This is a genomic window from Chelatococcus sp. KU-N122 (assembly GCF_055391085.1).
In genome coordinates this window covers 1,109,780-1,167,450 of the sequence record NZ_AP043981.1, presented here as the reverse complement: position 1 = coordinate 1,167,450, position 57,671 = coordinate 1,109,780, and the positions used below count along the sequence as shown (strand labels likewise).

The 57,671-nt window shown below is 67.1% G+C and carries 45 protein-coding genes (1 of these 45 cut by a window edge); 19 read left to right on the top strand and 26 right to left on the bottom strand.

Annotated elements, in window-relative coordinates:
• The 3 genes in view from ACZ5PO_RS05190 to ACZ5PO_RS05180 are tightly spaced (at most 20 nt apart) and all read right to left on the bottom strand, a layout consistent with a single transcriptional unit that may run on beyond the window.
• A protein-coding gene (locus tag ACZ5PO_RS05190; protein WP_464190964.1) for an ABC transporter substrate-binding protein crosses the window boundary here: on the bottom strand, window positions 1-1,472 show its 5' portion. Its footprint begins 85 nt before the window's first position; the window shows 1,472 of its 1,557 coding nt (coding positions 1-1,472); it begins with the start codon at window positions 1,470-1,472; its stop codon lies off the left edge, out of view.
• Between the two features lie 20 nt (window positions 1,473-1,492).
• Window positions 1,493-2,563, bottom strand: coding sequence for an ABC transporter ATP-binding protein (locus ACZ5PO_RS05185; protein WP_464190962.1), 1,071 nt, complete (start codon window positions 2,561-2,563; stop codon window positions 1,493-1,495).
• The gene (locus ACZ5PO_RS05180; protein ID WP_464190960.1) at window positions 2,563-3,591 is read right to left on the bottom strand and encodes an ABC transporter ATP-binding protein; all 1,029 of its coding nucleotides are present in this window, start codon (window positions 3,589-3,591) and stop codon (window positions 2,563-2,565) included. The genes ACZ5PO_RS05185 and ACZ5PO_RS05180 overlap by 1 nt, the downstream gene beginning before the upstream one ends.
• A gap of 692 nt (window positions 3,592-4,283) precedes the next feature.
• On the opposite strand from ACZ5PO_RS05180, the gene ACZ5PO_RS05175 reads away from it, so the two are divergent.
• From ACZ5PO_RS05175 to ACZ5PO_RS05145, 7 genes are all read left to right on the top strand, one after another.
• Window positions 4,284-5,219, top strand: coding sequence for an ABC transporter permease (locus ACZ5PO_RS05175; protein ID WP_464190958.1), 936 nt, complete (start codon window positions 4,284-4,286; stop codon window positions 5,217-5,219).
• 203 nt (window positions 5,220-5,422) lie between these two features.
• Window positions 5,423-6,445, top strand: a complete 1,023-nt coding sequence (locus tag ACZ5PO_RS05170; RefSeq protein ID WP_464190955.1) for a sugar ABC transporter substrate-binding protein — start codon at window positions 5,423-5,425, stop codon at window positions 6,443-6,445.
• Between the two features lie 248 nt (window positions 6,446-6,693).
• The gene (locus ACZ5PO_RS05165) at window positions 6,694-8,835 is read left to right on the top strand and encodes an ABC transporter permease (RefSeq protein WP_464190953.1); all 2,142 of its coding nucleotides are present in this window, start codon (window positions 6,694-6,696) and stop codon (window positions 8,833-8,835) included.
• A 6-nt stretch (window positions 8,836-8,841) separates the two neighbouring features.
• Window positions 8,842-9,975: an SMP-30/gluconolactonase/LRE family protein gene (locus ACZ5PO_RS05160; protein ID WP_464190951.1), complete on the top strand. Its 1,134-nt coding sequence runs from the start codon at window positions 8,842-8,844 to the stop codon at window positions 9,973-9,975.
• Complete coding sequence (locus ACZ5PO_RS05155) at window positions 9,972-11,513, top strand: sugar ABC transporter ATP-binding protein (protein ID WP_464190949.1); 1,542 nt, start codon at window positions 9,972-9,974, stop codon at window positions 11,511-11,513. Before ACZ5PO_RS05160 ends, ACZ5PO_RS05155 begins: the two co-directional genes overlap by 4 nt.
• 390 nt (window positions 11,514-11,903) lie before the next feature.
• Window positions 11,904-13,262, top strand: a complete 1,359-nt coding sequence (locus ACZ5PO_RS05150) for a Hint domain-containing protein (protein WP_464190947.1) — start codon at window positions 11,904-11,906, stop codon at window positions 13,260-13,262.
• 339 nt (window positions 13,263-13,601) lie between these two features.
• A complete protein-coding gene (locus tag ACZ5PO_RS05145) occupies window positions 13,602-14,639 on the top strand; it encodes an AraC family transcriptional regulator (RefSeq protein WP_464190944.1) in 1,038 nt (345 codons plus the stop codon).
• Here the strand turns inward: ACZ5PO_RS05145 and ACZ5PO_RS05140 are convergent.
• Window positions 14,607-15,494 carry a LysR family transcriptional regulator gene (locus ACZ5PO_RS05140; RefSeq protein WP_464190942.1) on the bottom strand — a complete coding sequence of 296 codons (888 nt, stop codon included), beginning with the start codon at window positions 15,492-15,494 and terminating at the stop codon, window positions 14,607-14,609. The genes ACZ5PO_RS05145 and ACZ5PO_RS05140 overlap by 33 nt on opposite strands.
• A 283-nt stretch (window positions 15,495-15,777) precedes the next feature.
• Between ACZ5PO_RS05140 and ACZ5PO_RS05135 the strand changes: the two genes are divergently transcribed.
• From ACZ5PO_RS05135 to ACZ5PO_RS05125, 3 genes are all read left to right on the top strand, one after another.
• Complete coding sequence (locus ACZ5PO_RS05135; RefSeq protein ID WP_464190940.1) at window positions 15,778-17,094, top strand: MFS transporter; 1,317 nt, start codon at window positions 15,778-15,780, stop codon at window positions 17,092-17,094.
• A gap of 2 nt (window positions 17,095-17,096) precedes the next feature.
• On the top strand, window positions 17,097-18,260 hold the full coding sequence (locus ACZ5PO_RS05130) for a C45 family autoproteolytic acyltransferase/hydolase (protein ID WP_464196684.1): 1,164 nt from the start codon (window positions 17,097-17,099) through the stop codon (window positions 18,258-18,260).
• A gap of 207 nt (window positions 18,261-18,467) precedes the next feature.
• Entirely contained in the window at window positions 18,468-19,619 is a 1,152-nt protein-coding gene (locus tag ACZ5PO_RS05125) for a serine hydrolase domain-containing protein (protein ID WP_464190937.1), read from the top strand.
• Window positions 19,620-19,697: 78 nt separating this feature from the next.
• Here ACZ5PO_RS05125 and ACZ5PO_RS05120 read toward each other — a convergent pair whose 3' ends face one another.
• A complete protein-coding gene (locus tag ACZ5PO_RS05120; RefSeq protein WP_464190935.1) occupies window positions 19,698-20,225 on the bottom strand; it encodes a Zn-ribbon domain-containing OB-fold protein in 528 nt (175 codons plus the stop codon).
• A gap of 11 nt (window positions 20,226-20,236) precedes the next feature.
• Window positions 20,237-21,493, bottom strand: a complete 1,257-nt coding sequence (locus tag ACZ5PO_RS05115) for a thiolase C-terminal domain-containing protein (RefSeq protein WP_464190933.1) — start codon at window positions 21,491-21,493, stop codon at window positions 20,237-20,239.
• Window positions 21,494-21,703: 210 nt separating this feature from the next.
• Between ACZ5PO_RS05115 and ACZ5PO_RS05110 the strand changes: the two genes are divergently transcribed.
• A complete protein-coding gene (locus ACZ5PO_RS05110; protein ID WP_464190931.1) occupies window positions 21,704-22,756 on the top strand; it encodes a phosphotransferase in 1,053 nt (350 codons plus the stop codon).
• 141 nt (window positions 22,757-22,897) lie between these two features.
• Here the strand turns inward: ACZ5PO_RS05110 and ACZ5PO_RS05105 are convergent, their stop codons facing one another.
• From ACZ5PO_RS05105 to ACZ5PO_RS05070, 8 genes are all read right to left on the bottom strand, one after another.
• Window positions 22,898-23,371 (bottom strand): putative quinol monooxygenase, encoded by a 474-nt coding sequence (locus ACZ5PO_RS05105; protein WP_464190929.1) that lies wholly within the window; start codon window positions 23,369-23,371, stop codon window positions 22,898-22,900.
• Between the two features lie 14 nt (window positions 23,372-23,385).
• Complete coding sequence (locus tag ACZ5PO_RS05100; protein ID WP_464190927.1) at window positions 23,386-24,270, bottom strand: VOC family protein; 885 nt, start codon at window positions 24,268-24,270, stop codon at window positions 23,386-23,388.
• A gap of 292 nt (window positions 24,271-24,562) precedes the next feature.
• The gene (locus ACZ5PO_RS05095; protein WP_464190925.1) at window positions 24,563-27,460 is read right to left on the bottom strand and encodes an ATP-binding protein; all 2,898 of its coding nucleotides are present in this window, start codon (window positions 27,458-27,460) and stop codon (window positions 24,563-24,565) included.
• Between the two features lie 189 nt (window positions 27,461-27,649).
• Window positions 27,650-28,390, bottom strand: coding sequence for an SDR family oxidoreductase (locus ACZ5PO_RS05090; protein WP_464190923.1), 741 nt, complete (start codon window positions 28,388-28,390; stop codon window positions 27,650-27,652).
• A gap of 90 nt (window positions 28,391-28,480) precedes the next feature.
• Window positions 28,481-29,854 (bottom strand): NAD-dependent succinate-semialdehyde dehydrogenase, encoded by a 1,374-nt coding sequence (locus tag ACZ5PO_RS05085; RefSeq protein ID WP_464190921.1) that lies wholly within the window; start codon window positions 29,852-29,854, stop codon window positions 28,481-28,483.
• Window positions 29,855-30,030: 176 nt separating this feature from the next.
• Window positions 30,031-30,912: a helix-turn-helix domain-containing protein gene (locus tag ACZ5PO_RS05080; RefSeq protein WP_464190919.1), complete on the bottom strand. Its 882-nt coding sequence runs from the start codon at window positions 30,910-30,912 to the stop codon at window positions 30,031-30,033.
• A 39-nt stretch (window positions 30,913-30,951) separates the two neighbouring features.
• The gene (locus ACZ5PO_RS05075) at window positions 30,952-31,077 is read right to left on the bottom strand and encodes a hypothetical protein (protein WP_464190916.1); all 126 of its coding nucleotides are present in this window, start codon (window positions 31,075-31,077) and stop codon (window positions 30,952-30,954) included.
• Between the two features lie 191 nt (window positions 31,078-31,268).
• On the bottom strand, window positions 31,269-32,069 hold the full coding sequence (locus ACZ5PO_RS05070) for a type 1 glutamine amidotransferase domain-containing protein (RefSeq protein WP_464190914.1): 801 nt from the start codon (window positions 32,067-32,069) through the stop codon (window positions 31,269-31,271).
• Window positions 32,070-32,184: 115 nt separating this feature from the next.
• Between ACZ5PO_RS05070 and ACZ5PO_RS05065 the strand changes: the two genes are divergently transcribed.
• From ACZ5PO_RS05065 to ACZ5PO_RS05045, 5 genes are all read left to right on the top strand, one after another.
• Complete coding sequence (locus ACZ5PO_RS05065; protein WP_464190912.1) at window positions 32,185-33,099, top strand: LysR family transcriptional regulator; 915 nt, start codon at window positions 32,185-32,187, stop codon at window positions 33,097-33,099.
• 95 nt (window positions 33,100-33,194) lie between these two features.
• Complete coding sequence (locus ACZ5PO_RS05060) at window positions 33,195-34,004, top strand: helix-turn-helix transcriptional regulator (RefSeq protein ID WP_464190910.1); 810 nt, start codon at window positions 33,195-33,197, stop codon at window positions 34,002-34,004.
• Window positions 34,005-34,513: 509 nt separating this feature from the next.
• Window positions 34,514-35,608 (top strand): hypothetical protein, encoded by a 1,095-nt coding sequence (locus ACZ5PO_RS05055; protein ID WP_464190908.1) that lies wholly within the window; start codon window positions 34,514-34,516, stop codon window positions 35,606-35,608.
• Between the two features lie 258 nt (window positions 35,609-35,866).
• Window positions 35,867-36,817: a polysaccharide deacetylase family protein gene (locus ACZ5PO_RS05050; RefSeq protein ID WP_464190906.1), complete on the top strand. Its 951-nt coding sequence runs from the start codon at window positions 35,867-35,869 to the stop codon at window positions 36,815-36,817.
• A 587-nt stretch (window positions 36,818-37,404) separates the two neighbouring features.
• Entirely contained in the window at window positions 37,405-37,956 is a 552-nt protein-coding gene (locus ACZ5PO_RS05045) for a hypothetical protein (RefSeq protein WP_464190904.1), read from the top strand.
• Window positions 37,957-38,276: 320 nt separating this feature from the next.
• On the opposite strand, the gene ACZ5PO_RS05040 is transcribed toward ACZ5PO_RS05045, so the two are convergent.
• Entirely contained in the window at window positions 38,277-39,176 is a 900-nt protein-coding gene (locus ACZ5PO_RS05040; RefSeq protein WP_464190902.1) for an HNH endonuclease, read from the bottom strand.
• A 144-nt stretch (window positions 39,177-39,320) separates the two neighbouring features.
• Here ACZ5PO_RS05040 and ACZ5PO_RS05035 point away from each other — a divergent pair, with 144 nt between their 5' ends.
• Window positions 39,321-39,689, top strand: coding sequence for a hypothetical protein (locus tag ACZ5PO_RS05035; protein WP_464190900.1), 369 nt, complete (start codon window positions 39,321-39,323; stop codon window positions 39,687-39,689).
• A 25-nt stretch (window positions 39,690-39,714) separates the two neighbouring features.
• On the opposite strand, the gene ACZ5PO_RS05030 is transcribed toward ACZ5PO_RS05035, so the two are convergent.
• Entirely contained in the window at window positions 39,715-40,581 is an 867-nt protein-coding gene (locus ACZ5PO_RS05030) for a DUF4365 domain-containing protein (RefSeq protein WP_464190898.1), read from the bottom strand.
• 151 nt (window positions 40,582-40,732) lie between these two features.
• The gene (locus ACZ5PO_RS05025; RefSeq protein WP_464190896.1) at window positions 40,733-42,802 is read right to left on the bottom strand and encodes an ATP-binding protein; all 2,070 of its coding nucleotides are present in this window, start codon (window positions 42,800-42,802) and stop codon (window positions 40,733-40,735) included.
• Between the two features lie 357 nt (window positions 42,803-43,159).
• Between ACZ5PO_RS05025 and ACZ5PO_RS05020 the strand changes: the two genes are divergently transcribed.
• A complete protein-coding gene (locus ACZ5PO_RS05020; protein WP_464190894.1) occupies window positions 43,160-44,341 on the top strand; it encodes a D-alanyl-D-alanine carboxypeptidase/D-alanyl-D-alanine-endopeptidase in 1,182 nt (393 codons plus the stop codon).
• A gap of 240 nt (window positions 44,342-44,581) precedes the next feature.
• Here the strand turns inward: ACZ5PO_RS05020 and ACZ5PO_RS05015 are convergent, their stop codons facing one another.
• The 7 genes from ACZ5PO_RS05015 to ACZ5PO_RS04985 form a co-directional block, all read right to left on the bottom strand.
• Entirely contained in the window at window positions 44,582-46,138 is a 1,557-nt protein-coding gene (locus ACZ5PO_RS05015; RefSeq protein ID WP_464196682.1) for a sugar ABC transporter ATP-binding protein, read from the bottom strand.
• Window positions 46,139-46,143: 5 nt separating this feature from the next.
• Window positions 46,144-47,262, bottom strand: a complete 1,119-nt coding sequence (locus ACZ5PO_RS05010) for an SMP-30/gluconolactonase/LRE family protein (RefSeq protein WP_464190892.1) — start codon at window positions 47,260-47,262, stop codon at window positions 46,144-46,146.
• A 3-nt stretch (window positions 47,263-47,265) separates the two neighbouring features.
• Complete coding sequence (locus ACZ5PO_RS05005; RefSeq protein ID WP_464190890.1) at window positions 47,266-49,425, bottom strand: ABC transporter permease; 2,160 nt, start codon at window positions 49,423-49,425, stop codon at window positions 47,266-47,268.
• A gap of 299 nt (window positions 49,426-49,724) precedes the next feature.
• The gene (locus ACZ5PO_RS05000) at window positions 49,725-50,747 is read right to left on the bottom strand and encodes a sugar ABC transporter substrate-binding protein (RefSeq protein ID WP_464190888.1); all 1,023 of its coding nucleotides are present in this window, start codon (window positions 50,745-50,747) and stop codon (window positions 49,725-49,727) included.
• 92 nt (window positions 50,748-50,839) lie between these two features.
• On the bottom strand, window positions 50,840-51,850 hold the full coding sequence (locus ACZ5PO_RS04995) for an ABC transporter permease (RefSeq protein WP_464190886.1): 1,011 nt from the start codon (window positions 51,848-51,850) through the stop codon (window positions 50,840-50,842).
• 449 nt (window positions 51,851-52,299) lie between these two features.
• Entirely contained in the window at window positions 52,300-53,310 is a 1,011-nt protein-coding gene (locus ACZ5PO_RS04990; protein WP_464190884.1) for an alpha/beta hydrolase, read from the bottom strand.
• A gap of 23 nt (window positions 53,311-53,333) precedes the next feature.
• Entirely contained in the window at window positions 53,334-54,287 is a 954-nt protein-coding gene (locus ACZ5PO_RS04985; RefSeq protein ID WP_464190882.1) for an MBL fold metallo-hydrolase, read from the bottom strand.
• A 156-nt stretch (window positions 54,288-54,443) separates the two neighbouring features.
• On the opposite strand from ACZ5PO_RS04985, the gene ACZ5PO_RS04980 reads away from it, so the two are divergent.
• A complete protein-coding gene (locus ACZ5PO_RS04980) occupies window positions 54,444-55,394 on the top strand; it encodes a LysR family transcriptional regulator (protein ID WP_464190880.1) in 951 nt (316 codons plus the stop codon).
• A 316-nt stretch (window positions 55,395-55,710) separates the two neighbouring features.
• On the opposite strand, the gene ACZ5PO_RS04975 is transcribed toward ACZ5PO_RS04980, so the two are convergent.
• Together ACZ5PO_RS04975 and ACZ5PO_RS04970 are read right to left on the bottom strand one after the other, a co-directional pair.
• The gene (locus tag ACZ5PO_RS04975) at window positions 55,711-56,718 is read right to left on the bottom strand and encodes an amino acid ABC transporter substrate-binding protein (protein ID WP_464196680.1); all 1,008 of its coding nucleotides are present in this window, start codon (window positions 56,716-56,718) and stop codon (window positions 55,711-55,713) included.
• Window positions 56,719-56,783: 65 nt separating this feature from the next.
• Window positions 56,784-57,422 carry a L,D-transpeptidase gene (locus ACZ5PO_RS04970; protein WP_464190878.1) on the bottom strand — a complete coding sequence of 213 codons (639 nt, stop codon included), beginning with the start codon at window positions 57,420-57,422 and terminating at the stop codon, window positions 56,784-56,786.
• Window positions 57,423-57,671 lie beyond the last annotated feature (249 nt).

The following is a 57,671-nucleotide window of genomic DNA, read 5'->3' as shown; positions in this document are numbered from 1 at the left end:
TCGTATTGGAAGGCCAGCGGCGCCGAGAGCGCATTCTCCATGACGAAGCGCTGGATCTTGGCGAACACGGCGGCACGAGCGGCGAGATCCTCGCTCTCGCGGCTCTGGCGGATCAGGTCGACCAGGGCGGGGGCTGCCTCGCGGCCGGCGTTGTAATAAGCACCTTTGTCGAAGCCGAGGGCGTAGGTCATGCTCGGGTCGGGGCGGCCCGTCCAGGCGGCGAGCAGAACATCGAACTTCTTCTCGCTGCCGAAGAACTGGGCGCTGATTTCGGGGATGGTGCCGCGGGTCGACTTGAGGCGAATGCCGACCTTGCCGAGCTGCTCCTGCAGGATCTCGCTGCGCAGCACGGAATCCTGGTCGTTGTAGCCGCCGTAGGTGATCTCGACCCCGTCCTTGTAGCCCGCCTCGGCCAAGAGCTTGCGGGCCTTGTCGGGGTCGTGGGGGTAGAGGCCGACCAGCGACTTGTCGAAGGCCCAGTGGGACTTCGGCAAGGTCATGTGCGCCACCTCGCCGAGCCCGGAGAGGGCGGCCTTGACGAACACCTCGCGGTCGAGCGCGTAGTTGAAGGCCTGCCGCACCTTGACGTTGTCGAGCGGGGCGCGGGCATAGTTGAAATACACTTGGATGCAGTACAGCGTCGGCCCGGTGACGACCTGCAGGCCCTTGGCCCGGTCGATCACCGGTTTCAGCCGGGCCGGCAGGCTGTAGGCCATATCGTTCTGGCCGCCGACGACCGAGCGCAGGCCCGTGGCAAGCTCGGGGATGATGGCGAATTCGATGCCGTCGAGGTAGGGCCGGCCGGGGCGCCAGTAGCTGTCGTTGCGGGCGAGCACGACGCGCTCGTTGTCGGCCCAGCTGACGAATTTCCAGGCCCCGGCGCCGACCGGCTTGCGGTCGCTGGCGGTGCCGGAGAGCGCCTTGATGTTGGTGGGCGAGACCATCATGCCGGCGCGGTCGGAGAGGATCGCCGGCAGGGCGAAATCCGGGTTCTTGAGCTTCAGCGTCACCTGCAGCGGGCCGGTGATTTCGACCGTGTCGATGCTGGTGAGATCCGCCTTGATATTGGAGCGCTGGTCGGTGCGGTTGCGATCGAGGTTGAATTTCACCGCCTCGGCGTCGAGCGGCGTGCCGTCGTGGAAGGTGATGCCCGGGTTGAGGTCGAGCACCATGGTGCGCGGCTCGGGATAGCTCCACTTGGCGAGGCCAGGCTTGGGCTTGAGCGTATCGTACTCCCACTCCACCAAGGTGTCGTAGATCGGCCACAGGAAGGTGTGGTCGAGGCCGCTGCCGCCGGTCGCCGGATCGAGCGACGACGGGTTGGCGGCGCCCGCCACCTTGAGCACGCCGCCCTTGGCCGGCCCTTGCGCCCAGGCCGCTCTCGAGAGCGCGCCGCTGGCGGCGGCGGCTCCCATGAACGCCAGCAACTCGCGGCGCGCCAGCGCCCACGGCCGGTCGGCAGCCTCAGCCATGTGGTTCCTCCCTGATCGACTTAGTCGGCTTGTTGTCGTTGTGTGCCTTCGTCCGGCCGGCGTGGGTTGGGCGGCGGCGGCCCGGCGGCCGTGGCGAAGTGGCAGGCGACCCAGTGGTCCGGCTTGAGCTCGCGCCAGGCCGGCTCCTCGTCGGCGCAGCGCGGCTGTACCGACGGGCAGCGCGTACGGAAGCGGCAGCCGGACGGCGGCGAGATCGGGCTCGGGATCTCGCCCTCCAGGATGATCCGCCGCTCGGTGCGCATGGTCGAAGGCAGCGGCACCGGCTCGGCCGACAGCAGCGCGCGCGTGTAGGGATGCAGCGGCTGCTCGATCACCCCTTCGGCCGGCCCCAGCTCCACGAATTTGCCGAGATAGGTGACGGCGATCCGATCGGAGATGTGGGAGACGACCGAGATGTCGTGGGTGATGAAGACGTAGGTGAGGCCGAACTCGCGCTGGAGGTCGGCGAACAGGTTGAGGATGTCGCCGCGGATGGAGACGTCGAGGGCCGCCACCACCTCGTCGCAGACGATCAGCTTCGGCCTGAGCGTCAGCACGCGGGCAATGTTGACGCGCTGCTTCTGGCCGCCCGAGAGCTGATGCGGATAGCGCTTGGCCGTCTCCGGGGCGAGGCCGACGCGGGTCAGCGCCTCCACCGCGCGCGCGCGGCGGACGGCGGGCGCCTCGCCGGCGATCTCGAGCGGCTCCATGATGCTGCGCAGGATGGTCATGCGCGGGTCGAGCGCCGCGTTGGGATCCTGGAAGACGATCTGGTAGTCGCGGCGATGCTGGCGGAAGGCGTCCTTGCCGAGCGTTGCCGGATCGACGCCGTCGTGCAGGATGCGGCCCTTGGTCGGGGCAATCAAGGACACCAACGCCCGGCCGAGCGTGGTCTTGCCCGAGCCGGATTCGCCGATGACGCCGAAGGTTTCGCCGGCGCGCACCTCGAAGTCGACGCCGTCGACCGCCTTGACCGTCTCGCCACTGTCGCGCGTCGGGAAATGGATGGTCAGCCCTTCGGCCGTCACGACCGGGCGGGGCTGGCCGCCGGCGGCGGTCCGGGGCCGTTCCGAGGTCATGGTATCGCCCATCAGCTCACGGCTCCCGGCAAGGTGAGATCCGGCGCCCGCCAGCAGCGGGCGAGGCGCTCGGGCGCCACGGGCAGGAGCGGCTGGGGCTGCTCGCAGCCGTCGAGGGCCTGCGGGCAGCGGCTGCGGAAGCGGCAGCCGGCGGGCATGGCGAGCGGCGAGGGCACGCGTCCGGGAATCGACGGCAGGTGGGCGCGCCGCTGGGCGAGGCCCGGCAGCGAGCGCAGCAGCCCCGACGTGTAGGGATGGCGCGGCCGCACCAGCGCCGGGTCGACGGGGGCGTCCTCCACCACCTCGCCGGCGTACATGGTGATCAGCCGGGTGCAGATCTCGGCCACCACGCCGAGGTCGTGGGTGATGAAGATCAGCGCCGTGCCGGTCCGCTCGCTCAGCGCGCGCAGCAGGTCGATGATCTGTGCCTGGATGGTGACGTCGAGTGCCGTCGTCGGCTCGTCGGCGATCAGCAGCTTGGGCTCGCAGATCAGCGCCATGGCGATCATCACCCGCTGGCGCATGCCGCCGGAGAGCTGGTGCGGATATTCGTCGTAGCGCCGCGCCGGCGCCGGGATGCCGACGTCGGCCAGCGCCGCGATGGCGCGCTCGCGCGCCTCGTGGCGGCTGGCGCGGACGTGGGTGCGGTAGGCCTCGCTGATCTGCTCGCCGACGGTGAACACCGGATCGAGCGCGCTCATCGGCTCCTGGAAGATCATGGCGATGTCGCGCCCGCGCACCGCCCGCATGCGTCGCGGCGGCAGCTGGGCCAGGTCCTGGCCCTCGAAGCGGATCTCGCCGGTGAGGCGCGTGCTCTGCTGCGGCAGCAGGCGCAGGATGGCGAGCCCCGTCACCGTCTTGCCGCAGCCGCTCTCGCCGACGATGCCGACGCGCTCGCCCGGCTGCACCGAGAAGGTGACGTCGCGGGTCACCGGCAGGTCGCCGTCGGCGGTGGCGAAGGCCAGCGACAGGCCGCGCACGTCGAGCAGCGGCGCCTGCGCGACGTGCCCGAAGGAGGAGGTGGATGGCCGGTCGTTCACGGGCGGGCCCGCGGCGGGGCAGGGCGTGTCGAGGCCGGTGCGGGCCGGCCATCGCGGCCTGCGCCGTACCGAGCCGTCGTCCGCGAGGTCGCGGTGATGCGCGTGTCGTCCCGCGCCTCCGCGACACCCGGCGGCGCGCTGTCCAGCCATCCCATGCGCGCTGCAGGCATGTTCCGCCCTCCCTGTTGCGGCCGCTTGCGCGGCCGTCCTCGTTTCCCCGCCCCTGTCGGCCTCACCGCTCTCGGGGCGGTTCGGGCCACTTTTGATAGTTTATAACAGATGTGTCGGCGCCCCCTGTCAACGCTTGCCGACGCGAATCGATCGTCGGACGACCTGAAACGGTGCGAGGACGGCGGACAGGCACATGCGGCGAATTCTCGCGCCTGCCGCGGCTTGACGGCCCGCTCTGTCCTTGCACGACGCGTCCGCGTCAAATTTTATATCTTATACAATATGTTGGATTGCGCCGCCCCGACCCGACACGCCGGCCGCGAGGCGCTTGGCGCTCACCTCGCGCACGCGGCCCCGGCAGCGTCGCGTTGACAGGGCGCGCCACGCGCCGCTAGCGTCCGCAACAAGCGGGACAAAACGCCGCTGACTAGGGATGGACGCGCATGACGGCGAACGCGACGGACGCGCGGAGTCGGACCTCAATCGTCGGGGCTCAGCTTCACGGATTGACACAAGAACACGTGGTGCTCTTCATCACGGTGCTGCTCTTCCTGGCCTTCGGCCTGCTGCTCAAGGGCTTCGCCACCGTCGACAACTTCCTCACGCTGCTGCGAAGTATCTCGATCCTCGGCATCCTGGCGCTGGGCATGGCGCTCATCGTCATCAGCCGCGGCATCGACCTCTCCGAGGTGGCCATCATGGCCGGCGCCTGGGCCGTCGGCCTGATCCAGATGCAGCAGGGCATGCCGGTGTTCTGGGCCGTGCTGCTGGCGCTCGCCATCGCACTGGCCATCGGCGCCATCAACGGCTTCATGGTCGCCTTCGTCGAGGCGCCGGCCCTGTTCGTCACGCTGGCGGCGGGCTTCGTCATCTACGGCCTCGCCTTCTGGTTCGCGCCGGCCTGGGTGGTCTATGCGCCCAAGGATTCGCCCTGGCTCATGTTCCTGGGCGCCGCCCGCGTCTTCGGCGTGCCGCTGCCGATCTTCGTCTTCGCCGCCATGGCGCTGGTCATGCATCTGTTCCTGTCGCGCACGTCGATCGGCCGCTTCATCTACGCCCAGGGCGACAACCCGGAAGCGGCGCGCTACGCCGGCATCGCGCTGCGCCCGCTGACGATCCTGGAGCACATGCTCGTCGCCTTCTGTGCCTGGGTGGCGGGGCTGGTGTGGATCGGCACCACCGGCAGCATCCAGATGGCGGTGACGCAGGGCACGATGATCTTCGACGTCATCCTCGTCGTGGTGCTCGGCGGCGTCAGCCTGGTGGGCGGCCGCGGCGGCGTCTTCAGCGTCATCGTCGGCTGCGCGCTCATCGGCACTCTGCTCAACGCCTTCACCATCATGGACGTCAACAGCGAGGTCCAGAACATCATCAAGGGCGTCGTGCTGCTCGCAGCCATCATCCTCGACAACTGGCTGCACCCGCGCGACGAGGAAACCGCGCGGCAGGGCGATTAGTGGTTGTTGCCCAGTGTTTCCGAAGCTTTGGCGTCGACGGAGCTGCCGGGCGCTCGTCTCCCCGCAAGCGGGGCACGGTGCGCGGCCGGAGCATCGACCCCATCCATTGCGAGTGCCGATAGGCGGCGCGGGGCGGGCTTTGTTCTCCTCAATACTGTGAGCGTTGCAAGCGAACTGAAGAATAACGACGGGAGGAGCTCATCATGTCGAGACGACTGCTGAAGGCGACGCTGGCCATGCTGGCCGGTGCCGTGGCCGTGGGCGGCGTCGCCGTGCAGGCCCAGGAGGGCGGCACCAAGACGGCGCGCGAGCTGCGCGAGCAATACGACAAGGCGGTCAAGGGCAAGACCATCGCCTACCTGCCCATCGCCCTCAACGTGCCCTTGCAGGACGAATGGAACCGCGTGCTGCGCGACGAGGCGGAGTGGCGCGGCATGAAGTTCATCGTGCGCGATCCCAACAACAATCCGTCCGCCATGCAGCAGGCGCTGACGGCGCTGGTCAACGACAAGCCCGACGTGCTGGTGGTGCAGAATCCCAGCGTCACGCTGCTCCAGAAGGAGCTGAAGCGGGCCGAGAGCCAGGGCACCTACGTCATCCAGGTGAACATGTCGTCGAACTACAAGTCGTCCGCCTTCGTCGGCGTCGACTGGGTCGAGATCGGCCGCATGCTGGCCGAGGACGTGGTCAAGCAGTGCGGCACCGGCACCGGCAAGTCGGGCAAGGTGCAGATCGTCCAGGGCGAGCTCACGGCGGCCGCCAGCGTCGACCAGATCGCCGGCATCATGGAGGTGTTCAACAAGGATCCGGCCATCAAGGTGGTGTCGAACCAGGCGGCCAACTGGGACGCCAACACGGCGCTCAACATCACCTCCACGGTGATCCAGCAGCATCCCGACCTGTGCGCCAGCGTCGGCTTCTGGGGCATCATGGAATCGGGCGCGGCCCAGGCCATCCGCAACGCCGGCAAGATCGACCAGGTCAAGGTCTACGCCTCCGGCGAGGGCTCGCAGCTCGATTGCGACCAGCTCCAGCAGGGCAGCTTCTACAAGTTCCTCAGTTACAAGGCGACCGAGCAGGGCCACGACCTGGCCATGGCCGCGGTGACCTTGCTGCAAATGGGCGAGAAGCCGGGCACCCGCAACATCGAATACTACACGCGCCCGGTCTGGCTCGATAAATCGAACGCCAACGGCGCCATGTGCTTCGCCCTGCCGAAGACCTGAGGCGGGGCGCCGGCCTCCAGCCGTCATGGCCGGGCTTGACCCGGCCATCCATCCACCATGGAACGCGGCGTTCGGCCAGCCCTGCCGGGGCTGGGGCCTCTTGAGCCGATGGATGGCCGGGTCAAGCCCGGCCATGACGCGGGAGCGGCCTGGAGCATCGTGTTGCCGCGGGTCGATCGGGACCCGAGGCCTGGGACGAGCGAGCCGCAGCCGGGCCTCAACGCCGGCGCGGGCGGGGAGATGACCTGATGTCGATGACGACGTGGAACTCGATGAGCGGCGCGGCGCGGCGTTTCTCGCCGCGGCTGCTGCTCTCCGAGCTGATGATGAAGCAGTGGTTCGAGCCGGTCATCCCGTTCCTGGTGATGATCGGGCTCGCCCTCTACTTCGCCGCCACCATCCCGGACTATGCCAGCGTCGCCAACTCGGTCTCGCTGCTGCGCCTGTTCGCCGAGTTCGGCTTCGTGGCGCTGGCCATGGCGGTGTGCCTGATTTCCGGCGGCATCGACCTGAGCGTCGGGGCGATCTTCGCCATCGGCAACTTCGCCGCCTTGTTCTTCCTGCTGGTGCTGGGCTGGCCGACGTGGGCGGTGATCGCTGCCACGCTCGCCGTCGGCGGCGTGCTCGGCGCCTTCAACGGCTTCCTGATCGGCTACCTCAAGGCGCGGCCGTTCCTGACCACGCTGGTGACGCTGATCATCCTGCGCGCCGCCGTGAACCTGCTCAACGGCGCTTACGCTACCGTCTTCGCCACCAACTCGCCCGACAGCGCCGTCTGGGATTTTCTCGGCGAAGGCAGCGTCTTCGGCATTCCGATCAATGCGGCGACCCTGCTCGCCGTGCTGCTCGTCGGCCACCTCTTCCTCAGCCGCTCGCGCTACGGCTGGCACCTGACGGCCATCGGCGCCAGCCGCAAGGCGGCGCGCCATGCCGGCATCCGCGTGCGGCTGATCCTGTTCGCCGCCTACGTGCTGTCGGGCATCCTGTGTGCGGCGGGCGGCATCTTCTACGCCGCCCGCCAGGCCAGCACGGACTCGACCACCGGCGTCGGCTGGGAGTTCCAGGCGCTCACCGCCGTGGTGCTCGGCGGCGTGTCGCTCGCCGGCGGCAAGGGCACGGTGTGGCGCGCCATGATCGGCGCCATCATCGTCTTCATGCTGACCAACGGCCTGGTGCGCATGGGCATCCCCGGCTACATCACCTCGGCGGTGATCGGCGTGATCCTGCTCGCCGCCGTCGGCGTCGACGTGAAATGGTCGAAGAACCGCGGCAAGGCGGTGCAGAAGACCTACGTCAATCCGGCCGCCATGCCGCTCTCGGTGGCGCCGTCGGTAGCCGCGGCCAGCGGCACGCCCTTCGCCCAGAACGACCGGCTGATCAACGCCGAGGCGATCGGCGTCGACCAGGTCGAGGGGCCCGAGGACGTCATCCTCGACCGGCAGGACCGGCTCTACGGCAGCACCCGCGACGGCAACATCATCCGCTTCTCCGGCCCGAACTTCGAGCATCGCGAGGTCTTCGCCCACATCGGCGGCCGGCCCCTCGGCATGCAGTTCGACAAGGACGAGAACCTCATCGTCTGCGTCGCCGGCATGGGCGTCTACGGCATCAGGCCGGACGGCGAGGTCTTCAAGGTCACCGACGAGACCAACCGCACCTGGTACAAGCTGAACGACGATTCACGCCTGCGCATGGCCGACGACCTCGACATCGGTCCGGACGGCAAGATCTACTTCAGCGATTGCACCACCCGCTACGAGATGACCACCAACACCCTGGACATCCTCGAGGGGCGGCCGAACGGCCGGCTGGTGGTCTACGATCCGGCGACAAAGAAGACGCGCACGCTGATCAACCACTTCTACTTCCCCAACGGCATCTGCGTCGCCCACGATGGCCAATCCGTGCTGATCGCCAGCACCTCGCTGTGCAAGATATTCCGCCACTGGCTGGAGGGCCCCAAGAAGGGTGAGACCGAGGTGCTCATCGACGAGCTGCCGGGCAACCCCGACAACATCAACCGCGCCTCCAACGGCGACTATTGGCTGGCCCTGGTCGGCATCCGCACGCCGACCTTCGACCTCTCCACGCGCAAGCCCGGCTTCCGGCTCCGCATGATCAAGCAGGTGCCGACCGACGAGTGGCTGGCGCCGGGGCTCAACCACGGCTGCATCCTGCGCTTCACGGAAGCCGGCGAGGTGCTGGAATCCTGGTGGGACCCCACCGGCATCTCGCACTCCACGCTGACCTCGATGCGCGAGCACAAGGGCTACGTCTACCTGGGCGGCCTGGAGAACAACCGCATCGGCCGCATCAGGATCGACGGCGCCGATCCCACCTGGACCGGCTACGAAGCCTATTGGGGCGCCCGGCGCCGGGACGGGAGGTGACGGGCGATGGGCGTGTTCGACCACTTCCTCAGCGATATCAGGCAGATCCTGTTCCCCAATGCCGAGCAGGACGCGGTGCCCTCCATGGACGGCGCCTTCAGCCCCAACGACCGGCTCGATGCCTGCGCGCCGCTCGGCCCGCCGCTTCCCGGCGCCGACGACATCGCGCGCGCCGCTGACGGCACGCTCTATGTCTCGGCCGGCCGCGAGGTCATCCGGCTCGCCGGCCCGGGCCACGGCGAGCGCAGCGTCGTCGCCACCTTCGACGGGGCGGCCGGCGGCCTCGCCGTCCATCCGGACGGGCGGCTGCTGGTCTGCGTCGCCGGCCGTGGGCTCGCCGCGTTCCGCCCCGGCGTCGAGGGCGCCGCACAGGCGCGCTGGCTCGAGGCCGTCGCCGACCGGCCGCTGCACGGGCTCACCGGCGTCGCCGCCGCGCCGGACGGGCACATCTACGCCACCGTCGGCAGCAGTCGCCAGCCGGCGGAGCGCTGGCTGCGCGACCTCATGGAGAAGGGCAGCAGCGGCTATGTGCTGGGCTGCGGGGCCGATCTCGGCGCCGCAGCCGTCCTGCTCGACGGCCTGGCCTTCCCCGGCGGCGTCGCCGTGTCGCCCGACAAGCAGAGCCTGTGGTTCACCGAAAGCTGGTCGCACCGGGTGCTCAAGGCGCCGTTCGCCGACGGTGGCCGGCTCGGGCCGGTGAGCATCGTCATGCGCAACCTGCCGGGCTATCCGGCCCGCCTCAAGCCCGACGCCGAGGGCGGCTTCCTGCTCGCCTTCATCGGCGTGCGCACGCACCTCATCGAGTTCGTGCTGCGCGAGGACGACTACCGCCAGGAGATGATGCGGACCATCCCCGAGTCCTATTGGATCGGGCCGGCCCTGAGCGGCGGCCACGACTGCCTGGAGCCGATGCAGATCGGCTCGGTCAAGGCGCTCGGCATCCAGAAGCCGTGGGCGCCGCCGCGCTCCTACGGCCTGCTCGCCCGTATCGATGCGGACGGCGATGTGATCGAGAGCCTGCACAGCCGCGCCGGCGGCCATGTCCATGGGGTCACCGCGGCCTGCGAGACGCCCGACGGCATCGTCGTGGTGTCGAAGGGCAGCGGCCGGCTCGTCATCGCGCGGGAGAAGAGCCAATGACGGATCTGGCCACAGCGTCTCAGCCGGCGGCGGCCGCGGACACCCGAGAGCCGGTGCTGCGCGTCGTCAAGGGCAGCAAGATCTACGGCGGCGTGCACGCCATCGAAGGCGTCGACTTCGACCTCTACCCCGGCGAGGTGCACGCGCTGGTGGGCGAGAACGGGGCCGGCAAGTCCACCCTGTGCAAGGCCATCGCCGGCGCCATCACGCTCACCTCGGGCGAGTATATCCTCGACGGCAAGCCGGTGCGCTTCGAGCAGCCGCGCGACGCGCTCGCCGCCGGCGTCTGCATGGTCTACCAGGAGACCAGCCTGGTGCCGACGATGACGGCGGCGCAGAACATCGAGCTCGGCAACGAGAAGCTGCTGACCCAGTTCCGCAAGCTCAACATCCAGGCCCAGCAGCTCTTGCAGTCGCTCAACTTCCACGTCGATCCGGCCACCCCGGTGGCGATGCTGGGCGCCGCCAAGAAGCAGATGGTGGAGATCGCCCGCGCCATCTACCACAGGGCGCGCATCATCATCTTCGACGAGCCGACGGCGACGCTGACGCCGGAGGAGATCGTCCACTTCTTCCACCTGGTACGGGATCTCAGGGCCCGCGGTGTCTCGGTCATCTACATCTCCCATGCGCTGGAGGAATCGCTGCAGATCGCCGACCGCATCACCGTGCTGCGCGACGGCAGGCTGGTGGTGACGGCACCGGCGCGCGAGCTGACGCGGGCCGCTCTGATCCAGCACATGGTCGGCCGTGACGTGGCCCAGACCCTCTACGGCAAGGTGCGGCCGGTGCGCCACGTGCGCCGCGAGAAGGTTCTCACGGTCGAGAACGTCACCATGGGCATGACCGTCAAGAACATGTCCTTCTCGGTCTATGCCGGCGAGGTGGTCGGCATCGCCGGCCTGATCGGCTCGGGCCGCACCGAGATCGCCAAGATCATCTTCGGCGCCTTGAAGCGCAACCTGATCAACGGCGGCATGATCCGCCTACGCGGCAAGCCGGTGCGCTACCGGGTGCCCAAGCAGGCGATCGACGACGGCATCGCCTACATCACCGAGGACCGCAAGCTGAACGGCTTCTTCGAGACCATGGTGGTGGACGACAACATCTACATCACCAACATGGCGACGGACAAAGGCTGGCGTTTCCTGCTGTCGAAGCTCCGCCGCGGCGAGATCGCCAACTACTGGGTGCAGCGGCTGCGCATCAACGCGCTGCAGCGCAAGGCCAAGATCATCGAGCTCTCCGGCGGCAACCAGCAGAAGGTCGTCGTCGCCAAGTCGCTGGCCCAGGAGCCCTCGATCATCATCTTCGACGAGCCGACCCGCGGCGTCGACGTCGGCACCATCCCCCACATCCACGCCGAGATCCGCCGGCTCGCCGACGAGGGCAAGGCGGTGGTGGTGATCTCGTCCTACCTGCCGGAGATCCTCAGCGTCTCCGACCGCATCCTGGTGGCCCGCCTCGGCCGCATCGCGGCGGAGTTCGACGCCGCCACCGCGACCGAGGACAAGATCCTTTACGCGGCGATCCACTGAGCGGGGCGCCGCCTCACCTCCGCGGCAGCCGTGGAGGCTCTTCTTTCCCAGCGTCATGGCCGGGCTCGACCCGGCCATCCATCCCTCGCCAAAGACCTTCCCTGTCAAGTGCTCGGTCGCCGTAGGATGAGTCTAAGAATTGATGGATGGCCGGGTCGAGCCCGGCTATGACGTTGGAGGGTCGTGCGGCGCGCTACACTCGCCATCCAGCCGCTCAGACGAAGCAAGACATCGGCCCCCAGGTCCTGGCCACGGCGCACCCTGCCAAAGATCTATCTCCAAGGGGCTTCTCTTGCCGACGCTGATCCCGTAAGGGGTCTGTGGGGGCGGCCGCTCGGTTCGAGCGGTTGCGAGCCAGTTCATGAGCCGGCTGTCTTGGGGGGAAACGACATGGCGACCTACGGGCCGAACGACAACGGCGTGACCTACGACCTGACGGTGGACCCGTCCGACTCGCTCTACGATCTGGCCGTGTCCTATCCCGGCGGCGGCTCGGCGCAGTACACCGACATTCCGGCCGGCAACATCCTGTTCACGGACGGCTCCATCCTGCACATCGCGTCGGACCCGTTCGAGGTCGCCCACTATGTCGTCCCGCCGGGCGTCGACTGCACCATCACCATCGCGGTCGACCTCGACGCCGACAACATCTTCCACATCGGCGGGACGGCGATCCTCGACATCGGCATCAACGTCCTGAGCGGCACGACCATCAATGTCGACGGCGGCTCGGCGACGCTCACCGACGGCGTCGTGCTCGAGGCGCTCGCCGACACCAAGGTCTACCTGAACAACGGCGCCGTGTTCAGCAACGGTACCGGCCTGATCAGCGCGCTGTCGGGCACCACGATCGACTTCGGCGCCGGCGGCGGCACGTTCATCGCCGATGCCGGAGGCCACTATCTGGATTTCTCCAGTACGGTGCTCACCGGCTTCGACGCGGTCAAGGACCACCTCGCCTTCCAGAACCTGCCGGCCGGCACGCAGGTGACCGACTACACGATCACCACCGCCCCTGACGGCGCCCAGACGATCGTCGGCTTCGACGGCGGCGCCGAGGTGCTGCGCTTCGTCGTCGAGGACGGAACCTTCGCCGCCGGCTCCTACGCCGCCGGCTCCGGCCCGCTGGGCATCAGCGAGGACGGCTCGACCATCATCGTCACCGCCTGCTTCCTGGCCGGCACCCTGGTGGCGACCCCTTCCGGTCCCGTGGCGATCGAGACGCTGCGTGCCGGCGACCTCGTCACCACCGCCGACGGCGGGGTCCAGCCGGTGCGCTGGCTGGCGACGCAGACGGTCGCCAAGCGCTCCAGCCACGCCAACCCCTGGGCCGCGCTGCCGATCCGCATCCGCCACGGCGCGCTCAGCGAGGGGCTGCCGGCCCGCGACCTCTTCGTCTCGCCCGACCATGCCCTGCTGATCGAAGGCTGCCTGGTGCAGGCCGGCGCCCTGGTCAACGGCAGCACCATCACCCGTCACGCCCACGTGGCGCAGAGCTTCGTCTACTACCACGTGGAGCTCGCCGACCACGCCCTGATCCTGGCCGAAGGCGTGCCGGCCGAGACCTTCATCGACCACGTCAGCCGCCGCACGTTCGACAACTGGCAGGAGGCGCCGGCCCCACTTGCGCCGATGCCCGAGATCGAGCTGCCGCGCATCAAGGCCGCGCGCCAGCTGCCGCGCCCCGTGCGCGAGCGTCTGGCCGCAGCCGCAGCGGCGCTGGAGGCCGACATGCGGCGCGCCGCCTGAGCGGCGAGGCCGGTCGCGGCACGGCTTCGCGGCGTGCGGCCTCATGCAGCCTGGCCAAGGTCGCTGCGCCCGATAGAGCGCAGCCTCCTATCCTCACTCGTAGGTCCCGCACGGGCCGGATCATCCCGAGCGGTGCAGGATCCGGACGCGCCCGCGCTGTTCCAAGCTGATGCGTGCTGTTTGGCGGCTCGCCAAGGCTAAGTGTAGTGAGGGCTCCTGTGCCGAAGCAATGGGCACGCGCGCATGAACCGCGCCAAGGCCGCCCCACATCGCACCATTTTGCGCATGGACTATTTCTTGCCTTGCCCTACGTTTCGCAGAACATCCGCGAGGCGAAGAATGCGAAATCCGAGCGCCATTAGCGCCGCCGTAGCGCAGGCCGTTGTATCGACGATCTCGTCCAAGGGAGGCGACTCCGATCTGTTTCTCGCGCAGCTCGGAATTCCGCGCGAGGAGGATCAGGAAGCCTGGCCGCTCGCGAAGTTCACCGCCGTCCTCGAAGCGGCGGCGATCGAGAGAAGGGATGCACTTTTTGGCCTGTCGGTCGGAAGATCCTTCAAACTCAGTGGCCTCGGTCCAATCTCGGCACTCATGCGGACTTCGTCGTGCGGAGCCGAGGCTTTTGCCAAGTTCACGGAGTATTTCCCGGCGTTCCAAAACAATACGAAATATGGATTTGCCATAAGCGGTGATATCGCCCGAGTTAGCTATCTCATAACTGATTCGACGATCAAGAAATGCAAGCAGGACGCAGAATTCACCATCGCAATGGAGCAATCGATTTTGTCTGAGTTGCTTGGCGTCAATGTGCGTCCGGCATGCATCGATTTTCGACATTATCCGGATTCATATGCCGATGTCGCCAAGTATAGAGAATTATTGGGTTGCGATGTGAGGTTCGGGCGCCAAGAAAATGCAATCTATCTACCGTCAAGGTATCTTGCGGAACCCGGACCGCATGCCGACGCGCTTCTCAACGTCGAGATTGAAAGGGAGTTGAAGGAGTCCATACGGGCTGACGAGCTCTACATGAGCTTTCTTTCGTCGATCGAAGGATGGATGACGTCTGCAATTTCCTACCAACAGAGCATCGATATCAAAGATGCGGCGCGTGACTTTGGCATGAGCCTCCGCTCATTTCAGCGTAGGTTATTGGAATGCAACATAAATTATCTCGATCTTCGAAGCTGTGTACGATCGAAGATCGCGCGATGTTTGCTGACGTCGACTGCAATGCCTATTACCTCGATCGCGCTTTACCTCGGCTACAGCGAGACGAGCGCGTTCTCGCGGCACTTTAAGCAGATAAATGGCGTGAAGCCATCACAGTTCCGGGAAGCCGCCCTACCGTCGCACCCCGTGCCAGGGCTCGTGTAGCGCTATCCACTTCGTCAAGGCGTGTGCGATCTGTCGTATTCGCTTGTCTGCTGGATGGCCTGAGTCCCATACGGCGTACAGCGGCACGTTGAGCTTCTTGCCGCCGACGAGGAGCTGATGGATCTGGAGCCCGAATTGAGCCGGTTCGGTGGTGATCGCGAGCATGCCTCTCGATGCCGCAGCGGCTTGTGCCATGCGCCCTGAGCTCACGACGTTCGCGATCACGAGCCCGATGCCGAGCGCGTCTGCCGAGTCGCGGACGACTCGTTCGACCGCGCTACCGTGCCCTGCTATGACGATTGGATAGGGGGCGATCTCCTCGAGTTCCCCACGAAAGTCCGGGGGGAGCATTCTCTCCGCGCATTGTACCGACACCGGAAGATGCGCCAGGAGCTTGCTCTCTTTTCCCCTGGGGGGCGGGGCAGTCCCGACGCCTATGTCGGCGCCTTCCTCAAGGGTCGCGTACACATCCTGTGCTCGCTCAGGGCGCAGGTCGGCGATATGCGATCCGGTTTCCGCCACGAACGGGGCCATTATGTAGTGAAGCGTGCTGTCGAGGCATGTGACCCGAAATGTCTCCCCTTCGCCCCTCCAGGGCGCGATGGAACGCTCGGCACGCTCTGCATGACTCAACAATCGCGCCGCTTCCGTGTGGAGCGCGCTGCCGGCCGCCGTCAACATCATGCCTGATGGGCGCCGCTGAAAAAGGGTCACACCGAGGGCCGATTCAAGCAGCGCCAGTTGGCGCGAAATCGCCGGTTGCGTCACGCAACACATCTCCGCGGCGATACGAACCGAGCCGCTCTCTGCGACGGCGCAAAAATAGCGATAGGTTCTCAGTTCAACGCGAGCCATTACGAATCGTTAAAAAAATACAAAGTTTTTGTCAATTTTCGTCATCACGATCGTGTGCCAAAGATAATCGTTCCTGGCGTCCTGCCTGACGCGCAGGACGCTCCGCGGTTGGTTCATCGATAAAGGTGTTCAGGGCCCCGAAGGGGGCTTGCGTGAGACAAGCACTGAACTGACGGCCCTCACCCGGCAGTGTTCACGGCGGCATCGCCGCCATGGGGGAGGGCGATGCCGCCGCTCGACGGGCATCACCGACAATTTTCTATTCCGGAAGGAGGGAATGCCTATGAGTAAGGGCAGCGCTCGTTCGGCTACTCAGCTGGATGATTCAAAGCGGGGTCGAGCCACGCTGGCCGCTTTTATCGGAACGGCGATGGAATGGTACGACTTCTTCATCTTCGGCACCGCCGCGGCGCTGGTTTTTGGAAAGCTCTTCTTCCCGACAATCGATCCGGACAATGCGCGGCTGGCATCGTTCGCGACGCTCTGGGTTGGATTCCTGACGCGTCCGCTTGGAGGGGCGATCTGCGGACACCTGGGGGATCGCTTCGGCCGCAAGAACGTGCTCGTCGGTACCCTGGTTGTCATGGGTGCCGCAACCACGGCCATTGGCCTTCTTCCGACATACTCACAAATTGGCATCGCCGCGCCGATACTTCTCATAATCTTGCGCGGGCTCCAAGGATTTGCCGTCGGCGGAGAGTGGGCCGGCGCGGTCGTGATGGCCACGGAGCATGCCGAAGAGGCCAAGAAGAACCGTGCAGGCGCTTGGGTCCAGCAGGGGAATCCGGTCGGGGCGATTTTGTCTTCGCTAGCGTTCGTGGTCGTCGGGGCGCTTCCTGACAATGATTTCGCCACCTGGGGTTGGCGCATTCCATTCTTGCTGTCGTTTCTGCTGGTGATTGTCGGCCTCGTCATTCGCCTCAAGGTCCAGGAATCCGACGAATTCAAGCAAATGAAAGCGGCCGGCTCTGTTGCCGAGAATCCCGTCGCCGAAGTCTTTGCCAAGGCCCCTGGCATCCTGGCGCTCGCCGTCGTGGCGTCGATCTCCGGCATCTCGGTTGCCTATTTCCTCAATACGTTCGTGCTCTCATGGGCGACAGGTCCGCTCAATCTGAGCCGCAGCGCAATGCTGAATATACTTCTTATTACGTATGTCGTTCAATTTCTCTGGCAGCCTGTGGCGGCAAATCTGGCGGACCGCCTGGGAAATGATCGTGTGATGATCGCAGGGTTGCTGTTTTCCATCGTCCTGGCCGTGCCGTACTTTATGTCGATCGTCTCCGGAAACCTGATCGCGCTCGGCATAACCCAGTCGCTCACGATGATAGGTGTGTGCACGTACTATGCCATGCTGGCCAGCTTCTTGGCTGCGGCATTTCCTGCCCGTTATAGATACACGGGCGTCTCGCTCGCCTATCAGCTTTGCGCCACGTTCATCGGAGGCTCAACTCCCCTCATCGCGCAGTCTATCCTCAATAGCACGGGCGGAAGTCCTTGGGGCATTGCCGTCTTCTACGTGCTCAGCCTTCTCGCGACGATGGCGGGTGTTTTCTGGCTTGGGCGCATCAGCCGTGAATATCGTCAGCGGGAGGCGAAGTGACCATGGCGCCGGGATCGATGCTATCGCTCGAATATCGTCGCAGAAACGATCGTGCGCATCTCGTGCTCGACGCGCTTACGCCCTTCGACAGGGGCGAGCAGCGTGGGCGCCTGCTGGGTGACGAGCTGATCGGCTGCTTCGATAGCTACATGGCCTTCTTCCGCAAAGCAGGGATCGCTGAAGGGACTGTCAAAGACGCTGCGATGAGGGCCGTGGATGTCACGGGCAGATGGCGCTCTCGTTTGGTCGAGGAGCTTTCAGGGGTAGCGTCGGCTGCGGGGATCGAGACCTGGCAGGTTGCAGCCCTGAACGCACGCACGGAGATCCTGGGCCTCTCAAGCAGCGGGTGCCCCGGCGAATGCAGTACGATCGTATATGCGCCCGCCGCGCCTGTCGCGGAGGGCGTGCGCGTTCCATTCGGCGTTCAGACCTGGGATTGGAATGAGGAGCTGAACGACTATTGGCATACACAGTCCGTCAGCGGCGGCAAGCATAGCTTCGTCGGCGTTACGGAACACGGAATTCTCGGAAAGATCGGCGTCAATAGCGCCGGATTGGCGCTATTCCTGAACATACTTGCCCATGAGGCCGACGGGGTCGGGGGGATTCCTGTTCACGTGCTTGCCGCTACGGTGCTGGAGGAGGCTGGATCGGTCGCGGAGGGAGTCGAGCTTCTCAATCAAGCGCGGATCGGCAGCTCCACCGCCTTGACGCTCATGGATTCGAGCCAGGTCGTGTCCCTCGAGCTGTCGCCGGTCGGCATCCACCAAGAGGTGCCTGCAAATAGCTACCTACTGCATACCAATCACTTTCTTGCCCGGGACCCCCAGCGTCGCGAGAAGCCGTCGTATGCGCCCGACTCGCAGGCGCGATATGAGCTCGTATCGAGGCGGTTGGCCGTTTACGGCGCTCCGCGCAGGGCGGAACACCTGATCGAGTTCCTGTACTCGGATCCCGAGCAGGCCCATCTGTGCTGTCTACCCCAGCCGGGCGCCGAGCTTGGGCGAAAATGGCGCACGCTCGCGACGATCGTGCTCGACCCTCACGATGCGACCGCCGCGATTCTCGACGGCAGCCCCGTGGAGCAGCGGAGCAGGGAATGGGTGACGCTGCGCGCCGCGAATCCGGCGGCCTCGCCGGATCGCCGCCTCGGCCATGTCGCCTGACGTCGCCGCGATGAGGCGGGAGCCGTGGATGCGGCAAGTCTTTCCGGCTTCTCTCGATCGAGGATGTCCGGTCAAGTGGTCTAGATCGAGAGCTTAGGACGCGCTGTGCCGGAGAAATTGGCGCACTTTGTCAATCCGCGCTCCGGCAGCAGCGCTACTTCGTCGTTGCTGTTTGGCTGGGACGAGATGCGACAGGGAGGATATGCCATGGCGGACGAGCAAGCTGACGGGCTGGATCTCGGCCTTTTCACGGGCGCGCGCCAGTATGAGAATTTCGCTCGGTTGAAAGACATCCTTCCGTCGATCGAAATGAAGGCGTCGCAGCATCCCCGGCCGTTTGCCGAGGGGGCGCCCATCGAGCTACCCAAGTCCTACCCGTTCGAAGGGGAAGCCCGCGATCTCGCGGGTCTTATTTCCGCGACGGATACGTCGGCGCTGGTCGTGCTCAAGGACGGGAAGGTTCGGTTCGAGCAATACTGGCTGACCGGCGGCCGGAACGTCCAGTGGATATCCATGTCGGTGGCAAAGAGCTTCATCTCTGCCCTCATCGGCATCGCGATCGCCGAGGGGTTCATCCAGAGCATCGAGGAGCCGATCGACAAGTACGTCCCGTCCCTGGCGAAATCGGCTTACGGCGGTGTCCGCATCAAGGACGTGTTGCAGATGTCCTCCGGCGCCCGCTGGAACGAGGACTACAGCGATCCCAATTCGGAGATCTTCGGCCTCAACGTCGCGATGGGCCCCGGAGGCTCATTCGACGCCTTCGTGCCGACCCTGGCGAACGAGGTGGAGCCCGGAACGGTCTGCCGGTACAATTCGGCCGAGACGCAAGCGCTGGCCATGCTGCTCATCGGGGCGACCGGCCGGCCCCTCGCCGGCTACATGCAGGAGAAGCTCGTCGAGCCGCTCGGCATGGAGTTTCCGAGTTATTGGATTGTCGACAGCAAAGGGCGCGAAATGGCGTACGCCGGTCTCAACATGACCGCGCGCGATTTTGCGAAGCTCGGCCAACTCTTTCTGGACCGCGGTGCTTGGCATGGCCGCCAGATCGTTCCCGCCGAGTGGGTGTCCGCTTCGACCAGGTTTGACGCTCCCCACCTCGCCCCCGGAAAGCCGCTGGTGAGCGACCACGCGTTTCCGCTGGGCTACGGCTTCCAGTGGTGGCTGCCGCCCGGCGACCGCGGGGAATTCGCCGCCATCGGCGTCTACAACCAGTATGTCTATGTCGACCCGTCCCGGGGCGTCGTCATCGTCAAGCTGTCGGCGAATCCCGCCTACGGAACGTCGAAGGAAGAAGAGGCGAACAAGGACTACGAAAATATCGCGGGCCTGCGCGCGATCGCTCAGCAGTTCGACTGAGCGAACGCAAGCGCGGGGTGCGGATCATCACCTGCCAAGACGCCGCACACTCATGTGCGGCCGACATCGATCGGTCCACTAGGACCGGCCGTCCCCGTACTGCCAAGGCTTGGACGCCCCCTCCGCCGGCTCGTCCAACGTCCAGTGCGGGATCGCCAGGTCGTCGCTGACCTTCGCGAAGACCATGCGCACCCGCGAGCCGATGCCGACCGCTCCCGTGGTCTCGACATCGGCGAGCTTGCCGGTTTCGTCGGCCAGGTTTCCCACCACCCGCAGGCAGTCGCCCGGTCCGGGGCGATCCCGTTGCGTATCCAGCTCCACCAGCAGGATGACATAGGGCGTGTGCGGCTTGAAGCCCGGCTGAATGGCGTGATGGACCTTCGTGTAGGCGTGGACCGTGCCGCGGGCCTCGACCGGCGACCACTCGGATGCGAGCTCCGAGCACCAGGGGCAGGCGGTCGTCGGCGGGTACCTGAGCAGGTGGCATTTGCAGCAGCGCTGCAAGCGGAACGTCCCCTCGGCGCACGATCGGAAGAACGCACGGTTCTCGTGATCGACGTCGGCAATCCGCAGGCTCATTCCGAGATAGTCGCCCGTGACAGTCATGTGCCCCTCCGTCACCCGCGCCGCATCACGAGGCCCGAGGTGGTCTGCGCCCCTGCCCAACTCAGATTGGCCGTCAGCTCGACGCCCCGGCACTGCCGGCAGCCCCCCTCGCGGTAGTCGAAGCTATGCTGGCGCTTGCCGTCGGGCCCGATCGGGCAGCTGTCGTCGACGTCATGGCGAAGCTGGCGGACGTTCTCGACCACCATGCTGACGCCGTGCGTATAGCCCTCGCACAGATGGCCGCCGCTGGTGTTGTTCGGACGTCGTCCGCCCAGGCGGATGGTGCCGTCGCTCACGTATTGGCCGCCGTCGCCCTTCTTGCAGAAGCCGTAGTCCTCGAGCAGCAGCATGGTCGTAAAGGTAAAGGCGTCGTAGCTTCCGGTGACGTCGATATCCTCGGGGCCGACGCCCGAATTGCTCCATAGACGATCGCGCGCATACTTCGCCGCGACATCCGATATGGGCCCGTGCTGGTAGTGCATGTCCATGCGGGGCTTGTTGACGCGGCCGACCACGCCGCGAATGACGGCGGGGACGTGTCGGCAGTCGCGCGCCCGCTCGGCGCTGGTGACGACGATCGCCGTGGCATTGTCCGTCTCGACGCAGCAATCCAGCAGATGCAGCGGCTCGCAGATCATCCGGCTCGCCAGGACATCGTCGACGGTCACGCGCTCACGGTACAGGGCCTTGGGATTGTTCGACGCGTGCTCGCTGTGGATCGCCTTCACCGCCGCGACCTGCGCCGCGGTCGTACCGTAGTCGTGCATGTGCCGCATGAAGGTAAAGGAGAAGTGCTGGCCGGCGCTGATCCAGCCGTAGGCGCGCGTATGCAGCAGGTCGCCGCTGATCGGCTCGGCCGCGCGCACCCCGGTGCCGCCGATGCGGACCTGGGAGAAGCCGTTCATGGAGCGGTAGATCACCACCGTGCGGCACATGCCCGCCTCGATGACGCCCATGGCGATGCCGACCAGGGCTTCGGTCGACGTGCCGCCACCGAACACGTCCATGTAGAAATTCAGGCGGATGCCGAGATCGCCCGCCACGAAAGTCGCAAAGGTCGAATCCCCCGTCTGGTACGACAGCATGCCGTCGACGTCGGACGGCTTGAGGCCGGCGTCCTCGATCGCCCGGCGCACGGCGATCGTCGCCATGGCGCGGGTGGTGCGCCCCCCGCCGCGCAAATACTCGGTCTCCCCCACGCCGACGATGGCGTAGCGGTCGCGCAGATAGGGGTCCGTCGTGACGTCGGTCTCCGTTGGCATCGGCATGGGCTTGCGCGCTCCTCCGTCGCGGCCCGATGTCGGCGATCTCGAACATCCCGCCGGGCCGTTGCGAAATTTATAACACGATATAAAAGGCGCATGCGATAGTTTGCGTGCAAGGCGCTGTCGCCGGGCCGTCGGCATGGGCGGCAAGCCGGAGGACAGCGCGAGCCAGTCCGGCTATACCCGGAGCGTGTGAAAGAAGGGGGACCCGACGTGTCAGTGTATGCAGAGACGACCGAGGTCCTGCCGCAGCATCGGTTCGACAGCGGCAAGCTCGACCGCTATCTGGCGGAGCACATCCCGGGCTATGCCGGCGGCCTGGCGCTGACGCAGTTCGGCAGCGGCCAGTCGAACCCGACCTTCTTCCTGTCCGCCGATATCAAGGGCGAAGGCCGGCGCGACTACGTGCTGCGCAAGAAGCCGCCGGGCAAGCTGTTGCAATCCGCCCATCAGGTCGACCGCGAGTATCGCGTCATCACCGCGCTGGCCAGCTCCGGCGTCCCGGTGCCGCGCACCGTCGCGCTCTGCACCGACGAGTCCGTCATCGGCACCATGTTCTACGTCATGGAGGCGGTCGAGGGCCGGATCTTCACCGATTCGTCGTTGCCCGGGCTGACGCCGGCCGAGCGCGCGGCGATCTTCGATTCGATGAACGAGGTGCTGGCGCGGTTGCACCAGGTCGACTACCGGGCCGTCGGGCTGGGCGACTACGGCCGCGAGGGCAGCTACATCGCGCGCCAGATCAAGCGCTGGATCAGCCAGTACGAGGCGGCCAAGACAGACGACATCCCGGAGATGGACAAGCTGATCGCCTATCTGCCCCAGCACATCCCGGACGAGGACCCGACCAGCATCGCCCATGGCGACTACCGCCTGGGTAATCTGATCGTGCACCCCACCGAGCCGCGCGTCGTCGCCGTGCTCGATTGGGAGCTGTCGACGCTGGGCCACCCGCTGGCCGATCTCGCCTACAACTGCATCGGCTACTACATGGTGACGCGGCCACACGGCTTCGCCGACGTCGATTTCGTCAACAGCGGCATCCCGAGCCGGGAGGAGTATGTCGCCGCGTATTGCCGGCGGACCGGGCGCAGCGAGATCAAGCACTGGAATTTCTACGTGGCCTTCTCGCTGTTCCGCCTCGCCGCCATCGCGCAGGGCGTCTACAAGCGGGGCCTCGACGGCAATGCCTCCTCGCCGGATGCGATCAAGTCCCGCGAGGGCGCGCGCGAGCGGGCGCAACAGGCCTGGAAGCTGGTGTCCTGAAGCCGGGCGGCGGGCATCGTCGGCATGGCCCGCTCAACGCGTCGAGCGTGAGAGCGACCTGGGTGCCGTCGATGGGCCCGCAGCCGATCGGTTCGGCCGCCGGCCCGTCCGGAGGCGGCCCCCGCATCGGCCCGCGACGCCTCACGTCCGTGGTCCTGCGAGGATTTCCATTCGCATCACCTTGACGCCGCCGTCGGCGAGCTCGGGAAGCCTGGCAAACCAGTCCTTGACGTAGGGCATCGCGTTGTGGGCCTCGAAATCGGCCCGATTGGCGAAGATCTCGTAGAATACGAAATGTCCCGGGGACTCGCGATCTTCCTGAAGGAAGTAGACGAGGTTCTTCGGGTCACTGCGAACGAGCGCGACGAGCGGCAGCGTGGCGGCGCGCAGCTCGGCCTCCTTGCCGGGCTTCGCCTTAACCTCGGCGACGACGGAATAGGCGCCTTGCGGCACCTGGGAATAGCCCTTCCCCGGGCCATCCTGCGCCGTCGCCCAGGTTGCGCTGGCGGCGCACGCGAGCCCGGCCAATAGCGCGCGCAGCCGGATGCTCCTTACCGTAGGCCTGATCATGGGCGGATTTCCTTCGCATTCTGCGACGCGCGAGTTGCGGCTCACCGGTCCGAGCCTCATCAGCCTCTGCTCGCGGCGAGCATGCGCCGACGGGCCTCCAGGGCATCCTGGAAGGTCTTTTTCACAGGCCCGAGCGCCTGGACGAATTCGAGCTGCTCGCCCTCCGGCCCCTTGCAGTAGATCAAGGCCCAGCCGTTCGACTTGCCCTCGGTGATCTTGTTGGTGTTCGCGTCGAGCGGAGCGGCCCGGCGCTCCTGCTCCGACGTGACCGTGATCACGCGATTGGCCTTCACCTGCGTCATGCCGCGGCGCGCCGATTCCGCCTCGAGGTCGCGGATGAACGCGTTGAAATCGACGTCGTCGCGAATGTAGAAGCAGATGTGCATGGAGCGCGGATAGGCGGGGCTCATATGGTCGCGCGGCTCGGCCCAGCTGTCGCCGCTGCCCATCGGCTGCCGGGCGTCGCGATATTGCAGCAGCTCGATCACGACGTTGTCGAACTGCACGAAGCGAACGTCGAGCCGTTGCTCGCCGCCCCTCAGGTCCGGTACGCCGATGGTGCGCGGATCGACCTTGCGCTCCCGCGCGACGATCTCCTGATCGGTCAGCAGCGTGTCGTGGATTTTCTGGCCGTGGAAGTCGCCGTCGCGCATCACCTCGTTGCCGCCGAGCACCTCGGTGTAGAACGCGAAGGCGCGATCCATGTTCTGGACCGTGACGCCGAAGTGCTGCACGCCCTGGAGTCGGGCGCCGAGCGGGGCGCTGTCGCGATTCCCCGGGGTGGCGCCGGGGTTCGCACGGGCGGCGTCCTGGGCCGACGCCGGGGCGTTCATCGCGAGGGCGGTCGCTGCCATTCCACCGATCGCGGCGCTACCGGCGGCGCGCAGGACCTCGCGGCGACCGGGGTCCGGCACCCCATCAGTGTCGTTGAGCTCGTCGGACATGATCTCCCCCGTGTCGTGCCGCTTTGGCGGGCGCCAAGCCTCGACGAAGCTCTACGCCGGTTGCGGCAGGGCCGGAGGTTAGGAAAGGTTAAATTCGGTGAAGCGCGCCTGCCGCCGGTCCCGGCACCATCTGCCCTCGCTTGCCCCGGTCCTCCCCGCACGTGGCCATCGGATTCGCACATCGCCTGTCGCGTCATGGCCGGGCTTGACCCGGCCATCCATCCACTTGAAAAATAAAAGCATTCGGCCATCCCTGGCGGGCTGACGTAGCCTGCTTTGATGGATGGCCGGGTCAAGCCCGGCCATGACGGCGGGGGAGATGGACCATACGTCCGTCGCCCCCGCCGAGGAGCGCTCGGGCCCTGCGTGCATCGCGCGTCTCGAAGCCTTCCTCGAAGCGGTCGTACGTCGATGACAGAAGCTCGTCGGCTGGCTCGCGTCCGCCCGATCGACGCCGGAGTTCGGTGAGGCCGATCGCGGCGCGCAGCTCCCACGACAATGCGCCCTGGCGGCGGGCCCATTCGAGCGCCTGCCGGTACTGCTCCTCGGCGGCCGCGGTCGCCTGCGCGCGGCCCAGCACGTCGCCCTTGATGCGCAGCAGGTCCGGCATGCCCCAGGTTTCGCCGCTGCCCGCCGACAAGGTGATGGCCTCCTCGATGGCGACGCGCGCGGCCTCGATCTCGCCGTGTGCCGCGAGCCCTTCGGCGAGGGCTCCCAGATGGGCCGGATAGCGCATGCGGAAGCCCACGTCGGAGAGCTCGTCGAGGGCCTCACGAAGGACGGCCAGCCCGGACGCGTCGCCACGCTTGAGGAGCCATTCCCCGCGCAGGCATCGTCCCATCGCGTTCCAGACCGTCATCGCGTGCTCGGCCACGTGGTCCTGGATGACGGCCAGCAATCGTTCCGCGGCGGCCAGGTCGCCGACGAACAATGCGATGGGGCATGCCGCATGCACGAGGGCATTGCAGAGCGCCAGAGCATGGTCCGCGGCCTGCGCGTCCTCCAGCTGGCGCCGGGCCGCCTCCACGGCCTGGTCGGGATATCCCTGGAGCCAAAGCACGTTGGCCAGGGTGCCGCGCGCCGCCAGCCGCGGATCGAGCTGGAACCGTGCGATGTCCGAGCGGACGACCGGAGGAACGTACCGGCTGATCATGCGCTCGAGGTGGCGCCGCGCCCCGGCCAGGTCTCCCAGATAGCGCAAGGCGGTTCCGGTCTGCCTGTCGACATTGATGCCGGCGGCGCCGTCCCCCGCGCCGGTCGCCGCCGTGCGGATCCTGTCCGCCATGGCGAGCGCCGACCGGTGGTCGCCGGTCCAGGTGTGATAGTCGCAGAGACCCCACAGGCATCGCAGCCGGTATTCGGCATCGTCCAGCCGTTCGGCGAGCTGCAGCGCCTGGGTCCAGGCCAGCTTGACCTTGGGGAGCGGCCCGCGCGTGTGCAGCAACGTCGTGCCGAGGGCTGTGCGGAGCTTCATCTCGTCGCGGCCGCGCAGGGATCCACCCTCGGCGCTGTCGAGCGCCCGCTCGACGCAGGCTCGGCACTCCTCGACGAGCGACAGGTGCTCCCAGAACGGGATCGCAGCCACGGTGAGCGCCACGCCGAGCGGGACATGCCGGCCTCCATCGAAGGCCCAGCTCAACGCGCTGCGGATGTCGTCGACCTTGCGCCCGTAATCGGCGAGCCATTCGGCCGTCGGCCGGGTCTCCCATTCCGCCTCGGCGCGTTCAGCCAGATCACGCAGGTGCTCGGCATGGCGCTGGCGAAGCGCGTCGAGCTCGTCATGGTCCGCCAGCTTCTGCAAGGCGTATCTGCGGGTCGTGTCGAGCAGGCGATAGTGCGTCGCCGCTCCTCCTGCTTCGGCGACCAGGAGCGATTTGGCCACGAGGCTTGCCAGATCGTCGACGAGCTCGGCTCGGTCGGGATTGTCGTGGGCAGCGACGGCGCAGGCCGAGTCGAGGCTGAAGGCGCCCGTGAACACCGAGAGGCGCCGCAGGACCGTGCGCTCGCTTGCGGACAGGAGACCGTAGCTCCAGTCCAGCGTTGCGGTCAGTGTCCGCTGCCGCGCCGGCGCGGTCCGCAGACCCTTCAGCAGACGAAGCCGATCATCGAGCAGGCCGAGGATCTCGCGGAGCCCGAAGGCGTCGACGCGCGCGGCGGCGAGCTCTATGGCCAGCGCCATCCCGTCGAGCTTGCGGCAGATCTCGGCGACGACCGGCGCATCCGCATCATCCAGGGCAAAGTCCCTGAAGCGCGCGGCAGCGCGTTCGACGAAGAGCTCGACCGCGGGGAACGCCATGACGGCGGCCGCGCCAAGTCCGCGCGATGCGGGCGGCGTTTCGAGGGGCGCGAGGCGGTAGACCTGCTCGCCCCGGGCGCGAAGCGGCTCGCGACTGGTCGCGAGGACGCGCACGCCGGCCGCCGCGGCCAGGAGCCGTTCCGCACAGACGGCGGCTGCATCGATGACGTGCTCGCAATTGTCGAGGACGAGCAGCAGCTGGCGATCGCGCAGACAAGCACCGAGCGCAGCCGTTATGTTGGCCGAGTGCACCGTGAGGCCGATCGCCGCCGCGATCGCGCCTGGAACCAGCGCCGGATCGCTCACGGGGGCGAGCTCGACGAACCGGACGCCGTGCGCGACGGTGGGCATCGCACGCTCGGCGACACCGAGGGCGACCGTCGTCTTGCCGATGCCGCCTGCGCCGACGATGGTGACGAGCCGCGACGCTTCGCACCACTGCAGGAGAGCCTCGATGGCCTCGTCCCGCCCGACCATGCGTGTCGTCGCGATCGGCAGATTGTGCGGGGGCGAGAGGGCGGGAGCGCTATCGCGCGGCGCGGCGCCGTGGCCCGCGATGCGGACGGGGGACACGAACCGATAGCCCCTGCCGCTCACCGTCGCGATGTATCGGCTGCCGCCACCCGCTGCTTCGCCGAGCGCCCGCCGAAGGACGGCGACATTGACCTTCAGATTGCCCTCCTCGACGAAGGTGTCCGGCCAGGCACGCGCGAGCAGCTCGCGCTTGGTCACCAGCTCGCCGGGGCGTTCGACCAGCGCTATGAGGATGTCCAGCGCGCGGCTTCCGATGCGAACCGGCGTCTCGCCGTCCATGAGCAACTGCTGCTCGGGGATGAGGACAAACGATCCGAAGGAAAACGACCGCGGGGTCGAGGCGGCAGAACGCTCCGTCACACTCGGTCCATCTCCTTCTCGGCGTATGGGACGGCCACTCGACAGGCAGCGTGGTATGCTGGCCCGACTTCTATCACTTCGGGCGTGCACTCGCGAGCGCGTGCGCGGCGGCGTGTGCGGCCGGCCCATGGCCGCACACGCGTTCCGTCGTGGCCGCGACCGGCGCTGCCTGGTCAGAACGCTGCCTGGTCAGAACTCCTGCGCGGTGGGGCGCAGGACGATCTCGTTGATGTCCACGTCGGCCGGCTGCTCGATGGCAAAGGCGATCGCCCGCGCCACCGAGCTTGCCGGAATGGCGCTCTTGTAGAAGTCGAGCACGGTCGACTGCGCCGTCCCCGTCGTCGAGAACTTGAGGTCGCTGTCGACGGCGCCGGGCTCGATCGAGGTCACGCGCATCTTGCTGCCGACCTCCTGGCGCAGGCCCTCGGCGATCGCCCGCACGGCGAATTTCGTGCCGGAATAGACCGTGCCGCCCGGCGCAAAGACCTTCTGCCCGGCGACCGAGCTCAGGTTGATGATGTGGCCGCTCTCCTGGGCGAGGAAGATCGGCAGGGCGGCGGCGATGCCGTAGAGCGTGCCCCTGAGGTTGACGTCGATCATCGCGTCCCACTCGTCCGTGTTCACCTCGGCCATGGGGCGGATCGGCATCAGGCCCGCGTTGTTGATGAGCACGTCGAGCCGTCCGAAATCGATGATCACCGCATCGACCACCGCCTTGACCTGGTGCTTGTCGACCACGTCGAGCTGGTAGGCCCGTGCCGTGCCGCCGGCCGCGGCGATCTCGCCGACCACCTCGTCGAGCCTGTCCTTGCGGCGCGCCGCCACCGCGACACGCGCGCCCCTGGCCGCCAGATGCCGTGCCGCCTCGGCACCGAGCCCGGTGCTGGCACCGGTGATCAGCACGACCTTGCCCTGAATTCCGTCGCTCATGGTCAATCTCCCTTGATGTGCAGGTGATGGCGCATCTGCGCCGTGGCAGGGAAAAGGGGCGCGCGGGGTGCTCGCCCCCTCGAGCGGGCGTCAGCCTTGGGCGACGACCACCATCTTCTGGTTGACGAGCTCCTTGATGCCGAACTCGGAGAGCTCGCGGCCGTAGCCCGACCGCTTCACCCCGCCGAACGGCAATTCCGGCGCGGTCGACGAGCGGGTGTTGATCCAGACGGACCCGGTCTCGATGCGCGATGCCAGCGCCCTGGCCCGCCCGATGTCGCCGGCGAAGATCGCGCCCGACAGGCCGAAGTTCGAGTCGTTGGCGAGCTCGACGATCTCATCATCGTCGCGCACGACATAGACCTGCGCCACCGGGCCGAAGAATTCTTCGAAATAGGCAGGGTTGTCGCGTGCGATATTCGTCAGGATCGTCGGCTCGTAGAACGCACCCGGCCCGTCGATGACCTGGCCGCCCTGGTGCAGCGTGGCGCCGGCGCGGACGGCGCGCTCGACCTGCGCGGCCATGTCGTCCCGTGCGCCGATCGAGCACAGCGGCCCCATGCCGACGGTCTCGTCCATGGGGTCGCCGACCTTGATGTCGGCGAAGCGCCGGGTGAAGCGCTCCAGAAAGCGATCGGCGATCTTCGCGTGGACCAGGAAGCGCTTCGCCGCGTTGCAGGCCTGGCCCGCGACGTTGAGGCGGGCGGCGGCGCCGGCCTCGACCGCCTTGTCGAGATCGGCATCGTCGAGCACGATGAACACATCGGCCCCGCCAAGCTCCAGCACCGATTTCTTGAGGTGCTTGCCGGCCTGGGCGGCGACGATGCTGCCGGCCTTCTCGGAGCCGGTGAGGGCAACGCCCTGAACCCGGTCGTCCTCGATCAGCGCGGCGATCTGCGCGCCGGAGGCAAAGATGTTGGTCCAGGCACCGCGCGGCGCGCCGGCGGCCGTCAACAGCTCCTCGAAGGCCACCGCGGCCTGCGGCACGATGCTGGCGTGCTTCGCCAGCACGGGGTTGCCCACCGCGATGTTGGGCGCGGCCACGCGGACCAGCTGGTAATAGGGAAAGTTCCAGGGCTCGACGGCGACGACCACGCCGATCGGGTGGTATTCGACCCAGGTCTCGCCGCGCGATGTCTCGAGCTGTTTGGGCGCAAGGAAGGCGGCCGCGTGCTGCGCATAGTAACGCGCGATGTCGGCGGTCATCTCGACCTCCCAGCGCGCTTCCGAGATGCGCTTGCCCATCTCCTTCACCAGTATAACGGCAAGCTCCTCGGCGCGCTCGTCGATCAGTAGCGCGAGGCGCTTGAGCACGTCGAGCCGAGGCGCGATCGGGCCCTTCGACCAGTCGGACTTGTACAGCGAATGGGCGACCGTCAGGGCCGACTGGATCTCGTCGTCCGTGTGGTTGGCGAAGCTCTTGACGAGCTCGCCGGTGGCCGGGTTAACACTCTGGTACGGCATGACTATTCTCCTCAGGCTGGGGGCCGGCGAGCGCCGCCCGGCCGCGATCGTCGTCGAGGGGCCGAGGCGTGCGGCGCCAGTGGGAGGAGCCTACGCAGGGGTGGAGGCCCGGTATCTTCCGATCCTGCGGGATGGCCGGCCGATCTTGCGGTTCGTGCATCGATGCCCGAGCGCGATCAGCTCCGGCACAGCTCGCGATACTTGCCCGGCGTCAGGCCGGTCGTCTTGCGGAAGACGCGCGTGAAGTTGTCTTGCGATCCGAAACCGGTATCGAGCGCGATCTCGACCAGTGACGACTGGGGGATCGCCAGCTTCTTCTGCGCGGCCTGAACACGCCGGTCGGTCACGTAGCGATGGGGCGAGAGGCCGGTGGCGTCGCGGAACTGGCGCGAGAAGTGAAAGGGACTGAGGCAGGCTTCCGCGGCGAGATCGTCGAGCGTGATCTCCTGCGCCAGGTGCGCATCGATGAAATCGACCACGCGCTTCAGCCTCGTGGGATCGAGCGTCGGCGCCTTGGCGGGCTGCTGCCAGCGATCGATCGCGTAGCTGCCGAGCAGGCAACCCACGAGCGCCGTGCGCATGCCGTCGACGAAGAGCCGCTCCGCCGGCTGGATGCTCCGCCCGAGCAGGCCGAGGAAGGCGGTTCCGATCTGATGGAGCATGGGGTCGGCTACGCCGCCCGCATACGCCAGCTCCACCTTGGCGGGATCGATGCCGTGGTCCACCAGGGCGCTCTGCCCGATCAGCGCCGGGGGCAGGTAGATGTGCAGGCATTCGATCGCGTCGCTCAGCTCGATATCGCGCTCGTAGATGCCCACCGGACAGATCCAGGCCGTGCCCGGTTGCGCGAAGGTCTGCTGGCGGTCGCCATTTCCCGTGCGGCGCACGGTGGCACGGCCGGCGACCGTCATCACGACTTCGGTGCATTCCAGCGTGAGGTTCGACTGCAAGCCGGTGGCGAGGCGGCGATGCTCGATGCGCAGATCCGGCCACGCGGCGAGATCACTCAGCCGTTGGCTGGTGTGATACTTTCGATCTCCGTGTCCGAGTCCCGTCATGTCGACCTCGACGTGGCGATCCGCGACAGGGCTCCCGCGTCAGGCGACCTGGGCGGGTTCGAGCACCAGGGCCGTCCATTCGGCGAGATCTTCGCAATATACGCGCGGCGCGCGGCCATGGCCGTGCTTGTCGTGGACGCGCATCCCGCGCGAAGCCGCCGGCATCGGCCTGATCCCACCGGACGTCCCGGCCCGTCCCGGCGCGGCCCGGCAGGGGGACTTCCGTGCGACCGGATGACTTCACCCGATCGCGATGCACGCCAGGATAGCAACGATCTTCACATGGGCACGGCCCGTCTCGCAAGCCGGGCACCGGCTGGGCCCAGGCTGCCCCGGGCCCGCCGCGCGCCCCGCGCTCACGCGGTTGCCGCCGCCCGATCGAGCGCCGCCACCAGCCTCGCGGCGATCGGATGGTCCGACCGCGGGTTCTGGCCGGTGATCAGCTCGCGATCCTCGATCACGTTCGGCTCGAAGTCGACCGCCGTGTTGACCACCACGCCGCCGGCGGCTTCCAGCGCCTCGGGCATGTTGAAGAAGATCCTGGCGTGCAGGATCTGCTCCTCCACGACCTTTTCCTCGGTCTTGGAGAACACCGTCATCTTGTAGCCGGCATATGGCCAGCCCCTGCCCAGGTCCGCCGCCTTGGCCTTGTCCCCCGCGACCAGCGCCGCGCGGAAGTCCCGCGCCGCCGGCAGGGCCGCGACCGTGGCGATCGGGCCGTGGCACAGGAGCGCCGTGGGCTTCGCGCGCTCGTGAAAGTGGCGCAGGATCTCGCCCAGCTCCGGGTCCTGCATCAGGTCGACCACCGGCGCCTGGCCGCCGGGCACGAACACGCCCGCGTAGGCGTCGAGCCCTTCGGCGATGACGGCGCGCAGCGTGCGCACCCGGGTCATCGCGGGGTCGCTGGCGAAGAAGGCCTTGGCGCGCCGATAGGCCGCCTCGTCGCCGCCGAAGTGGGCGGCGCTGTCCGACGCTTCGTCGATATGCGGCTGGGTGCCGTCGGGGGTGGCGAGCACCACCTCGTAGCCGGCAGCGATCAGCGCCATGGCCGGCACCACCGTCTCGTTCAGATACTGGCCGGTCGCGCCGGTGCCGCCGCCCTGCACCTCGATGCGGGTGGCGTTGGACCCGACGACAAGCACGCGTCCCTTGCTCATGACAGCCTCCGTTGGATGGGGGTCGATCCTTGCGGACGGGCTGACCATGCGCCTGGGCGATATATTCCAGAAGTTTATCTTTGTGATTTCAGATATTCACATGGCATTATAAGGCGTGCGTTACGACCTCAACCTGCTGCCGGTCTTCGTCACCCTGATGGAGGAGCGCAGCGTCACCCGCGCCGCCGAGCGGCTGGGCATGACGCAGCCGGCGCTCTCCAACGCGCTGGCGCGGCTCAGGACGATGCTGGGCGACCCGCTGTTCGTCCGCGCCCGCTACGGCATCGAGCCGACGCAGACGGCCCAGGAGCTGGCGCCGGTGATCGCCGCGGCGCTGGCCAGGCTCGACGACGTGGTGCTCGGCCAGCAGGCGTTCGACCCGGCCAAGGCCGAGCGGCTGATGACCATCGCGCCCAACAGCTACGTGGAATACGCGCTGGCGCCGGCGATCGTCGCCAGGCTCCGCACGGTCGCCCCCGGCATCAGCCTGCGGCTCACGCCCTACGGCAGCGATCTCGCCGAGACCGGCGTCGTCTCCGGCACGACGGCGATGGTGCTCGGCCGCATCGTCGATGCGCCCGACAATCTCGTGGTGCAGCACCTGATGGACGAGAGCCTCGCCTGCGTGGTGCGCGCCGGCCATCCGGACATCTCGTTCGCGATGACGCGCGAGCAGTACGAAGGCCTCAGGCACGTGAACGTGCTGCCCCCCGGCCGCCTGCGCGTCGGCCTGGTGCAGGCGCTCGAGCGCCAGGGCCTGAAGCGCGAGGTCGCCGTCTCCGTGACGCACTTCCTGGCGGTGCCCGAGATGATCGCGGTGACGGACTATTGCGCCACGCTCCCCGCCCTCATCTGCCGCCGCCTTGCCCACGACAAGCGCCTCAAGGTGGTGCCGGCGCCCGTCGACCTCGGCACCTTCCCGGTGGAGATGGCCTGGCACGTCCGCTACCGCAACGATCCGGCCCACCGCTGGTTGCGGGGGCTGATCGGGGAGGTGGTGCGGGAGGTGGCCGGCGGAGAGAGCCGTTGACGGGCCGATCCCGGACGGGAGATCCTTTCGGCGGCGGCTGATCGATCGCGCTGCCGACGTCAGCCCGCCCGCATGTCTCCAGGACCGATCGCCCCATGCCCCCGGACATCACGCCCCTGTCCCGCGACCCGGCCGCCGCCCTCGCCGAAGCGGATGTGCGCCAGATCGTGAAGCTGCTCGGCGACGTCATCGTGTCGCGCCAGGATTTCACCAGTGCGAAGCGGCAGCTCATGGAAGGCCTGTGCGGCCTGATCAAAGCCGACGCCTGGACCTGGAGCCTCGGCTGCTTCGCCGAGCCGGGCGAGCAGCCGGTCTATCTCGGCCTCGCCCATGGCGGCTTCGACGAGGCGCGCTACGCGCGGCTGCTGCTCGCCGCCGGCCACCCCGACATGGCCTGGACCTCCGAGAAGCTCCTGGGGGAGATGCGTCAGCGATCCTCCCATGTCACGCGCGTGCGCCAGCAAGTCGTCGACGAGCCGGCGTTCGCCGCCTCCGGCGTGGATGCCCACCTGCGCGATGCCGATATCGGCCCCTTCATCTTTTCCCTGCGGCCGATCGACGAGCGCGCCGTCAGCACCATTTCCATCTTCCGGCGCAAGACCGAGGCGCCGTTCGACGAGCGCGAGGGCCGCATCGCCCATATCCTCTTGAGCGAGCTGCCCTGGCTGCACGAACAGGGGTGGCCGACGGACCGCGGCGCCTCCGTGCCGCGCCTCTCGCCGCGCCTGCGGCTGGTGCTCAATCTCCTGCTCGATGGCCGCACGCGCAAGGAGATGGCTGCCAGCCTGTCCTTGTCCGAATACACCATCGCCCAGTATCAAAGGGCCGTTTACCGGCATTTCAGCGTCAGCTCGCACACGACGCTGCTGCGGCGCTTCCAGATGGGCGACGGCGGAGACCGCTGACCTCAGCAGACATTTGCGGACCGCAGCTCGGCTCCAGTCCGTGAATTTCAGCTCAGATTGTCTAGATTCTGCTGAGCGCATCGGCCCCGGACGTGGACGCTGCAAGCCTGGCCGGACCGGGCGCCAGATCCCTCAAATGAGGGAATAGTCAGTTTCGCCGTCGGTCTGCTACGCGAATGGCCTGGGGCCTGTCTGGAGCGGATCCAGTCAGCCGCTCACGACATGCTCCAAATCCTTGAATCCGGGGCGCTTCCCGAGCGGGGGGCAAGTGATCGGCGGGCGGCTCCGGGTCCACCCGTCAGGTCGCTCTCAGGCACCGGCGCGAGCCGCGATCGTTCGCCGCTCGCGCGGGCTGCCAAGCCGGGCGCCCGACAGTGTTCACGTTCGCGTGCCATCGTTGATCGGAGGGGCGAATCCTTCCAGGAGTCAGTATCGACAACGGGCTTTACTGAAGCTGAAACAAACGACGGGGCGGTTGGCCCTAGCTCATCACGACGAGGGGGGAAGCGATGAGATCTGCGCGTATAGGTTTCGTCTTGGCCGCGGCGCTCGCCGCCGCCCTGTCCGGCGCCGCGGCCGCCGAGCTGCCGGATTACTTGAAGCCCATCTCCGGGCCGCCGCAGCCGCCGTCGGCGAAGGATCTCGCCACGCGCAACGTGCTGCAGCTCAACACCACGATGTTCTCCCTCTACGACAATGCGGGAACGGCATTCCGCAGGAACATCCTCGGCAAGCACCCGGTCATCCTGGCGCTGTTCTCGGGCGCGGGCGGGCGCATGATCCTCTATCGGCCCGGCCAGCCGCCCACCGAGGCGCCGTCGGTGCCCAAGGTCTACCAGGTGATGAAATCGCTCGGGCACAGCACCATGGCGATCTCCGAGGTGGTGCTGCCCTACGTCGACAACCCGGACGACAAGACCTGGGTCGCGCCCATGCGGGCCTATCTGACGGAGATGAAGAGCGCCCTCGAGGGCATCGGCGCGGCGGACATGCCGGACGAGTGGCGGGCGAACTCGCGCGCCATCCTGGAGAACAACATCGCCTTCATGGAGGACTGCCTGGCCAAGGGCGTCATCCGCCTCGATGCGGTGGAGGCGTTCGCCAAGCAGCAGGCGCCGGTGCTGCGCCATGCCATCGCCTGGGCGGCGCAGACCCAGGTGACGCACTGGATGGGCGTGCTCGACGGCTGGAAGCAGGAGCTGGGGGGCAGCTTCGACCAGGCCTACGGGGCCAGCAACACGATCTACGTGGCGCGGCAGAACAACGTGCTGTTCAGCGTGCTGGCGCAATACTTCGGGCCCGACGCGATCAATGACCGGCTGATGCTGATCGAGACCATCTCGTTCACCACCACGCCCGACGACATGCTGACCTCGCTCGTGCGCATCATCTCCGATCGCTCGGTGGGCGGCCTGTTCTTCAACAACGACCGGCTGATGGACTACGAGCTGATGGGAGGCGACGGCCGCAAGACCATCGTTGCGGAAATGAAGAAGCGCGGCAAGGAGCCGTTCCTGCCGCCCGCCGTGCCGTTCGGCTCCAGGCAGTGGCCGACCCTGATCTCCGGCGGCTCGGGCGCCGCCTCCCTCGACGACCTGCATTGAGCGATGGGGCCGGACAGCATGGCAAACGGGCTTTGACGGTTTGGCCGCAACGAGAGACGCCGCGCCCCCTCGCCCCGCTTGCGGGGAGAGGGAGGGGTGAGGGGGCGTGCAGCAGCCCAACCAGCTTGGAGTCCTCTCCGGCAGGCCCCCCTCACCCGGAGCGCACGAGCTTCGCTCGCGCGCTCCGACCTCTCCCCGCAGGCGGGGCGAGGTGAAGCGCTCCGCCCCGGACGCTCTCGACAAACGGATAGGTGCAACATGCGTGGGCTCATTCTCGCGGCGCTGCTCGCCGTCCTGGCGCCGTTCGCCCCGGCGCTGGCGCAGAGCGGCCCGGACTGGATCACCGGCCTGCCGCGGCAGGACATCCCCGTCCCGTCGTGGCCGGACGGCAAGAAGGTCGCCGTCACCTTCGTCCTCTACGTTGAGACGTGGGGGCACGGGCAGGGGCCGAACTTCCGTCCCGACATGACCGGGCGCAAGCCCGACCTCGTCGACGAGGGCTTTCGCCAGTACGCCATCAACTTCGGTCTGCCGCGCACCGGCCGGCTGTTCAAGGAGATGGGTGTCCCCTTGAGCCTTGCGCTGAATGCGCAATTCCCGCAGGCCCAGCCGCAGACGTGGGCGGCGCTGCGCGCCCTGGTTCCGCAGGCGCCGATCATCGCCCACGGCCTCAACAACGCGACCGATCTTTTGCCCCTGGCCGAGGGGGCGGCCGCCCAGCGCGTCTACATCCGCAAGACCCTCGACATGATCGAAGCGGCGACCGGGGTGCGCAGCACCGGCTGGTCGAGCCCGAGCGTCTATCCCGACGAAGAAACGTTTGCGGCGAGCGCGGCCGAAGGCATCCGCTATTCGCTCGACGGCATGGATTCCGACAGGCTGGCTCGGCTCGACACCAAGCCCGCGCCGCTCGTGCTGGTGCCCTATCCGCCGAGCGTCGTCGACATGGGCCAGTACCTCTCGCGCTTCAAGGAGGCGAGCGACCTGGAGCGGCTGTGGATCGACTACGTCGGCGAGCTCGCCCGCGAGGCGGCGGCCGACCCAAGCCGGCCGGCAACGGTCGTCGCCATCGGCATCCATCCCTTCGTCGTCGGCACCCCTGCGGGCGCGGCGGCCCTGCGGCGCGTCCTCGAGACTCTCAAGGCGCAGAAGCTGGTCTGGCTGACCGACGTCGAAGCGGTGCTGCGCACCGCCGGGCAGCCGTTCTAGCGCCGCGGCCTCGAGGCCCGAGCGGCGACGAAGCCGCCGGGTGCCCTTCGCCGCGCTTGTGGGGAGGGCAGGGTGAGGGGGCCAACCGAGTGACGTGACCGGCCTGGACCTTGCGCGAGCGCGGTGTCTCGCGGCACGCGATCCGATCGCTCCCCGCCCGTGGCTATCGAATGCACACAAGCCGTAGGCCCCCCGCCAACGTCATGGCCGGGCTTGACCCGGCCATCCATCCACTTGGAAAACAACAACATTCGGGCAGCCCTGTCGGGCTGAGGCTACTCGTTGCGATGGATGGCCAACGTCAAGCCCGGCCATGACGGCGCGGCACGCAGGTCTCTGAGGCCGTGCCCCGCCGGCGCACTGTGCAGGTCCGCCCCGATCCCACCCTGTGGCCTGCCGTCGCTGGTCCTCCCACGAACAAGATTGCTCTTGATAATCGCGACGTCGCTTGCGCTTGTGGGAGGCGCTGACGCGGTCGCGTCCCGACCCTTGCGGGAGCGCTGGCGGCCCTGCCAAGGTCTGGATGAACGCGCGTGACACGGAGGGGTTCGATGGCTAGTCGATCGAGCGATCCAGGCGCTTTGGGAATGGCTGACGGGGCGCCGCCGCCCGTGCACAAGCCGGCGGGGCTGAAGGAGAAGGCGGCGGAGGAGTTCCGCCGGTTCCTGATCCTCTTCTTCTATCTCTGGATTCTGTTCGGCGTGTTCGTGCTGAATCAGAGCATCGTCCTGCGCGAGGAGGGCGTCAATGTCGTCATGCAGGGCTTCGCCTTCATCAACGCGCTCGTCTTCGCCAAAGTGATGATGGTCTACGAGATGTTCGATCCGGGCGGGTGGCTGCGCAAGCGGCCGCTCATCTGGCCGATCCTGTACGAAACCCTTCTCCTCACGGCGCTCTTCCTTGTCGTGCATGTTATCGAGAAGGTCGTCGAGGGGCTGATCCACGGCAGGACGATCATGGCGAGCGTTCCGAGCGTCGGCGGCGGCGGGCTGGCGGGATTGCTCAGCGCCGCGGTCATCATGTTCGTCGCGCTCCTGCCGTTCTTCGGGCTCAGGAACCTCGGCCTGGCGATGGGCCCCGGCCGGCTTCGGGCGATGATGCTGGGAGACAGCGCAACCGCCGGCGAGAGGGACCGGTAGCGTCGTTGACCGCCCCATATCCGCGGCTGCCGGTGGAGATGGCCTCCGCCGCAATGCCGGCGCTCATAGGTCAGCGCGGGGCAGGGGGCGACGGCTGGCCGGTCGCGTCGCCGCGACCCGACAGAGCGACCACCATGCCGCCGCGTCCTGCTGGAAGCCGACCACCTCCTGGCCGAAGCGGCTGGCGTAGACAAGCTCGCGCGTGCGGATGCGGCGGGCGTCCAGCTCCGGCTGAAGACCGAGGCCAGCTTCGCCACGGCGGAAGCGTGAGCGCCCGCTGCCGTGATTGGAGTGGCTTCACCTCGCCCGATGCCACTGCTTCACTGCTTGAAGCAGTGCTCTCGGTGCCATTGCAGGAAGTGCGGATGCGGGTGCTCGAATTTTCTTTGAGGCGCTATCGCCCGGCCGCTCCTGTTGATGAAGGCTCGTATGCCGTCCGGGTCATTGGCTTGGCGGGAGATCAAAATCTCCAGGTTATCCCTAAGGCTGATCAGCCCACGATCGAACATCCAATGGGCGGTGCCTGACAGGGCAAGCCCGTTGCTGACGATGTCAGGGCCGCTGGCTTCGACCGGCCGGATATGCGCCGCCGCGACCTCGGCGCGCCCGCCGCCATTGATGAGCCTCAGTCCGCTAATGGCGCAGCGCTCGTCATAGGCGCGCAGCACGACACGGCGAAAGATGCGATCCCGTATGATCCGCGACGATAGATAGCTGACGCGTTCGCGGGTCTGCTCGAACTCAAATGGCGTCTGCTCTTCGCGAAGGCCAATAGGCGCCATATCGTCGCCGATGCGCGGAAGCAGCGGCTCGCCATCAGTCAATCCGAGGCCGGTTATCCGGCCGAAGTCGCTCGGTGAGAGCGGGCGCACGGCGGACTGGGCGCGGCCCGAAATGCGCCCATCCTCGTTCAGGACGCCGCGTTCAATCACGCTACCCGCATCACTGAAGGGGACCGGATTGGCAAAGTCGAGGTAGCTGCCGGGCTCAATAAGAGCCAGAAACATGCCGGGAGCGCTGGGATCGGGAATGACCCGTTCGACCTTGGCGGTGGCGAAATAGCCGCGGGTTTCCGCGACCTTCCTTGGCTCGTAATAGACGATCCAATCGCCGACACACGCTTCGACCCGCCCCAGATACAGGCGCGGGAACTGGTACCGCTCAGCCGGGCTGTCGTCGTAGATCGAGTCTGAGCGGTGGACGAAGACCCCAAATCCCATACCGCGGCTTTAGCGCACTTTGTCTGATGATTCATCCGCGATCGAGGCCACGAGCGCGGATGACCATTCAGCTCGGCTGCGGATCTCGTCCCGCTTGCGGGGAGAGCCGGGCCATACCCCGAGGCGCGCACGGCCCGCGGCTGGGTGCGGCTGCGCCTGCTCGACGGCTCCAATGCCCGCAGCTACCTGCTGAAGGTCTCCGACGGCCGCTCGCTCTTCGTCGTCGGCTCCGACGGCGGGCGTTTGGAGAGCCCCGTCGAGGCGAAGAAGCTCACGATGTATGCGGGCGAGCGCTTCGAGGTGATGGTGGACTGCCGCTCCGGCGCGCCCTTCGACCTGGAGGCCTTGCCCGTCGGCGAGCCGATCATGCGGCTGCCGCCGTTCGACGCCCCCGTGCCCCTGGTGACGATCCGGCCCGACGGCGCCGATGGCCCGGGCCAGCTCCCCACCGCGCTCGCCAGGTGCCGCCGCTGCCCGCGGACCTCCGGCCCGTCAGCCAGGCGCTGGTCATGAATATGTTCCGCGACCAGGTGCCTAACTAAGTGAAGGCCTTCTCGAAGTTCGCCTCGATGCGGCGCCACTCCGCAGGATGACTCTTCTCAAAGAACATCTTCACGAGCGAGCTGCATCGGTCTATCAGAATCCTCGGTAAACCTAGGCCGCTAACGAGCGTGTCCATATGGCCTAACAGGGCAAGTGCGATGGCGCTTTCAGCATCTAGCTGATGATTGCCGATGGCCGATCTGTCTCGTGAAAACGCTCGGCTTGCGTTCTCTGTTTTCCTTCGGAATTCGTGCTGCACGTCGCTGTCGCCGACAAGAACGCCGATGTCCCGAAGAAAATTAAAGGTGATAAGATTCAGCTCACGGCCTATGTGTTTCTGCCGGCGTTCAAATTCTCCTGCGTCGATAGAATACGCCAAATTGCTTTCGTGCCACGTCAGCATGCGTGCACAGTGCTCAATTCGACAGTGCCAAATAAACTTTATAGCAGTGGTTTCATTAAATTCATGCGTTTGATTTAGCCGAACCGTCTTTGATTTGGTCTTTAGCGTGCTTAGTTCCCAGAGGCTGATAGAGTCTCGCGGCGAAAAAGCGTAAATTTGATCTGATTGTTCGCTGTAAATACAAACTAGCACGGGTTGAGCATGGCTGGCCCAACGATAAAGATGATCGACGTCAATCGACAGCGTCAGCGAGCTGTCCTTAATTGTACGCATTGTGCCCTTTACCTGGACAAGCAGCGTAAAGTTGTCTGCTGTATCACCCAGCGATGTCTGGACGATAAGATCCTCACCATAGTCATTTTTTACGGCTTCCGTGAGTGCGCCAGCCCGAGATAGAACCTTTGATACCGCAAGGACGGCCCTGTGGGCGAGCTTGTGACGATCGGTGATCTGACTCATTCTTCAAGCGCTCATGCGCGTTGGCGTTTCTGGAGTCGGGTGGTACGAGCGCGATCGCGGGCAATCAAAGATTGCAGATTTCGCGCTTCAAAAAGAGTAGTAGCCGTCAACATTGTAGCAAGAACTCTCGACGCTTTTTGCCGCCGATCAGCTAGCCGTCCGCTGGCTCTGCCACGTCTTCCGACTGATCGTCGTGCTCCCCATCCCAATCTTCGTCATCATCGGTCAAGGCCGCGTCGATTGCCGCCCCTGCCTTTGTCTCGGTCAGCAAGTCGGCGTAGCGAGCTTGGAGGTGTCTTAGTGCTGCTCCTTGATCTACGCTGTGTTCAAGTTTTTCCTGGAAGAACTGCAGTCGGCCTTTATTTTCAGCTATCAATTGGCCCCACGTTCGAATCCAAATCGTGACGTTTTTGCGCTTGAGCACAACGCCTTCAGGGGCGTGTTCCACCTGCTTGAAATGCATCAGATTCTCGTCAATTTCGCGCGATATCGCCCAGAACGACCACTTGGTCTGCTTTGTATCGAAACGAGCGTCTTCGGCGACGGCCTGCGCGTACTCTTCTACCTGCTCAAGTTCCTTTCGCTTTATAGCCACGCGCGGAGCCTTTAACTCAACGACCAAGTGCTCAACGTCGGTTGGTTTGTGTAGCCTTCGCGCTCGAGACAACATTAAGTCCACGATTCCTCCGCTTTTGGTTGGATGCTTGACTGGTTTGTTGATAATAATATCCTTGTTTAAAGCTTTTGCGGTCTGACGAAGGCATTGAGTTAAGCCTTGATCGTCGACCATCAAATTAAATTCTTCGCCGAATATCCATGTGTTATCTGCGAGCATCCTGTGAAGCTGGCTGCGCTCTCGCACGTGCCTACTTATGTCAGGGTCGTTGACGATTGTTTCCAGGCTCACAAGGAATTTGAGCCGGTCTGATACAACCTTCGCTGCGCTTATGATGGCTGACAGGGAGGCTTCTTTGAGGAGCTTTGCCATTTCCTCTTGTTGCCGAGGAGGAAGATTGAGAACTTCCTTTAAAATAAGCTGCAGGTCAGCCGGGCTCCGTTCGATTGCCTGCCGCAACATGCGCAATTGAAACGCCCGATTTTTCTGGGCTGCGACTGAGAAGTCGGGCACGTATCGGCTCGCTGTAACTGCCACAATGTCGAAGACTTGGCGCTCCACAGCCTCCAGTGGCGTTGTTGGTGGCTCTGAGAAGGGGTAGCTTTTTTCCGCTTTCCATTCTTCGACTACTGTACGAACGGCGTCGGCGGATCGCTGCCGAAAGTGCTCCTTGATCTTTGATTTTGCCTCCTCGATGGCTGTGTTGAGCGACGGATTCATCTCTGCCGCTTGTAGAAGATTGTCGTCGTGCAGTCGCTCGATGAATGGCGACTTCAGATAAGCTGAGAAATTGTGCTCTCCAACATGGAACCTCGCGTCAACCTGATGTAGAGGAAAGCCTCCCTCGTTACAGAGATACAACGCGCGCTTCGTATGGCGACGCCATTCGACGATCTCCAGCCGAACAGGAAACGCTCTGTCGCCCTCGCCGATGTCGGTCAGGTTATAGGGCGAGCTAGCCAAAATAGCGGTACTAGGGTCGAGCCGCATGCCTTGAAGTGAAATTGTAACTTGCTTGTAGTCCTTTAGATATGGCGCAAATATCTCCGCCAGTTCCTGTGCTGTATCGTCCGACTGTAGTGAGCGAAAGTCATGCTTCGGTTCAGTGATAACTAATTCAACACCGGTAAAAGTTGATCTTGGGGCGCCTTCATCGCTGATGCGAACTTCGCGCAATTGATCGGCGATGATTGTGATGGAGTAAGACCGCATGCCGACGTCTAAGCCACCGTCGTAGGTAACGTACCAATCAGCAGTGCGTCCGAGGACGATAGCCTTGAAGCGGCCGCGGCCCTCTCGCCCATGCAGTACCCGTCCCTCCTTTTGCGAACGTGCACGAAGCCGCTTCCATGAACCGCCCAAATTGCCAAACAGTTCGGGAGCCTCAGCAAAACTGATACCTGTACCGTTGTCTCGAACAACGATGCGCTGGAGCCCAATCTCGTTGCTGTCTAGTTCGATCTCAACCAGGGTCGCATCTGCATCCACTGCGTTCCAGACGAACTCGGCCAGAGCCTGCAGCGGGCTGGTTTTCGCTTGACGTTCAACGAAGTCAGGCTGCACAACGACCGGAAAGGTCGATACCTTTGGCTGCACCTGGCTCATCGATACTCCGCGATTGAAATGTGACGTAATCCTACACTCTGGCGTGTAGCTCGCGCTAGCATTATTTACCCGGCCGCCGCGAGAGTGATGTCGGGGCGGCCGCTCGACGCTTCGCTTTGGGGGACGCAAGAGCTCGCCTTACGTGGGTCGATCAGGCCGCCGCTGGCAGTTCGGGAGAGACGGCCGCGGCGCTGTCTCTCCCGTTTCCTGGCCCCGGCCTCAGACTGATTTTGCGCTTCAGGTTCCGCGAGAAAGCCAGCGGTCGGCTTCCGTCAGAACCGAAGAACTTCGCGATTGACTGCCCCGATGCCTGCGCCTCATTAACACAGGCCCGCAAGCCGCCGCCCCGGAGTCGCCATGCTGTACCGCCTCCTCGCCCTGGCTCTGCTCCTGCTGCCGGCCCCCGCCGGGGCCGGGGCCAAGGAGAAGCTTGCGGCGCTGGCTCCGTCCGCGTCGGTGCTTGTTGTGGATGCCGGCGGCAACGAGTTGGTGGCGCAGAATGCGGATCGGCCGTTCGTTCCGGCCTCGGTCGCCAAGATCGTGACGGCGTGGCTGGCGATGGAGGTGCTGGGCGGCGACTATCGCTTCGAGACGCGCTTCTACCTCGACGACAAGCGGGTGCTCTATGTGCGCGGCGGCGGCGATCCGTTCCTGATCTCGGAAGAGCTGGCGCTGCTCGCGACCGGGCTGGTCGCTGCCATCGGCAAGGAGCCGATCACCGGCATCGTGCTCGATGCGAGCTACTATCCCGCACGCCTCGCCATCCCCGGCATCGAGGACACCGATGCGGCCTACGATGCGCTGAACGGCGCGCTGGCGGTGAATTTCAACACGGTCCATGCCGTGCGCAGCAAGGACAAGGTGCGCTCGGCCGAGCCGCAGACGCCGATCACCCCCCTCGCCATCACCGAATTCCGGGCGCGAGGGCCAAAGGGGAGTGGGCGCATCAGCCTGAGCCAGGACCCTGCGGTGAGCCTCCGCTATGCCGGGGAGCTGATCGCCGCCTTCATCGAGCGGGCCGGCGGCCGCGTGACGGGTACCATCTCGACCGGAGCCGTGCCCGAGGGACGGGAGCCGGTCTACGTGCACCGGCAGTCGCGTCCCCTGTCCGAGATCCTCGTCGCGCTGCTCCGCGGCTCCAACAACTATGTCGCCAACCAGGTCTTTCTGGAGATCGGCGGGCGGCGCCTAGGCGGGCCGGTGAGCCTCGAGAAGTCGCTGCAGGTCGCGAACGCGATGCTGGCCGCGCAGGGCCTCTCCGATGCCATTCATCTGGAGGAGGGCTCGGGCATCAGCCGCGACAACCGCTTCACCCCGCGCGGCCTCGCCAAGGTGCTCGCCCTCTTCGCGCCCCACGCCGCTTTGCTCCACGGCCATGACGGCGGCACGAACAAGACCGGCACGATGGAAGGGGTGCGCACGCTCGCCGGCTACGCCGACACCGCCAAGCACGGGCAGGTGAGGTTCGTGATCTCGCTCACGAACGGCAACGACGAGACGCGCTTCCGGCTGCTCCGGCTTATCAAAGCCCAGTTGTAGCCGGAGCCCGCGACGGACGACGCTGGCCTTGACGGCTTTACGCAGACGGAGCCGCCGCGCACCCTCGCCCCACTTGTGGGGAGAGGGAGGGGTGAGGGGGCTTGGCCCCGCGCCGCGGCCGGGCTTGAGCCTTCTCCGGGAGCCCCCCTCACCCGCCTTGCGCAGGCGCGCAAGGCGACCTCTCCCCGCAAGCGGGGCGAGGTATGGAGCCCAACCGCCGCTACCGCAGATGTAACCCCCTCAATGGATCGCGGCGTACATCACCTGGCGCTCGTCCGCGGTCGCGGCGTCGAGCTCGGCGACGATGCGGCCCTGGCGGGCGACCAGGATGCGGTCGGAGATGCTCAGGACCTCGGGGAGGTAGGAGGAGATCACCATGACGGCCTTGCCCTCGTCGGCGAGGCGGCGGATGGCGCCGTGGATCTCTGGGATGGCGCCCACGTCGACGCCGCGCGTCGGCTCGTCGAAGATGACGATGGACGGGTCCTGGGCCAGGGCCTTGCCCACCACCACCTTCTGCTGGTTGCCGCCGGAGAGCTCGATGATCTTGGCGCGGCTGTCGAGCGCGGCGATGCGCAGGCGCGCGATCAGCTCGGAGGCGAGCGCCTTGCGCACGGCGCCGGACAGCAGGAACGAGCGGCCGGCCTTGGTGGCGAGCTTGCCCACGTACATGTTGTCGTCGATGGCCATGGTCTCGAAGAAGCCGTCGAGCTTGCGGTCCTCGGTGATGTAGACGATGCCGTCGTCGATGGCCTGGCGCGGCACGCGGTAGCGCACCGGCTTGCCGCGCAGGTAGATCATGCCGCCGTTGATCAGGTTGCGCTTCAAGGCGCCGGCGATCACCTTGGCGATCTCGGTGCGGCCCGAGCCGATCAGGCCGGCCACGCCCACCACCTCGCCGGCGTAGAGCGAGAACGACATGTTCTTCACCGCCGTGCCCATGGTGACGTTCTCCACCTCCAGCACCTTTTCGCGCAGCACCGGCGGCCCGGCCTCCCTGGGCGCGCTGGCGGCGTGCTTGGCGTAGTGGGTGCGGGAGATGTCGCGGCCCACCATGTGCCGCACCAGCTCCTCGCGCGTCATGTCCTTGGTCGGCGCCGTGATCACCAGCTTGCCGTCGCGCAGCACGGTGATGCGGTCGGAAATCTTGAGGGATTCTTCCAGCGCGTGGGAGATGTAGATGATGGCGACGCCCCGGGCCCTGAGGTCCTCCACCAGGTGGAAGAAGTGCAGGATTTCTTCGGGCGTCAGGCTGGCCGTGGGCTCGTCGAAGATGATCAGCCGCGCCTTGTGGCGCACGGCGCGGGCGATCTCCACCATCTGCCGCTTGGCGGTGCCGAGCGTCGCCACCATGGCGGTGGGCTCCACGTGGAAGTTGAGCGATTGCAGCAGCTGCTGGGCCTGGATGTTGAGCGAGCGGAAGCGGGTGATCAGCGGCTCGTTGCCCAGCTCCAGGTTCTGCGCCACGGTCATGGTCGGCACCAGGCTGGTCTCCTGGTAGACCATGTTGATGCCGGCGGCGAGCGCGTCGGCCGGGCGCTCGAACTGGGCGGGCTGGCCGTCGAGGGCGATCTCGCCTGACGTGAGCTGGATGGCCCCGGCGATGGCCTTGCACAGGGTGGACTTGCCGGCCCCGTTCTCGCCCACCAGGGCGTGCACCTCGCCGGCGTGGACGTCGAAATCCACGTCCTCGATGGCGTGCACGCCGCCGTAGACCTTGCTGGCGCGGCTGACGCGCAGCACCGGCACGCGACCCTTCCCTTGCCCCTCCGCGGCCAGGCCCGTGGCGACGCTCATCTCGTTCATTGGCGGGTCTCCGGTGGGGCTTGCAGGAGCTGGCCCACGGCCTTCGAGACGACGACGAGGCCCTGCGGCGGCTCGATCGCCCTGACGATGCCGTGGTGGTCGCCGCCGGCCCGGCTCTGGGCGCTGTCGAGGAAGCGGCCGTCGTCACCGATGCGGCCGACGAAGCCGTAGGAGCGCGGCGGCGCCCACGGCTTGAGGATGCCGAGCTTGCGCATGCCGCCGCCCTGCAACGGCTCCAGGTAGCTCTTGCCGGAGGAATATTGCGGCGCGATCCACAGCTCGGGGGCGATGGTGAGCATCATGTCGCGGCGAAAATCGTCGTCGCGCAGCACCAGCTCGACCAGGTGGGTGCGCAGCGCGAACAGGGGCAGCCAGAAGCCGCCGGCGGCGGCCGGCGTCAGGCGGGCCGGGTAGCCCGGCAGGTTGGGGATCACCACCTCGGGCGCGGCGAGGCCCCCCGCGCCATAGGCGCAGCGGCTGACGCGGTGCATCCAGCTCTCGGTGAACCACAGCTGGCGCCCGTCGGCGGAGAAGGCGCAGCCGTGCGGATAGGCGAGGCCGCCCCGCACCACGCGCGCCGTAGCGAGGCCGGCGTCGGCGACGATCAGGCGGCCGGCGGCGTTCTTCTCCATCAGGTCGCGGCACCAGTCGGCGGCGCGGTGGCGACTGCTGCCGTCGGTGAGCACGATGGTGCCGTCGGGCGCGACAGTGACGCTGGTGAGGCAGGCGAGCGGCCCGCCCTCGGCCTCGGTCAGCCAGCGCTGGCCGCCGTCGGCGTCGATGGCCGCGAGGCCCTTGCCGGCGACGCAGACCAGCAGGCGCCCGTCCGGGTGCACGGCGAGCGCGCCCGCCGTGCCGTCGAAGCTCGCCAAGGTGCGGCTCTGGCCGAGGGCGGGGCCGAAGCGGTGCACAACCAGGCGTCCGGCCGAGACGTAGAGGCCGTCGGCGGCGACGGCCACGTCGTCCACGTCGGTCAGGTCAGGCAGCAGCACGGTGAAGGCGTCGAGCCGCCCGTTGGGGGAGAGCGCGCCGTCCATGGAGGGGATGGCGTGCTGATCCCGGTCCGGGAACAGGATTTGTTCGACGTTGCGGAGGAAGTGACTGTAGAAGGCCATGGCTCAGCTTCCCCGCTTGTCGCCCCAGTAGCTGTCCCACCCCGTCCAGTCGGGGTCGGCGCCCTCGAGCTTGATGCGGCCGATGCGGTTGTTCTCCAGGCCGCCGATGTAGAGGTAGCCCTTGTGCTCGCGCATGGAGGTGATGGTGGGGTGCAGCTTGCCCGTGGGGTCCCAGTAGGTCTCCACCGGCTGGCCGTTCGCATCGAGCTTCACCACGCAGCCGTTGTTGAGGCCGGGGTAGAGCCACTCGTCGCGCGGGATCTCCTTGACCATGCGCAGGCGGAAGTCGGGCTTGCGCATGGCGAGGTCGTAGGCCGGCGAGCGGATGCCGGCGAGCGCCAGCCAGTAGCCGCCGTCGGAGGCGCGGTTGAGGTTGTCGGGATAGCCTGGCAGCTGCTCCACCATGGTCTCGAGCTGGCCCTGCTTCGGCCCGGCGATCCAGTAGCGGAAGATCTTGCACAGCCAGGTGGAGACGTAGAGCACCGACTGGCCGTCGTGAGCGACGCAGACGCCGTTGGGGAAGCGCTGGTTCTTGATGATGGTGCGGGTGGTGCGGGTGGCCGGGTCGTAGCAGATCATGCGGCCGTTGCCGCGGCCCTCGATGCCGTCCACGTCCCAGCTGTGCATCTCGTAGCGGATGGTGGCTTCCGAGAAGTAGATCTTGCCGTCGGGGGCGATGTCGAGGTCGTCGGCGAGGCGCAGGCGGGAATCGTCGTTGAGCTTGCCCCAGGTGCGGTTGGTCTCGTCCGTCACCTTGAAGATCTCGCCCTGGGGCGTGACGCCGTAGACGCCCATGCCGCCGTTGCAGCAGATCAGGTTCTCGTCCTTGTCGAAGGCGAGGCCCAGCGGCCGGCCGCCCATGCGGGCAAAGACCTCGCGGTGCTCGAACTTCGGGCCGGAGAAGCGCAGGATCCAGCCCTCGCGGGTGCCGGTGTAGAGCCGGTCCTGGCGGTCGAGGATGACGTCCTCGGGCCCCTCCACCTGGCCCAGCCCGATCACCTCGGCCTGGCTCAGCCGGTCGTTCTCGGCGTAGGGCGAGGCGCTGCCGCGCGCGATCGAGGGGGCCTGCTGGAGCACCAGGCGCGTCGGGTTGACGTAGATCTTCTGGATCGCCTTGCCGCGGTTCTTCGCCCATTTGACGTCGAAGCCCACGGCGACGAGCAGGATGGCGCCGAGCGCCGCCATCGTCAGGTAGCCCTCAAGCCCCAGCCGCACGAAGCCGTTGATCAGGAGGAAGACGATGATGGCGCCCATGGCCGCCCGCCACACGGTGCCGCGGCCGCCGGCGAGCGAGATGCCGCCCAGCACCACGGCGGTCAGCGCCTGCATCTCCCAGCCCTGGCCGGTGTCGGAGCCGGCGCTGTTCTGGCGCGCCGCGTAGAACAGGCCGGCGAGCGCGCAGAGCAGGCCGGAGAGCACGTAGGTGCCGAGCAGCACCCGCTCGACGCGGATGCCGGCGTGGCGCGCCGCCTTGCGGCTGGAGCCCACCGCCATGATGTGCCAGCCGTAGCGCGAGCGGCTCAAGTAGATGTGGCCGATGATCAGCACCACCAGCAGCGCCAGCGCGTTGGTGGGGATGCCGAGGATCGAGCCGCCGCCCAGAAAATCCCAGACGTCGCTCTCCACGTCGGAGACGGCGAAGCGAGGCGCGTATTTCTCGCTCACCATGTCGAAGCCGGCGCGCAGGATGATCAAGGTCACCAGCGTGGTGAGAAACGGCCGCGCCTTGAGGTAGCCGACGAGGATGCCGTTGATCAGCCCGATGGCGGCGCCGACGGCCAGCGTGCCGAGCGCCACCGCCCAGACCGGCCACTCCCACGACTTGAACATGATCAGCGCGGCGAGGTTGGTCACCGCGAAGATGGCGCCGACGCTCAAGTCGATGCCGCCGGAGATGACGACGAAGCCCATGGCCACCGAGACCAGGCCGATCTCGGCGAACAGCCGCAGGAGCTGCTGCACGTTGTCGACGGAGGTGTAGTTGGGCACCGTCGCCGAAAAGTAGCCGATCAGCGCCACCATCAGCACGAACGGAACGATCGGCTCCATCCAGCTCTTCGACAGCAGCTCCGACAGGAACAGCTTGATCGAGAAGCGGTAGCGCAGATCGTTCACGGCGTCCCAGAACGACGACCGCGGCGGCGGCGAAGCGGCGACCGACATGGGCTCTCCCTTGGGTTCTTGTGCGTCTCGGCGCGGGAACGGTCCGCGTGCGGAGACAGCTCCAATTCTTCGGCTCCGGAGGAGCTGCAGACGTTTGACGGTCTGGCGCTGTCGGTGCCACAGCGCCCCCTCGCCCCGCGTGCGGGGAGAGGGCAGGGGTGAGGGGGTGTGCCGCGTGACGTGACCGGTGGTGGCCTCGTCTGCCGGCCCCCTCACCCGGATCGCGCTTCGCGCGCTCCGACCTCTCCCCGCATGCGGGGAGAGGTACGCGGCCGCACCGTCGGCTGCCTTTCCTCGGGCTACTTCTTCAAGTCCCAGCAGGCGTCGCCCTTGCCGGTGTCCTTGTCGAGCCAGTTGAGCTCGCTGAAGTTGGCGATGTAGAGCGAGCCGGGCTTCTGGCCGCTTTGCAGCAGGAAGTTGATGGTCTGCATGATGTCGTGGCCCTGCTGCTTGGCGTTGTAGTTCACGAACTTGTCGAACAGCCCCTGCTGGATCATGTCGCAGTCGGAGCGGCTGCCTTCGCCGGAGGCGTAGATCTTCACCTTGCCGAGCTTGCCGGCGGCCTTGATGGCCTGGGCGGCGCCGGCCTGCATGATGCCCCAGAAGCCGGCGCTGGCGCACAGGTCCGGGTGCTGCTGGATGACCGACGAGGTGATGTCGAGCGCCTTGTTGGCGTCCCAGCCCGCCGCCTGGTCGGACACCACCTTGATGGTGTCGTCCTTGTTGAGCGCCGCCATCAGGCCGGCCATCTGGTCGAGGCTTGCGGTGGCGGTGAGCTCGCCCTGCACGATCTGCACCTTGCCCGAGGTGCCCGAGCCCTTGCCGCAGGCCTTGACGATCTCGTCGCCGAGCATCTGGCCGATGCGGATGAAGTTGGCGCCGACGAAGGCGTCGGCCCGGTGGTTGGAGGCCATGTTGACCTGCACCACGAAGGCGCCGGTCTCGTTGGCGCGCTTCAGCTCCTTGGCCAGGAGCTGCACGTTGGGGTTCTGCACGACGACCACGTCGACCTTGTCGCCGATCAGCGCCGACACGGCCTGGAGCTGGGCGGTGGCGTTCCAGCCGGGATCGCGGACGATGAACTTCATGCCGGCCGCCTCGGCCTCCGCCTTCATCACCGCGGTCCACTCGTCGGCGAGGGGGAAGCCCAGGGTCACCGGCACCCAGGCGATGGTCTTGCCGCGCAGCGCCTCGGCCTTCTGCTGCAGCTCGACGCCGCCCTTGCTCGGCTGCGGCGTCTCGGCGGCCCCGGCGGCGCCCGCCACGGCCAGGGCCGCGGCGCCGAGGACCACCGCAAGTCTATGGCTGATCCTGATCGACATTGTATTCCTCCACTGGATACTTGCGCTGGTTATTTGGCGTCGTCTCGACGCGGGTCGTCGCCCCAAGCTGTTTGGCCGGTGTCGCCGGCGGCTCAGTCGCCCTGGCGGGCCGTCTCCTCGTCACGGGGGTGCAGCCGGTTGTCGAGGATGATGGCCCCGAGCAGCACCAGCCCGCGGATGATGTCCTGGATCTGGCCGTTGACGTTCATGATGGTGAGGCCGTTGAGCAGCACGCCGATGAGCAGCGTGCCCACCAGCACGCTCAGCACGCCGCCGCGGCCGCCCACCAGGCTGACGCCGCCGAGCACCACCACCAGCACGACGTCGAAGATCAGCGTCGAGTTGATGATCTGCATGTTCATGCTGGCGGTCGAGGCGCTCGACACCACGCCGGCGAGGAAGCCGATGGCGGCCGCCAGCATGTAGGAGACGATGATGTCGCGCCTGACGTCGACGCCGGTGAGCCGCGCCGCCTCGGTGTTGTCGCCGCGGGCATAGATGAAGCGGCCGGCCCGCGTGCGCGACAGGAACAGGTGCACCAGCACGGCGACGGCGGCGAACACCAGGATCGGCATGGGGATGCCGAGCGGCCGGCCCTGGCCGATGTAGAGGAAGGCGGTGGCCGCCGGCGGCGGGTAGACGATGACGGTCTTCAGGACGAAGCGGGTCAGCCCGAAGATCAGGAAGGCGGTGGCGAGCGTGGTGAACAGCGCCGGCACCTCGACGAAGGCGATGACCCAGCCGTTGACGAAGCCGATGGCGAGCACCACGACGAGGCCGACGAGCAAGGCCATCCACACGGGCAGCCCGGCGTTCAGCGCCTGGATCACCGCGGCGGAGCCGGCGGCCATGGCGGCGATGAGCGACAGGTCGAGGCCACGCCCGATCACCACCAGCGCCATGGCGAGGCCGAGGATGCCGAGCACCGAGACGCTGCGGGCGAGGGTGAGCAGATTGCCCACCGTGGCGAAGCCCGGGAGCGTCAACGAGAAGACGAGCGCCAGAGCGATCGCCACGATCAGGATCACCCCTTCCTGCGACACAAGCAGGCGCGGCAGCCGCGCAGGCCGACGCTGACCGATCGAGACGGTTGATCCCACCATCGCTGTTCCTACCCAGACCGATTCTTTTTGCTTATCGAACGCGGCCAGCCGCGCCCGTTGCGGACCGCTGCATCGGCGGTCCGTTGCGCCGGAGTAGGGCATGGGCGCCGGAAAATGTAAAATAGGAGGGTTGGATTGCGTCGATAGGCGACGGTTATCGATCAGAGGGGTGGCGGCGGCTAGGTCTGCCAGCGTTGCAGCGGTTGGAGCCCACCCCCACCAGTCCCTTCCGCTACGCTTCGCTCCGCACGGGACAGCCTCCCCGCAAGGGGGAGGCCGTTCGACAGATCGCCTCGCCAACTCTCCAAGGCCGCAAGCAGATGCTCCTCCCTCCCCCCACGAAGTGGCGGGGAGGGGTAGGGGTGGGGGGCGGTCCAGCTCGCGTTACGCTTTCAGAACAAGAACTTACATGCCCCCACGATGCGGAGCTGTCGGGCGCCGCGGCGCGCTCAGCCCTCGGGGGCGAAGCGCTCGTCGAGGAAGCCGCGGATGGCGTCGAAGGCCTGCTGGCGGTTCTTTTCCACCAGGATCATGTGCGTGCCTTCGCCGATCTCGACCCAGCGCCGGTAGGGCGCGCCGCTGAGCCGCCCGAAGAGGTCCCGCGCCACCTCCAGCGTCACGGCGTCGTCCCACTCCGCGTGCACCAGCAGCACCGGCACCGCGATCGCTTCCGGCCGGTAGAGGGGCTGCCCCTGAGTCCAGTGCTCGCGGATGTCCTGGATGGGGCCGCTGACGGCCCTGATGATGCCGGGCGCGGGGAGGCCCGGCGCCGTCGCGGCGTCGACGGCGAGGGTGGCCTCGGCCCAGCTCTCGAACCAGCCGGCCGGCATGAGCCCGGCGCGCTTGTCCTCCGGCGCGGCGCTCTGCCAGCGCGGTTTCACGGCGCGCACGGGCACCTCGCGGTAGCCACCCAGCGGCCCGCCGGGATCGGCCGCCGATGGGCCCGAGCTGAGCCAGAGTGGGGCGACCAGGGCGAGCTTGCCGACCTTGTCGTTGTTTTGGCTCGTATAGGCGCCGGCGACCGAGCCGCCCCATGACATGGCGACCAGGTTGAGCCGTGGCAGGCCTCGTGTCTCGCGGATGAAGGCGACGGCGCTGGCGAGGTCGCGCGCGCCCGTCTCGGTGCGCACCAGCGGCGGGTGGCGCTCGGGCGGCGCCGTCATCTCCGGCGGGCGCGTCGAGCCGCCGTAGCCGCGCACGTCGACGGCGTAGACGTCGTAGCCGGCGGCGGCGAGGTGATCCATGAACGACGCGCCGCCGAGCGGCACGTCGAACAGGCTGCCGGAGGCATAGGTGGCTCCGTGCATCATCAGCACGGTGCGCTCGGCCGGGAAGCGCGACAGCGAGGCGAGGCGCTTGCGGCGCAGGTGCAGCGAGATGCCGGCGGTATCGCTGGGGATCATCAGGTCCTCGGCGGCGATCGCCGGGGTGGTCGCCGCGTGGGCGGAGTGGTCAGCCATAACGGTCTCCGATCGGACAGGGTTCAGAGGAAGCGCCAGGTGAAGCGCTCGCCGGTGCGGCTCACGCGCCCGGCCGAGGTTTCGGCGAAGTGCGTGCTGAACAGCGTCACGTCCCGCTCCGCCGCGTAGGCGAGGGCCCAGGCGCGCGAGCGCAGTGCGGCTTGCGGGAACTCGCAGAAGCAGGAGTTCAGCTCGGGCGCCGCGACCTGCAGCGGATGGTGCATGACGTCGCCGGCGAACAGCGCCTCCGCGCCGGCCGAGACCAGGCGGATCGAGGCGTGGTCGATGCTGTGGCCGGGGCTCGGCAGGAAGGAGAGGCCCTCCAGCACCTCGCTGCCGTCCACCGGCACGAAGCGGGCGAGGCCGCGCTCAAGCACCGGCCGTACGCTGTCGTCGTAGACCCCGGCGCTGGGCTGGCGGGCGGACGGCCCGAGCGTGGGCTGCGGGCGCGCGTCGCCCTCCAGCGGCCGTCCGTCGGTCAGGCTCTCGTTGTAGGCCTGCTCGACGGCCGACATCAGGTAGGTGGCGTTGGGGAAGGCCGGCACCCAGCTGCCGTCGTCGGCGAGCCGCGTGTTCCAGCCCACGTGGTCCGCGTGCAGGTGGGTGAGCAGCACGTAGTCGACGTCGTCCGGCCGGACGCCGGCCGCGGCGAGCCGTGCCAGGTAGGGCTCGTTCAGCCGGTCGAGCGGCGGCGCCTCCGGCCGCGGCTTGTCGTTGCCGGTGGCGGTGTCGATCAGGATCGTGTGGTGCGGCGTGCGCACCAGCCAGGTGTGGATGCTCTGGATGAACAGCCCGGTCTCGGGATCGTAGGAGCCGGGGCCGAGCGCGGTTTCATGGCGGGCCAGCGCGGCCGGATCGCCCTCGGGAAACAGCGCGCCGAAGGGAAAGGCCTTGAGCGTCAGCTCATCGATACGGGTGATGGTGGCATCGCCCACCCGCCAGGTGGCGGCGGCGCGTGACAGGTCATGGACAGGCATGGCAGCTTCCGGGGTCGTGGATCTGCGCCTCGATCTACGAAGCACAGCCCGCCGCCGGCAGGGCCGCACCGTCGATGCCACCTATCCACCTCGTCGATGGCGCGCCGGTTGACCCTGGCGCGATGGGCGGCTGTTCTGGCTATGACGGTGGAAGGCATGACCGACCCAAACCAGATGCAGCGCGCGCGAACGCCGGCCGGCCTCGATCTCGGCGAGATCGACCTGGGCCTCCTGCTGGCGCTCGAGGCGCTGCTCGGCGAGCGCAACGTCACCCACGCCGCCGCCCGGCTCGGCCTCAGCCAGCCGGCGCTGTCGGCGCGGCTTGCCCGGCTGCGCCAGGTGTTCGCCGACCCCCTGTTCGTGCCTGCCTCCAACGGCCGCGGCGTGGTGCCGACCACCCGGGCCACGGAGCTCGCGGCGGAGCTCGCCGACGTGCTGGACACGCTCCGCCGCATGGTCGAGGGCCCCGCCGCCTTCGATCCGGCGCGGACGCGGCGCACCTTCACCATCGCGGTCCAGGAGAACCCGGCCGCCATCCTGGCGCCGGGCCTCGTCCCCCGGGTGATGGCGGCGGCGCCGGACGCCCGCCTGGCCTTCATCCACCCGTCGCCTGACATCCTCGAGCGCCTGGAGCGGGGTGAGGTGGACCTGCTGATCGCCGGCCCCGAGCGGGCGAGCGGCGACCTGATGAGCCGGGCGCTGGCCGAGGACGGTTTCTTCACGGCCCAGCGCAAGGGCCATCCGCGTGGGCCGGGGCCGCTCGACCTCGACACCTTCTGCGCCCTCGACCACCTGTTGATCTCCACCGACGGCGGCGGCTTCTCCGGCCTCATCGACGCCGTGCTGGCGGCGCTGGGGCGGATCCGGCGGGTCAAGGTGTCGATCCAGAACTACGCGCTGGCGCCGATCATCCTGGCGAGCAGCGACTGCATCTGCACGCTGCCGCAGCGCTTCCTGGCCCGCTTCGCCCACGAGCTCGACCTGGCGCCGCCGCCGCTGGAGCTGCCGCCCACGCAACTGCTGGCGCTGTGGCACCCCCGCAACCGCGACGATGCCGGGCACGTGTGGCTGCGCCAGCGCCTCTACCAGGCGGCCGACGCGGCCTGACCGCGGCGGGCGCCCGCTCGCACGCGCGTTTGATGGTTTGGTTGACGGGGCGGCTGCGACCCTCACCCCGCCTGGGGGGCTATCGAATGCATTCGACGACGCGACGCGGCCCGCGAACGCGCGACTGCTTCGCAGCCACAGCGTCCGCGTTCTAGTGTGGCGAATCCGAAATTCGCACCACCTCGGGGCAGCGCTGGGAGTGAATTTCGGATTCCTAAGCCACACTAGCAACTCTATGATTTTAGTGTGGTTTAATGGATCTGAAGTTCCTGAACGCTGATGCCCTGCGGGGAGCAGGAACTTCAGATCCACCACACTAGCGCAGCGGTGGGGCGTACAGGATGCCGCCCATGCTCCAGAGCTGGTTGAGCCCGCGCGGGATGCCGAGCTTGGCGCCGGTGCCAAGGGAGCGTTCGTAGATCTCGGCATAGTTCCCGGTCGCCTTGACTGCACGGACCGCCCAATCGGCATCGAGGCCAAGCGCCTTGCCGAAGCCACCCTCCGCGCCGGTGAACCGCCGTACGTCCGGCTTCTGGGATTTCAGGGCCTCGTCGATGTTCGCGCTGGAGATGCCGAGCTCCTCGGCATTGACCAGCGCGAAGTTCACCCATTTCACCACGGTGAACCAGGGGAAGTCGTCGCTGCGCACGACCGGGCCCAGCGGCTCCTTGGAAATCACGTCCGGCAGCACGACCGCCTCGTCCGGCTTGGCGAGCCGGAGCCGCTCGCCATGCAGCGCGGCCTGGTCGCGGGTCAGCACGTCGCATTGCCCGGCCTCGAAGGCCGCGAAGGCTTCCGCCGCGCTCGGATAGACCTTCTCTTCATAGGTCATGGAGTTGAGCTTGAAGAAGTCGGCCAGGTTGAGCTGCGTCGTGGTGCCGGCCTCGACGCAGACCTTCGCCTTGTCGAGCGCCAGCGCCGTATCGGCCTTGAACGAGCGCTTCGCCAGGAAGCCCTGGCCGTCATGGTAGGTGATACCGGCAAAGGCGAGCCCGAGCTCGGCTTCGCGACCGAGCGTCCAGGACGAGTTGCGCGCCAGCAGGTCGACCTTGCCGGCCTTCAGAGCCTCGAAGCGCTGGCTCGCGGAGAGCGGCGTGAAGGCGACCTTGCCCGCGTCGCCGAGCACGGCGGCCGCTACGGCACGGCAGAAATCGACATCGAAGCCGCGCCAGTTGCCCTGCTCGTCCTTCTCCGAGAAACCGACCACGCCCTCGCTGACGCCGCATTGCAGCGTGCCGCGCTGCTTCACGCTGTCGAGCGTGCCGGCGCCGGCCGGAAGGGCGAAGCCGACGAGGGCGGCGAGGCCGAGACCGCAGCGGCGAATAACCCAAGAGGCCTTCGACATGACTGTCTGTTCCTTTCGCAGATCGGCGGAAGCGGCGGGGCCGCTCACAGCGTCGCCTTGTGGCGGATGATGACCTTGGTGCCGACAGGCACACGCTCGTAGAGGTCGACGATATCGCCGTTGGCGAGCCGGAAGCAGCCCGACGAGATCGCCTGACCGATCGTCTCCGGCTGGTTGGTGCCGTGGATGCGGAAGACCGTCGAGCCGAGGTAGAGGGCGCGCGCGCCCATCGGGTTGCCGGGACCGCCGGCCATGAAGCGCGGCAGATAGGGTTGGCGCTGGAGCATCTCCGGCGGCGGGCGCCAGTCCGGCCACTCGGCCTTGCGGCTGACCTTGACCTGGCCGGACCAGGTGAAGCCCTCGCGGCCGACGCCGATGCCGTAGCGCAGGGCGTGGCCATTGTCCTGCACCACATAGAGGAAGCGCTCGGCCGAATTGATCACCACCGTGCCCGGCGCCTCGCTGGAGCGGAACAGCACCATCTGACGGGCATAGGGCCCCTGGGCGATGCTGACTTCCGCGGTCGAGATGCGGCCCGGCTCATCGCCGATATCCATGGTCTCCTGGGTCGCCGCGGGCGGACGCTGCTGGGCGCTCGCGGCTCCCGACCAGGCGACGAGGGGCGCCAGGGCGAGGCCGGACAGCAGCAGGCGGCGCAGGGCGGTACGGGGGATGTTGCTCATGTCGTCGCTTCCGGTCAGGCGCAGCGGATGAAGATGAAGGTGCCGTAGCGGGCATTCACGTCGGGATCGACGAAGCGCATCACGAGCTCCTTCGGCGTCGCCGACAGCACCTCGCGATCCTGCGGATCGCCGGCCGGCGCCTCGAAGCCCAGATAGGTCTTGCCCCCGGCCCGGCCTTCAGCCGCAGCTCATGCAGCTTGGGATCGTCGGCGACGTGCATCATCACGCCATCGCCCGGGCCTTGCGCGA

Excerpts from the sequence above, each read along its gene's own strand:
- ACZ5PO_RS05185 (WP_464190962.1), bottom strand. The coding sequence starts at position 2,563 with ATGGGCGATACCATGACCTCGGAACGGCCCCGGACCGCCGCCGGCGGC.
- ACZ5PO_RS05170 (WP_464190955.1), top strand. The coding sequence starts at position 5,423 with ATGTCGAGACGACTGCTGAAGGCGACGCTGGCCATGCTGGCCGGTGCC.
- ACZ5PO_RS05165 (WP_464190953.1), top strand. The coding sequence starts at position 6,694 with ATGTCGATGACGACGTGGAACTCGATGAGCGGCGCGGCGCGGCGTTTC.
- ACZ5PO_RS05160 (WP_464190951.1), top strand. The coding sequence starts at position 8,842 with ATGGGCGTGTTCGACCACTTCCTCAGCGATATCAGGCAGATCCTGTTC.
- ACZ5PO_RS05155 (WP_464190949.1), top strand. The coding sequence starts at position 9,972 with ATGACGGATCTGGCCACAGCGTCTCAGCCGGCGGCGGCCGCGGACACC.
- ACZ5PO_RS05150 (WP_464190947.1), top strand. The coding sequence starts at position 11,904 with ATGGCGACCTACGGGCCGAACGACAACGGCGTGACCTACGACCTGACG.
- ACZ5PO_RS05145 (WP_464190944.1), top strand. The coding sequence starts at position 13,602 with ATGCGAAATCCGAGCGCCATTAGCGCCGCCGTAGCGCAGGCCGTTGTA.
- ACZ5PO_RS05140 (WP_464190942.1), bottom strand. The coding sequence starts at position 15,494 with ATGGCTCGCGTTGAACTGAGAACCTATCGCTATTTTTGCGCCGTCGCA.
- ACZ5PO_RS05135 (WP_464190940.1), top strand. The coding sequence starts at position 15,778 with ATGAGTAAGGGCAGCGCTCGTTCGGCTACTCAGCTGGATGATTCAAAG.
- ACZ5PO_RS05130 (WP_464196684.1), top strand. The coding sequence starts at position 17,097 with ATGGCGCCGGGATCGATGCTATCGCTCGAATATCGTCGCAGAAACGAT.
- ACZ5PO_RS05125 (WP_464190937.1), top strand. The coding sequence starts at position 18,468 with ATGGCGGACGAGCAAGCTGACGGGCTGGATCTCGGCCTTTTCACGGGC.
- ACZ5PO_RS05120 (WP_464190935.1), bottom strand. The coding sequence starts at position 20,225 with ATGACTGTCACGGGCGACTATCTCGGAATGAGCCTGCGGATTGCCGAC.
- ACZ5PO_RS05115 (WP_464190933.1), bottom strand. The coding sequence starts at position 21,493 with ATGCCGATGCCAACGGAGACCGACGTCACGACGGACCCCTATCTGCGC.
- ACZ5PO_RS05100 (WP_464190927.1), bottom strand. The coding sequence starts at position 24,270 with ATGTCCGACGAGCTCAACGACACTGATGGGGTGCCGGACCCCGGTCGC.
- ACZ5PO_RS05090 (WP_464190923.1), bottom strand. The coding sequence starts at position 28,390 with ATGAGCGACGGAATTCAGGGCAAGGTCGTGCTGATCACCGGTGCCAGC.
- ACZ5PO_RS05085 (WP_464190921.1), bottom strand. The coding sequence starts at position 29,854 with ATGCCGTACCAGAGTGTTAACCCGGCCACCGGCGAGCTCGTCAAGAGC.
- ACZ5PO_RS05080 (WP_464190919.1), bottom strand. The coding sequence starts at position 30,912 with ATGACGGGACTCGGACACGGAGATCGAAAGTATCACACCAGCCAACGG.
- ACZ5PO_RS05075 (WP_464190916.1), bottom strand. The coding sequence starts at position 31,077 with ATGCCGGCGGCTTCGCGCGGGATGCGCGTCCACGACAAGCACGGCCAT.
- ACZ5PO_RS05070 (WP_464190914.1), bottom strand. The coding sequence starts at position 32,069 with ATGAGCAAGGGACGCGTGCTTGTCGTCGGGTCCAACGCCACCCGCATC.
- ACZ5PO_RS05060 (WP_464190910.1), top strand. The coding sequence starts at position 33,195 with ATGCCCCCGGACATCACGCCCCTGTCCCGCGACCCGGCCGCCGCCCTC.
- ACZ5PO_RS05055 (WP_464190908.1), top strand. The coding sequence starts at position 34,514 with ATGAGATCTGCGCGTATAGGTTTCGTCTTGGCCGCGGCGCTCGCCGCC.
- ACZ5PO_RS05050 (WP_464190906.1), top strand. The coding sequence starts at position 35,867 with ATGCGTGGGCTCATTCTCGCGGCGCTGCTCGCCGTCCTGGCGCCGTTC.
- ACZ5PO_RS05045 (WP_464190904.1), top strand. The coding sequence starts at position 37,405 with ATGGCTGACGGGGCGCCGCCGCCCGTGCACAAGCCGGCGGGGCTGAAG.
- ACZ5PO_RS05040 (WP_464190902.1), bottom strand. The coding sequence starts at position 39,176 with ATGGGATTTGGGGTCTTCGTCCACCGCTCAGACTCGATCTACGACGAC.
- ACZ5PO_RS05030 (WP_464190898.1), bottom strand. The coding sequence starts at position 40,581 with ATGAGTCAGATCACCGATCGTCACAAGCTCGCCCACAGGGCCGTCCTT.
- ACZ5PO_RS05025 (WP_464190896.1), bottom strand. The coding sequence starts at position 42,802 with ATGAGCCAGGTGCAGCCAAAGGTATCGACCTTTCCGGTCGTTGTGCAG.
- ACZ5PO_RS05020 (WP_464190894.1), top strand. The coding sequence starts at position 43,160 with ATGCTGTACCGCCTCCTCGCCCTGGCTCTGCTCCTGCTGCCGGCCCCC.
- ACZ5PO_RS05015 (WP_464196682.1), bottom strand. The coding sequence starts at position 46,138 with ATGAGCGTCGCCACGGGCCTGGCCGCGGAGGGGCAAGGGAAGGGTCGC.
- ACZ5PO_RS05010 (WP_464190892.1), bottom strand. The coding sequence starts at position 47,262 with ATGGCCTTCTACAGTCACTTCCTCCGCAACGTCGAACAAATCCTGTTC.
- ACZ5PO_RS05005 (WP_464190890.1), bottom strand. The coding sequence starts at position 49,425 with ATGTCGGTCGCCGCTTCGCCGCCGCCGCGGTCGTCGTTCTGGGACGCC.
- ACZ5PO_RS05000 (WP_464190888.1), bottom strand. The coding sequence starts at position 50,747 with ATGTCGATCAGGATCAGCCATAGACTTGCGGTGGTCCTCGGCGCCGCG.
- ACZ5PO_RS04995 (WP_464190886.1), bottom strand. The coding sequence starts at position 51,850 with ATGGTGGGATCAACCGTCTCGATCGGTCAGCGTCGGCCTGCGCGGCTG.
- ACZ5PO_RS04990 (WP_464190884.1), bottom strand. The coding sequence starts at position 53,310 with ATGGCTGACCACTCCGCCCACGCGGCGACCACCCCGGCGATCGCCGCC.
- ACZ5PO_RS04985 (WP_464190882.1), bottom strand. The coding sequence starts at position 54,287 with ATGCCTGTCCATGACCTGTCACGCGCCGCCGCCACCTGGCGGGTGGGC.
- ACZ5PO_RS04980 (WP_464190880.1), top strand. The coding sequence starts at position 54,444 with ATGACCGACCCAAACCAGATGCAGCGCGCGCGAACGCCGGCCGGCCTC.
- ACZ5PO_RS04970 (WP_464190878.1), bottom strand. The coding sequence starts at position 57,422 with ATGAGCAACATCCCCCGTACCGCCCTGCGCCGCCTGCTGCTGTCCGGC.